This window comes from Pseudomonas sp. 300, assembly GCF_055803035.1.
Genome location: NZ_JAVLRV010000002.1, coordinates 4,030,165 through 4,085,086, shown reverse-complemented (window position 1 = coordinate 4,085,086; position 54,922 = coordinate 4,030,165). Strand labels below are relative to the sequence as shown.

Annotated in this window: 62 protein-coding genes and 3 tRNA genes; 50 read left to right on the top strand and 15 right to left on the bottom strand. The window is 56.7% G+C overall.

The window, feature by feature from the left end; all coding sequences use genetic code 11:
- Positions 1-20: 20 nt before the first annotated feature.
- The 45 genes from Q7W83_RS25380 (at position 21) to bfr (ending at position 33,001) form a co-directional block, all read left to right on the top strand.
- Positions 21-94 (top strand) — tRNA-Gly (locus tag Q7W83_RS25380).
- 26 nt (positions 95-120) lie between these two features.
- Positions 121-196, top strand: a tRNA-Thr gene (locus Q7W83_RS25375).
- 170 nt (positions 197-366) lie between these two features.
- Positions 367-442 (top strand) — tRNA-Trp (locus Q7W83_RS25370).
- A gap of 45 nt (positions 443-487) precedes the next feature.
- Positions 488-856 carry a preprotein translocase subunit SecE gene (gene secE / locus Q7W83_RS25365; RefSeq protein ID WP_007896620.1) on the top strand — a complete coding sequence of 123 codons (369 nt, stop codon included), beginning with the start codon at positions 488-490 and terminating at the stop codon, positions 854-856.
- 9 nt (positions 857-865) lie between these two features.
- Positions 866-1,399 (top strand): transcription termination/antitermination protein NusG, encoded by a 534-nt coding sequence (gene nusG, locus Q7W83_RS25360; RefSeq protein ID WP_007896622.1) that lies wholly within the window; start codon positions 866-868, stop codon positions 1,397-1,399.
- Between the two features lie 117 nt (positions 1,400-1,516).
- Entirely contained in the window at positions 1,517-1,948 is a 432-nt protein-coding gene (gene rplK, locus Q7W83_RS25355) for a 50S ribosomal protein L11 (protein WP_017341076.1), read from the top strand.
- Positions 1,948-2,643, top strand: coding sequence for a 50S ribosomal protein L1 (gene rplA, locus Q7W83_RS25350; protein WP_150638506.1), 696 nt, complete (start codon positions 1,948-1,950; stop codon positions 2,641-2,643). Before rplK ends, rplA begins: the two co-directional genes overlap by 1 nt.
- 198 nt (positions 2,644-2,841) lie before the next feature.
- Entirely contained in the window at positions 2,842-3,342 is a 501-nt protein-coding gene (gene rplJ, locus Q7W83_RS25345) for a 50S ribosomal protein L10 (RefSeq protein ID WP_010467255.1), read from the top strand.
- An 80-nt stretch (positions 3,343-3,422) separates the two neighbouring features.
- Positions 3,423-3,788, top strand: a complete 366-nt coding sequence (gene rplL / locus Q7W83_RS25340) for a 50S ribosomal protein L7/L12 (RefSeq protein ID WP_008073881.1) — start codon at positions 3,423-3,425, stop codon at positions 3,786-3,788.
- 220 nt (positions 3,789-4,008) lie between these two features.
- Entirely contained in the window at positions 4,009-8,082 is a 4,074-nt protein-coding gene (gene rpoB / locus Q7W83_RS25335; protein WP_010467260.1) for a DNA-directed RNA polymerase subunit beta, read from the top strand.
- A gap of 64 nt (positions 8,083-8,146) precedes the next feature.
- Positions 8,147-12,346 (top strand): DNA-directed RNA polymerase subunit beta', encoded by a 4,200-nt coding sequence (gene rpoC, locus Q7W83_RS25330; protein ID WP_017341073.1) that lies wholly within the window; start codon positions 8,147-8,149, stop codon positions 12,344-12,346.
- A 216-nt stretch (positions 12,347-12,562) separates the two neighbouring features.
- Positions 12,563-12,934, top strand: a complete 372-nt coding sequence (gene rpsL / locus Q7W83_RS25325; protein WP_002555494.1) for a 30S ribosomal protein S12 — start codon at positions 12,563-12,565, stop codon at positions 12,932-12,934.
- A gap of 119 nt (positions 12,935-13,053) precedes the next feature.
- Positions 13,054-13,524, top strand: a complete 471-nt coding sequence (gene rpsG, locus Q7W83_RS25320) for a 30S ribosomal protein S7 (RefSeq protein ID WP_002555493.1) — start codon at positions 13,054-13,056, stop codon at positions 13,522-13,524.
- A gap of 30 nt (positions 13,525-13,554) precedes the next feature.
- Positions 13,555-15,660 carry an elongation factor G gene (gene fusA, locus Q7W83_RS25315; protein WP_150582440.1) on the top strand — a complete coding sequence of 702 codons (2,106 nt, stop codon included), beginning with the start codon at positions 13,555-13,557 and terminating at the stop codon, positions 15,658-15,660.
- 31 nt (positions 15,661-15,691) lie between these two features.
- Positions 15,692-16,885: an elongation factor Tu gene (gene tuf / locus Q7W83_RS25310; protein ID WP_150634595.1), complete on the top strand. Its 1,194-nt coding sequence runs from the start codon at positions 15,692-15,694 to the stop codon at positions 16,883-16,885.
- A gap of 156 nt (positions 16,886-17,041) precedes the next feature.
- Complete coding sequence (gene rpsJ / locus Q7W83_RS25305) at positions 17,042-17,353, top strand: 30S ribosomal protein S10 (protein WP_003186070.1); 312 nt, start codon at positions 17,042-17,044, stop codon at positions 17,351-17,353.
- A gap of 80 nt (positions 17,354-17,433) precedes the next feature.
- The gene (gene rplC, locus Q7W83_RS25300) at positions 17,434-18,069 is read left to right on the top strand and encodes a 50S ribosomal protein L3 (RefSeq protein WP_003186059.1); all 636 of its coding nucleotides are present in this window, start codon (positions 17,434-17,436) and stop codon (positions 18,067-18,069) included.
- Positions 18,070-18,081: 12 nt separating this feature from the next.
- The gene (gene rplD, locus Q7W83_RS25295; RefSeq protein ID WP_007896707.1) at positions 18,082-18,684 is read left to right on the top strand and encodes a 50S ribosomal protein L4; all 603 of its coding nucleotides are present in this window, start codon (positions 18,082-18,084) and stop codon (positions 18,682-18,684) included.
- A complete protein-coding gene (gene rplW, locus Q7W83_RS25290) occupies positions 18,681-18,980 on the top strand; it encodes a 50S ribosomal protein L23 (protein ID WP_002555488.1) in 300 nt (99 codons plus the stop codon). Before rplD ends, rplW begins: the two co-directional genes overlap by 4 nt.
- 14 nt (positions 18,981-18,994) lie before the next feature.
- Positions 18,995-19,819, top strand: coding sequence for a 50S ribosomal protein L2 (gene rplB / locus Q7W83_RS25285; RefSeq protein ID WP_003210080.1), 825 nt, complete (start codon positions 18,995-18,997; stop codon positions 19,817-19,819).
- A gap of 16 nt (positions 19,820-19,835) precedes the next feature.
- A complete protein-coding gene (gene rpsS / locus Q7W83_RS25280) occupies positions 19,836-20,111 on the top strand; it encodes a 30S ribosomal protein S19 (protein ID WP_002555486.1) in 276 nt (91 codons plus the stop codon).
- Between the two features lie 11 nt (positions 20,112-20,122).
- Positions 20,123-20,455 (top strand): 50S ribosomal protein L22, encoded by a 333-nt coding sequence (gene rplV / locus Q7W83_RS25275; protein ID WP_003103908.1) that lies wholly within the window; start codon positions 20,123-20,125, stop codon positions 20,453-20,455.
- Positions 20,456-20,468: 13 nt separating this feature from the next.
- The gene (gene rpsC / locus Q7W83_RS25270; protein ID WP_003176422.1) at positions 20,469-21,155 is read left to right on the top strand and encodes a 30S ribosomal protein S3; all 687 of its coding nucleotides are present in this window, start codon (positions 20,469-20,471) and stop codon (positions 21,153-21,155) included.
- 12 nt (positions 21,156-21,167) lie between these two features.
- Positions 21,168-21,581 (top strand): 50S ribosomal protein L16, encoded by a 414-nt coding sequence (rplP, locus tag Q7W83_RS25265; RefSeq protein ID WP_007896757.1) that lies wholly within the window; start codon positions 21,168-21,170, stop codon positions 21,579-21,581.
- Positions 21,581-21,772, top strand: coding sequence for a 50S ribosomal protein L29 (gene rpmC / locus Q7W83_RS25260; RefSeq protein ID WP_008030901.1), 192 nt, complete (start codon positions 21,581-21,583; stop codon positions 21,770-21,772). The genes rplP and rpmC overlap by 1 nt, the downstream gene beginning before the upstream one ends.
- 2 nt (positions 21,773-21,774) lie before the next feature.
- Entirely contained in the window at positions 21,775-22,041 is a 267-nt protein-coding gene (gene rpsQ, locus Q7W83_RS25255; protein WP_003176419.1) for a 30S ribosomal protein S17, read from the top strand.
- A 23-nt stretch (positions 22,042-22,064) separates the two neighbouring features.
- Positions 22,065-22,433, top strand: coding sequence for a 50S ribosomal protein L14 (gene rplN, locus Q7W83_RS25250; RefSeq protein ID WP_002555479.1), 369 nt, complete (start codon positions 22,065-22,067; stop codon positions 22,431-22,433).
- 11 nt (positions 22,434-22,444) lie between these two features.
- Complete coding sequence (gene rplX / locus Q7W83_RS25245) at positions 22,445-22,759, top strand: 50S ribosomal protein L24 (protein WP_003176416.1); 315 nt, start codon at positions 22,445-22,447, stop codon at positions 22,757-22,759.
- 20 nt (positions 22,760-22,779) lie between these two features.
- Entirely contained in the window at positions 22,780-23,319 is a 540-nt protein-coding gene (gene rplE, locus Q7W83_RS25240; RefSeq protein WP_003176415.1) for a 50S ribosomal protein L5, read from the top strand.
- Positions 23,320-23,332: 13 nt separating this feature from the next.
- Positions 23,333-23,638, top strand: coding sequence for a 30S ribosomal protein S14 (gene rpsN, locus Q7W83_RS25235; protein WP_003176414.1), 306 nt, complete (start codon positions 23,333-23,335; stop codon positions 23,636-23,638).
- 209 nt (positions 23,639-23,847) lie between these two features.
- On the top strand, positions 23,848-24,240 hold the full coding sequence (rpsH, locus tag Q7W83_RS25230; RefSeq protein WP_003186040.1) for a 30S ribosomal protein S8: 393 nt from the start codon (positions 23,848-23,850) through the stop codon (positions 24,238-24,240).
- 12 nt (positions 24,241-24,252) lie between these two features.
- The gene (gene rplF, locus Q7W83_RS25225; RefSeq protein ID WP_007896774.1) at positions 24,253-24,786 is read left to right on the top strand and encodes a 50S ribosomal protein L6; all 534 of its coding nucleotides are present in this window, start codon (positions 24,253-24,255) and stop codon (positions 24,784-24,786) included.
- Positions 24,787-24,796: 10 nt separating this feature from the next.
- Positions 24,797-25,147: a 50S ribosomal protein L18 gene (gene rplR / locus Q7W83_RS25220; protein WP_003186037.1), complete on the top strand. Its 351-nt coding sequence runs from the start codon at positions 24,797-24,799 to the stop codon at positions 25,145-25,147.
- Positions 25,148-25,150: 3 nt separating this feature from the next.
- A complete protein-coding gene (gene rpsE / locus Q7W83_RS25215; protein ID WP_007943782.1) occupies positions 25,151-25,651 on the top strand; it encodes a 30S ribosomal protein S5 in 501 nt (166 codons plus the stop codon).
- Between the two features lie 2 nt (positions 25,652-25,653).
- Positions 25,654-25,830 (top strand): 50S ribosomal protein L30, encoded by a 177-nt coding sequence (gene rpmD, locus Q7W83_RS25210; RefSeq protein WP_003186033.1) that lies wholly within the window; start codon positions 25,654-25,656, stop codon positions 25,828-25,830.
- Positions 25,831-25,833: 3 nt separating this feature from the next.
- Positions 25,834-26,271: a 50S ribosomal protein L15 gene (gene rplO / locus Q7W83_RS25205; RefSeq protein WP_007896782.1), complete on the top strand. Its 438-nt coding sequence runs from the start codon at positions 25,834-25,836 to the stop codon at positions 26,269-26,271.
- Positions 26,272-27,600: a preprotein translocase subunit SecY gene (gene secY, locus Q7W83_RS25200; protein ID WP_008073883.1), complete on the top strand. Its 1,329-nt coding sequence runs from the start codon at positions 26,272-26,274 to the stop codon at positions 27,598-27,600.
- 27 nt (positions 27,601-27,627) lie between these two features.
- Complete coding sequence (gene rpmJ, locus Q7W83_RS25195) at positions 27,628-27,744, top strand: 50S ribosomal protein L36 (protein WP_002555468.1); 117 nt, start codon at positions 27,628-27,630, stop codon at positions 27,742-27,744.
- Between the two features lie 130 nt (positions 27,745-27,874).
- Entirely contained in the window at positions 27,875-28,231 is a 357-nt protein-coding gene (gene rpsM, locus Q7W83_RS25190; protein ID WP_003186020.1) for a 30S ribosomal protein S13, read from the top strand.
- A gap of 30 nt (positions 28,232-28,261) precedes the next feature.
- Entirely contained in the window at positions 28,262-28,651 is a 390-nt protein-coding gene (gene rpsK, locus Q7W83_RS25185; RefSeq protein ID WP_002555466.1) for a 30S ribosomal protein S11, read from the top strand.
- An 18-nt stretch (positions 28,652-28,669) separates the two neighbouring features.
- Positions 28,670-29,290 (top strand): 30S ribosomal protein S4, encoded by a 621-nt coding sequence (gene rpsD, locus Q7W83_RS25180; RefSeq protein ID WP_003210056.1) that lies wholly within the window; start codon positions 28,670-28,672, stop codon positions 29,288-29,290.
- A gap of 22 nt (positions 29,291-29,312) precedes the next feature.
- Positions 29,313-30,314, top strand: coding sequence for a DNA-directed RNA polymerase subunit alpha (locus Q7W83_RS25175; protein WP_003186012.1), 1,002 nt, complete (start codon positions 29,313-29,315; stop codon positions 30,312-30,314).
- Between the two features lie 42 nt (positions 30,315-30,356).
- Complete coding sequence (gene rplQ, locus Q7W83_RS25170; RefSeq protein WP_007896790.1) at positions 30,357-30,743, top strand: 50S ribosomal protein L17; 387 nt, start codon at positions 30,357-30,359, stop codon at positions 30,741-30,743.
- Positions 30,744-30,932: 189 nt separating this feature from the next.
- Entirely contained in the window at positions 30,933-32,387 is a 1,455-nt protein-coding gene (locus tag Q7W83_RS25165; RefSeq protein ID WP_473657555.1) for a catalase, read from the top strand.
- Between the two features lie 149 nt (positions 32,388-32,536).
- A complete protein-coding gene (gene bfr / locus Q7W83_RS25160) occupies positions 32,537-33,001 on the top strand; it encodes a bacterioferritin (RefSeq protein ID WP_150630300.1) in 465 nt (154 codons plus the stop codon).
- Between the two features lie 65 nt (positions 33,002-33,066).
- Here the strand turns inward: bfr and uvrA are convergent, their stop codons facing one another.
- On the bottom strand, positions 33,067-35,901 hold the full coding sequence (uvrA, locus tag Q7W83_RS25155) for an excinuclease ABC subunit UvrA (RefSeq protein ID WP_150630301.1): 2,835 nt from the start codon (positions 35,899-35,901) through the stop codon (positions 33,067-33,069).
- 191 nt (positions 35,902-36,092) lie between these two features.
- Here uvrA and Q7W83_RS25150 point away from each other — a divergent pair, with 191 nt between their 5' ends.
- Together Q7W83_RS25150 and Q7W83_RS25145 are read left to right on the top strand one after the other, a co-directional pair.
- Positions 36,093-37,490: an MFS transporter gene (locus Q7W83_RS25150; protein WP_150630302.1), complete on the top strand. Its 1,398-nt coding sequence runs from the start codon at positions 36,093-36,095 to the stop codon at positions 37,488-37,490.
- A gap of 9 nt (positions 37,491-37,499) precedes the next feature.
- Positions 37,500-38,027, top strand: a complete 528-nt coding sequence (locus Q7W83_RS25145) for a single-stranded DNA-binding protein (protein ID WP_473657551.1) — start codon at positions 37,500-37,502, stop codon at positions 38,025-38,027.
- A gap of 69 nt (positions 38,028-38,096) precedes the next feature.
- Here Q7W83_RS25145 and Q7W83_RS25140 read toward each other — a convergent pair whose 3' ends face one another.
- From Q7W83_RS25140 to Q7W83_RS25095, 10 genes are all read right to left on the bottom strand, one after another.
- A complete protein-coding gene (locus tag Q7W83_RS25140; RefSeq protein ID WP_150638501.1) occupies positions 38,097-40,301 on the bottom strand; it encodes an OsmC domain/YcaO domain-containing protein in 2,205 nt (734 codons plus the stop codon).
- A 156-nt stretch (positions 40,302-40,457) separates the two neighbouring features.
- Positions 40,458-41,615 (bottom strand): glutathionylspermidine synthase family protein, encoded by a 1,158-nt coding sequence (locus Q7W83_RS25135; RefSeq protein WP_473657548.1) that lies wholly within the window; start codon positions 41,613-41,615, stop codon positions 40,458-40,460.
- A gap of 12 nt (positions 41,616-41,627) precedes the next feature.
- Positions 41,628-42,344 (bottom strand): DUF1190 domain-containing protein, encoded by a 717-nt coding sequence (locus tag Q7W83_RS25130; protein WP_150638497.1) that lies wholly within the window; start codon positions 42,342-42,344, stop codon positions 41,628-41,630.
- An 18-nt stretch (positions 42,345-42,362) separates the two neighbouring features.
- The gene (locus Q7W83_RS25125; protein ID WP_150630307.1) at positions 42,363-42,791 is read right to left on the bottom strand and encodes a DUF350 domain-containing protein; all 429 of its coding nucleotides are present in this window, start codon (positions 42,789-42,791) and stop codon (positions 42,363-42,365) included.
- Positions 42,792-42,805: 14 nt separating this feature from the next.
- Positions 42,806-43,480: a DUF2491 family protein gene (locus Q7W83_RS25120; RefSeq protein WP_150630308.1), complete on the bottom strand. Its 675-nt coding sequence runs from the start codon at positions 43,478-43,480 to the stop codon at positions 42,806-42,808.
- Positions 43,467-44,501 carry an ion channel gene (locus tag Q7W83_RS25115; RefSeq protein ID WP_150630309.1) on the bottom strand — a complete coding sequence of 345 codons (1,035 nt, stop codon included), beginning with the start codon at positions 44,499-44,501 and terminating at the stop codon, positions 43,467-43,469. Before Q7W83_RS25115 ends, Q7W83_RS25120 begins: the two co-directional genes overlap by 14 nt.
- A 72-nt stretch (positions 44,502-44,573) precedes the next feature.
- The gene (locus Q7W83_RS25110; protein ID WP_150630310.1) at positions 44,574-45,137 is read right to left on the bottom strand and encodes a rhomboid family intramembrane serine protease; all 564 of its coding nucleotides are present in this window, start codon (positions 45,135-45,137) and stop codon (positions 44,574-44,576) included.
- 154 nt (positions 45,138-45,291) lie between these two features.
- Positions 45,292-45,990, bottom strand: coding sequence for a PspA/IM30 family protein (locus Q7W83_RS25105; RefSeq protein WP_150638493.1), 699 nt, complete (start codon positions 45,988-45,990; stop codon positions 45,292-45,294).
- Between the two features lie 25 nt (positions 45,991-46,015).
- Positions 46,016-46,597: a YjfI family protein gene (locus Q7W83_RS25100; protein ID WP_150630312.1), complete on the bottom strand. Its 582-nt coding sequence runs from the start codon at positions 46,595-46,597 to the stop codon at positions 46,016-46,018.
- Between the two features lie 283 nt (positions 46,598-46,880).
- Positions 46,881-47,429, bottom strand: a complete 549-nt coding sequence (locus Q7W83_RS25095; RefSeq protein ID WP_473657541.1) for a cysteine hydrolase family protein — start codon at positions 47,427-47,429, stop codon at positions 46,881-46,883.
- A 102-nt stretch (positions 47,430-47,531) separates the two neighbouring features.
- Here Q7W83_RS25095 and Q7W83_RS25090 point away from each other — a divergent pair, with 102 nt between their 5' ends.
- The 3 genes from Q7W83_RS25090 (at position 47,532) to Q7W83_RS25080 (ending at position 50,690) form a co-directional block, all read left to right on the top strand.
- Positions 47,532-48,524: a GlxA family transcriptional regulator gene (locus tag Q7W83_RS25090; protein WP_473657539.1), complete on the top strand. Its 993-nt coding sequence runs from the start codon at positions 47,532-47,534 to the stop codon at positions 48,522-48,524.
- A 308-nt stretch (positions 48,525-48,832) separates the two neighbouring features.
- Positions 48,833-49,942, top strand: coding sequence for a DUF3182 family protein (locus tag Q7W83_RS25085; protein ID WP_473657536.1), 1,110 nt, complete (start codon positions 48,833-48,835; stop codon positions 49,940-49,942).
- Positions 49,932-50,690, top strand: coding sequence for an alpha/beta hydrolase family protein (locus tag Q7W83_RS25080; protein WP_150630316.1), 759 nt, complete (start codon positions 49,932-49,934; stop codon positions 50,688-50,690). Before Q7W83_RS25085 ends, Q7W83_RS25080 begins: the two co-directional genes overlap by 11 nt.
- A gap of 105 nt (positions 50,691-50,795) precedes the next feature.
- On the opposite strand, the gene Q7W83_RS25075 is transcribed toward Q7W83_RS25080, so the two are convergent.
- The 4 genes from Q7W83_RS25075 to Q7W83_RS25060 are packed head-to-tail and all read right to left on the bottom strand — an operon-like array spanning position 50,796 to position 54,796.
- Positions 50,796-51,797 carry a lysylphosphatidylglycerol synthase domain-containing protein gene (locus Q7W83_RS25075; RefSeq protein WP_150630317.1) on the bottom strand — a complete coding sequence of 334 codons (1,002 nt, stop codon included), beginning with the start codon at positions 51,795-51,797 and terminating at the stop codon, positions 50,796-50,798.
- Positions 51,784-53,079 carry a cardiolipin synthase ClsB gene (gene clsB, locus Q7W83_RS25070; protein ID WP_150630318.1) on the bottom strand — a complete coding sequence of 432 codons (1,296 nt, stop codon included), beginning with the start codon at positions 53,077-53,079 and terminating at the stop codon, positions 51,784-51,786. The genes Q7W83_RS25075 and clsB overlap by 14 nt, the downstream gene beginning before the upstream one ends.
- Positions 53,076-53,873 carry an endonuclease/exonuclease/phosphatase family protein gene (locus Q7W83_RS25065; protein WP_150638489.1) on the bottom strand — a complete coding sequence of 266 codons (798 nt, stop codon included), beginning with the start codon at positions 53,871-53,873 and terminating at the stop codon, positions 53,076-53,078. The genes clsB and Q7W83_RS25065 overlap by 4 nt, the downstream gene beginning before the upstream one ends.
- Positions 53,870-54,796 carry a DUF72 domain-containing protein gene (locus Q7W83_RS25060; protein ID WP_473657529.1) on the bottom strand — a complete coding sequence of 309 codons (927 nt, stop codon included), beginning with the start codon at positions 54,794-54,796 and terminating at the stop codon, positions 53,870-53,872. Before Q7W83_RS25060 ends, Q7W83_RS25065 begins: the two co-directional genes overlap by 4 nt.
- Between the last annotated feature and the right edge of the window lie 126 nt (positions 54,797-54,922).

The following is a 54,922-nucleotide window of genomic DNA, read 5'->3' as shown; positions in this document are numbered from 1 at the left end:
TTAGCGAGAGCTGCAAGCTCGCGGGTATAGTTTAGTGGTAGAACCTCAGCCTTCCAAGCTGATGATGCGGGTTCGATTCCCGCTACCCGCTCCAAGTTTGCAGATCCTGCAAAGTGTTGCGCTCTTGTAGCTCAGTTGGTAGAGCACACCCTTGGTAAGGGTGAGGTCAGCGGTTCAAATCCGCTCAAGAGCTCCATATAACAAGGCAGATATGAAAATATCTGCCTTTGTTTTAATGGTCGCGGTCGCTACTGGTTTTTTTGCTGGGTGGTCGTGCGGATAGCTCTGGTTTGAAGTCGGGGCTGTCGAGTAAATTGTTGTAATGTCTTTTTTGGGCCGGCATAATGGTCGGCCTGATTTTGTTTTAGGTCAGTAGCTCAATTGGCAGAGCGACGGTCTCCAAAACCGTAGGTTGGGGGTTCGATTCCCTCCTGACCTGCCAGATTCACCTGGTGTGTCTGGCTTTCTTTTCACAGGATCTTCATAGATGACTCCTAAAGCTGAAGCTCAAGGCTCTCGCTTCGATCTGCTCAAGTGGCTAGTAGTAGTCGCTTTGGTGGTTGTTGGCGTTGTTGGTAATCAGTATTATTCTGCTTCGCCGATCCTGTACCGCGTGCTTGCATTGCTTGTCATTGCTGCTGTAGCTGCCTTTGTAGGTCTGCAGACAGTCAAGGGCAAGTCTTTCTTTGTACTGGTTAAGGAAGCTCGCACCGAGATTCGTAAAGTCGTATGGCCAACTCGCCAAGAAACCACGCAGACCACGCTGATTGTTGTGGCTGTCGTTCTGGTTATGGCGTTGCTGTTGTGGGGGCTTGATTCCCTGCTCGGCTGGCTTGTTTCCTTGATTGTCGGCTAAGGGTGTCCCGTGGCTAAGCGTTGGTACGTTGTGCATGCTTACTCCGGTTACGAGAAGCATGTCATGCGCTCGTTGGTAGAGCGCGTAAAGCTGGCTGGCATGGAAGATGGCTTTGGCGAAATTCTGGTTCCCACTGAAGAAGTGGTTGAAATGCGTAATGGCCAGAAACGCAAAAGCGAGCGCAAGTTCTTCCCAGGTTACGTGCTGGTTCAGATGGACATGAATGAGGGTACTTGGCACTTGGTCAAGGATACTCCTCGGGTGATGGGTTTCATTGGCGGTACCGCTGATAAGCCTGCGCCGATCACAGATAAAGAAGCAGAAGCAATTCTGCGTCGCGTTGCTGATGGTAGCGACAAGCCGAAGCCGAAGACGTTGTTCGAGCCGGGCGAGTCTGTACGTGTCAATGACGGACCGTTTGCCGATTTTACCGGTACGGTTGAAGAAGTTAACTACGAAAAGAGCCGGATCCAAGTGGCAGTGCTCATTTTCGGTCGCTCTACTCCGGTAGAGCTCGAGTTCAGTCAGGTCGAAAAGGTCTAGCTGAGCAAGCATCCCAACCCCGCAGCCCTAGGCTGTGGGGTTTTGTCGTCACTGGGATAAACGCGCAAGTAACCGGGGAGCCTTTCGAGGCGTTCGAACCCGTAATTGGAGTGCCTCATGGCCAAGAAGATTACCGCTTACATCAAGCTGCAAGTGAAGGCCGCTCAGGCTAACCCAAGCCCACCTGTTGGTCCTGCTCTGGGTCAGCACGGCGTGAACATCATGGAATTCTGCAAGGCCTTCAACGCCCGTACTCAGGGTATTGAGCCAGGTCTGCCGACTCCAGTGATCATCACTGTCTACAGCGACCGTAGCTTCACTTTCGAAACCAAATCCACCCCTGCTTCGGTTCTGCTGAAGAAGGCGGCCGGTCTGACTAGCGGTTCCGCTCGTCCGAACACCGTTAAGGTTGGCACCGTGACTCGTGCTCAGCTGGAAGATATCGCGAAAGTTAAAAACGCGGATCTGACTGCAGCTGATATGGAAGCAGCCGTGCGTACCATCGCCGGTTCTGCTCGTAGCATGGGCCTTAACGTGGAGGGTGTGTAATGGCTAAGTTGACCAAGCGTCAAAAGGCTATCGCCAGCAAAATCGAAGCAGGCAAGTCCTACAACTTTGTAGACGCTGCCTCTCTGCTGGCCGAGCTGTCGACTGTCAAGTTCAGCGAGTCGTTCGACGTTGCTGTGAACCTGGGCGTTGACCCGCGTAAATCTGACCAGGTCGTTCGTAGCGCTACTGTGCTGCCACACGGTACTGGTAAGACTGTTCGCGTTGCTGTGTTCACTCAGGGTCCAGCTGCTGAGGCCGCTCTGGCTGCCGGCGCTGACCGTGTAGGTATGGACGACCTGGCTGCCGAAATGAAAGGCGGCGACCTGAACTATGACGTAGTTATCGCATCCCCGGATGCAATGCGCGTTGTAGGTCAGTTGGGTCAGATCCTCGGTCCACGTGGCCTGATGCCTAACCCTAAAGTCGGCACCGTAACGCCAGACGTAGCTACCGCGGTTAAGAACGCCAAGGCTGGTCAGGTTCGTTATCGCACCGACAAAAACGGCATCATCCACACTTCCGTTGGCAAGATCGGCTTCGACGCCGTCAAGCTGAAGGAAAACGTTGAAGCCCTGATCGCTGATCTGAAGCGTATCAAGCCAGCTTCCTCGAAAGGCATTTACGTCAAGCGCGTTACCCTGAGCACCACCATGGGCCCAGGTCTGGTCATCGACCAAAGCTCGCTCGACGCGTAAGACACAGGTTGGCGTAAGCGATTGCGCCAATTGAAAGATTGGGGTCCCTGCCTGGCGGGGGCTATCCAAGACCGTAGGCGACGCAAGTCTTAAACCTCAAGCCTACGCAGATGGTGCTCCCGGTTCCTTACCGAATCAGACACCAAAACGACATCTGGCCTCGGTTGGATGAAACGGTAACAAGCAGGAGTTTTTCCCGTGGCAATTAAACTTGAAGACAAGAAGGCCATCGTCGCTGAAGTCAACAAGGCTGCCCAAGTTGCTCTGTCCGCTGTCGTGGCTGATGCCCGTGGCGTAACAGTAGGCGCTATGACCGGACTCCGTAAAGAGGCTCGTGAAGCTGGCGTTTACGTACGTGTTGTACGTAACACCCTGCTCAAGCGCGCCGTTGCTGGCACTCAATATGACGTGCTCAACGACGTGTTCACTGGCCCGACCTTGATTGCATTCTCCAAAGAACATCCGGGCGCTGCTGCTCGTATCTTCAAAGAGTTCGCAAAAGGTCAGGATAAGTTCGAGATCAAGGCAGCTGCGTTCGAGGGCAAGTTCCTCGCGGCTAATCAGATCGACGTACTGGCAAGCCTGCCGACCCGTGACGAAGCAATTTCTCAGCTGATGAGCGTGATTCAAGGCGCAACCAGCAAATTGGCTCGTACTCTGGCGGCTCTTCGCGACCAGAAAGAAGCTGCTGCAGCCTAAGGCTGAGCGTCTCCTTTCAGCGTTTATTGTTTATTTCGACGGCCGCGTAGGCTGTCACCCCAATACAGGAATTTATAGTCATGTCTCTGACTAACGACCAAATCATCGAAGCAATCGGCGAAAAATCCGTTCTGGAAATCGTTGAGCTGATCAAGGCCATGGAAGAGAAGTTCGGCGTTTCTGCTGCCGCTGCTTCCGCTGGTCCAGCTGCTGTTGCTGCCGTTGTTGAAGAACAAACTGAATTCAACGTCATGCTGACCGAAGCTGGCGAGAAGAAAGTTAACGTGATCAAGGCAGTACGTGAACTGACCGGTCTGGGCCTGAAAGAAGCCAAGGCTGTAGTTGACGGCGCTCCTGCCATGGTTCTGGAAGCTGTTTCGAAAGACGCCGCTGACAAAGCCAAAGCTACTCTGGAAGAAGCAGGCGCTAAAGTCGAGCTGAAGTAAGCATCGACTTTGCTCCTCCAGCCCGAGCGTTAAGCGAAAGGCTGATGGCTGGTGGCTCTTGCCACCGGCCTTTTTCCGTTATTGGCAGCCGACTGGGTCGGTGCTCGTAACGAGCTGTAACCACCCGATGCGGTGGCGCAAACCATGGGGTTTGCACGATTTTCTGGCTGCTCCCGTCGGGAGGGGCCAAACAAGCAGGTGACCAAGCTGGGGAACGCTGATGGCTTACTCATATACTGAGAAAAAACGTATCCGCAAGGACTTTAGCAAGTTGCCGGACGTCATGGATGTGCCGTACCTCCTGGCCATCCAGCTGGATTCGTATCGTGAATTCTTGCAAGCGGGAGCGACTAAAGATCAGTTCCGCGACGTGGGCCTGCATGCGGCCTTCAAATCCGTTTTCCCGATCATCAGCTACTCCGGCAATGCTGCGCTGGAGTACGTCGGTTATCGCCTGGGCGAACCGGCATTTGATGTCAAAGAATGCGTATTGCGCGGTGTAACTTACGCCGTACCTTTGCGGGTAAAAGTGCGCCTGATCATTTTCGACAAAGAATCGTCGAACAAAGCGATCAAGGACATCAAAGAGCAAGAAGTCTACATGGGTGAAATCCCCCTGATGACTGAGAACGGTACCTTCGTAATCAACGGTACCGAGCGTGTAATCGTTTCCCAGCTGCACCGTTCCCCGGGCGTGTTCTTCGACCACGACCGTGGCAAGACGCACAGCTCCGGCAAACTGCTGTACTCCGCGCGCATCATTCCTTACCGCGGTTCGTGGCTGGACTTCGAGTTCGACCCGAAAGACTGCGTGTTCGTGCGTATCGACCGTCGTCGCAAGCTGCCTGCATCGGTACTGCTGCGCGCGCTCGGCTATACCACTGAAGAAGTGCTCGACGCGTTCTACACCACCAACGTTTTCCACCTGAGCGGCGAAACCCTCAGTCTGGAACTGATTGCTTCGCGTCTGCGTGGTGAAATCGCTGTTCTTGATATTCAGGACGAGAAGGGCAAGGTCATCGTTGAGGCTGGTCGCCGTATTACTGCGCGCCACATCAATCAGATCGAAAAAGCCGGTCTCAAGACTCTGGAAGTGCCTCTGGACTACGTCCTGGGTCGCACTACCGCCAAGGCCATCGTGCATCCGGCAACCGGCGAAATCCTGGCAGAGTGCAACACCGAGCTGAACACCGAGATCCTGGCAAAAATTGCCAAGGCCCAGGTTGTTCGTATCGAAACTCTGTACACCAACGATATCGACTGCGGTCCGTTCGTCTCCGACACCTTGAAGATCGACTCCACCAGCAACCAATTGGAAGCGCTGGTCGAGATCTATCGCATGATGCGTCCTGGCGAGCCGCCAACCAAAGACGCTGCCGAGACGCTGTTCAACAACCTGTTCTTCAGCCCTGAGCGCTATGACCTGTCTGCGGTCGGCCGGATGAAGTTCAACCGTCGTATCGGTCGTACCGAGATCGAAGGTTCGGGCGTGTTGTGCAAAGAAGACATCGTCGCGGTATTGAAGACTCTGGTCGACATCCGTAACGGTAAAGGCATCGTCGATGACATCGACCACCTGGGTAACCGTCGTGTTCGCTGCGTAGGCGAAATGGCCGAGAACCAGTTCCGCGTTGGCCTGGTACGTGTTGAGCGTGCGGTCAAAGAGCGTCTGTCGATGGCTGAAAGCGAAGGCCTGATGCCGCAAGACCTGATCAACGCCAAGCCAGTGGCTGCGGCGGTGAAAGAGTTCTTCGGTTCCAGCCAGCTGTCCCAGTTCATGGACCAGAACAACCCGCTGTCCGAGATCACCCACAAGCGTCGTGTTTCTGCACTCGGCCCTGGCGGTCTGACTCGTGAGCGTGCTGGCTTTGAAGTTCGTGACGTACACCCGACTCACTACGGTCGTGTATGCCCGATTGAAACGCCAGAAGGTCCGAACATCGGTCTGATCAACTCCCTGGCCGCTTATGCGCGCACCAACCAGTACGGCTTCCTGGAGAGCCCGTACCGTGTGGTGAAAGACGCTCTGGTCACCGACGAGATCGTATTCCTGTCCGCCATCGAAGAAGCTGATCACGTGATCGCTCAGGCTTCGGCCACGATGAACGACAAGAAAGTCCTGATCGACGAGCTGGTAGCTGTTCGTCACTTGAACGAGTTCACCGTCAAGGCGCCGGAAGACGTCACCTTGATGGACGTATCGCCGAAGCAGGTAGTTTCGGTTGCAGCGTCGCTGATCCCGTTCCTCGAGCACGACGACGCCAACCGTGCGTTGATGGGTTCGAACATGCAGCGTCAAGCTGTACCAACCCTGCGCGCTGACAAGCCGCTGGTCGGTACCGGCATGGAGCGTAACGTAGCCCGTGACTCCGGCGTTTGCGTCGTGGCTCGTCGTGGCGGTGTTATCGATTCCGTCGACGCCAGCCGTATCGTGGTTCGTGTTGCTGATGATGAAGTTGAAACCGGCGAAGCTGGTGTCGACATCTACAACCTGACCAAATACACCCGCTCCAACCAGAACACCTGCATCAACCAGCGTCCGCTGGTGCGTAAAGGTGATCGGGTTCAGCGTAGCGACATCATGGCCGACGGTCCGTCCACCGATATGGGTGAGCTGGCTCTGGGTCAAAACATGCGCATCGCGTTCATGGCATGGAACGGCTTCAACTTCGAAGACTCCATCTGCCTGTCCGAGCGTGTTGTTCAGGAAGACCGCTTCACCACGATCCACATCCAGGAACTGACCTGTGTGGCGCGTGACACCAAGCTTGGGCCAGAGGAAATCACTGCAGACATCCCGAACGTGGGTGAAGCTGCACTGAACAAGCTGGACGAAGCCGGTATCGTTTACGTAGGTGCTGAAGTAGGCGCAGGCGACATCCTGGTTGGTAAGGTCACTCCGAAAGGCGAGACCCAGCTGACTCCGGAAGAAAAACTGCTGCGTGCCATCTTCGGTGAAAAAGCCAGCGACGTTAAAGACACCTCTCTGCGCGTGCCTACCGGCACCAAAGGTACTGTCATCGACGTACAGGTCTTCACTCGCGACGGCGTTGAGCGTGATGCTCGTGCACTGTCGATCGAGAAGACTCAACTCGACGAGATCCGCAAGGACCTGAACGAAGAGTTCCGTATCGTTGAAGGCGCGACTTTCGAACGTCTGCGCTCCGCTCTGGTCGGCCACAAAGCCGAAGGCGGCGCTGGTCTGAAGAAAGGTCAGGACATCACCGACGAAGTACTCGACGGTCTTGAGCATGGTCAGTGGTTCAAACTGCGCATGGCTGAAGATGCTCTGAACGAGCAGCTCGAGAAGGCCCAGGCCTATATCGTTGATCGCCGCCGTCTGCTGGACGACAAGTTCGAAGACAAGAAGCGCAAACTGCAGCAGGGCGATGACCTGGCTCCAGGCGTGCTGAAAATCGTCAAGGTTTACCTGGCAATCCGTCGCCGAATCCAGCCGGGCGACAAGATGGCCGGTCGTCACGGTAACAAAGGTGTGGTCTCCGTGATCATGCCGGTTGAAGACATGCCGCACGATGCCAATGGCACCCCGGTCGACGTCGTCCTCAACCCGTTGGGCGTACCTTCGCGTATGAACGTTGGTCAGATCCTTGAAACCCACCTCGGCCTCGCGGCCAAAGGTCTGGGCGAGAAGATCAACCGGATGATCGAAGAGCAACGCAAAGTCGCTGAACTTCGTAAATTCCTCGACGAGATCTACAACCAGATCGGCGGTCGTAACGAAGATCTGGATAGCTTCTCCGACCAGGAAATCCTGGATCTGGCGAAGAACCTGCGTGGCGGCGTTCCAATGGCCACTCCAGTGTTCGACGGCGCCAAGGAAAGCGAAATCAAGGCCATGCTGAAACTGGCTGACCTGCCAGAAAGCGGCCAGATGCAGCTGACCGACGGCCGTACCGGCAACAAGTTCGAGCGCCCGGTTACTGTTGGCTACATGTACATGCTGAAGCTGAACCACTTGGTAGACGACAAGATGCACGCTCGTTCTACCGGTTCGTACAGCCTGGTTACCCAGCAGCCGCTGGGTGGTAAGGCACAGTTCGGTGGTCAGCGTTTCGGGGAGATGGAGGTCTGGGCACTGGAAGCATACGGTGCTGCTTACACTCTGCAAGAAATGCTCACAGTGAAGTCGGACGATGTGAACGGCCGTACCAAGATGTACAAAAACATCGTGGATGGCGATCACCGTATGGAGCCGGGCATGCCCGAGTCCTTCAACGTGTTGATCAAGGAAATTCGTTCCCTCGGCATCGATATCGATCTGGAAACCGAATAACACGTGACGCGAATCGAGAGCGGGGCAGGATTGCCCGCTCTCTGCTCCGCCAGGAGGAAAGGCCTTGAAAGACCTACTGAATTTGCTGAAAAACCAGGGTCAAGTCGAAGAGTTCGACGCCATCCGTATTGGATTGGCATCGCCTGAGATGATCCGTTCGTGGTCGTTCGGTGAAGTTAAAAAGCCGGAAACCATCAACTACCGTACGTTCAAACCTGAGCGTGACGGCCTGTTCTGCGCCAAGATCTTTGGCCCGGTAAAGGATTACGAGTGCCTGTGCGGTAAGTACAAGCGCTTGAAGCACCGTGGTGTGATCTGCGAGAAGTGCGGCGTTGAAGTCGCGCTGGCTAAAGTTCGTCGTGAGCGCATGGCGCACATCGAACTGGCCTCGCCAGTTGCCCACATCTGGTTCCTGAAATCGCTGCCGTCGCGTATCGGTTTGCTGATGGACATGACCCTGCGTGATATCGAACGCGTTCTCTACTTCGAGAGCTATGTCGTTATCGATCCAGGCATGACCACCCTTGAAAAGGGTCAGCTGCTGAACGACGAGCAGTACTTCGAAGCGCTGGAAGAGTTCGGCGACGATTTCGATGCCCGCATGGGTGCCGAAGCTGTCCGCGAACTGCTGCACGCTATCGATCTGGAGCACGAGATTGGCCGTCTGCGTGAAGAAATTCCGCAAACCAACTCCGAAACCAAAATCAAGAAGCTTTCCAAGCGTCTGAAGTTGATGGAGGCCTTCCAGGGTTCCGGCAACCTTCCAGAATGGATGGTGCTGACCGTTCTGCCGGTTCTGCCGCCGGATCTGCGTCCACTGGTCCCGCTGGATGGCGGTCGCTTCGCGACTTCCGACCTCAACGATCTGTATCGTCGAGTGATCAACCGTAACAACCGCTTGAAGCGTCTGCTCGATCTGTCCGCTCCGGACATCATCGTTCGCAACGAAAAGCGTATGTTGCAGGAAGCTGTCGATGCACTGCTCGACAACGGTCGTCGTGGCCGCGCTATCACCGGTTCCAACAAGCGTCCTCTGAAATCCCTGGCTGACATGATCAAGGGTAAGCAAGGTCGTTTCCGTCAGAACTTGCTCGGTAAGCGTGTTGACTACTCTGGCCGTTCGGTAATTACCGTAGGTCCGACCCTGCGTCTGCACCAGTGCGGTCTGCCGAAGAAAATGGCTCTCGAGCTGTTCAAACCGTTCATTTTCGGCAAGCTGGAAATGCGTGGTCTCGCGACCACCATCAAAGCCGCCAAGAAGATGGTCGAGCGCGAGCTGCCGGAAGTTTGGGACGTTCTCGCTGAAGTGATCCGTGAACACCCGGTTCTCCTCAACCGTGCACCGACCCTTCACCGTCTGGGTATCCAGGCGTTTGAACCGGTACTGATCGAAGGTAAGGCTATCCAGCTGCATCCTCTGGTCTGTGCTGCGTACAACGCCGACTTCGACGGCGACCAAATGGCCGTGCACGTACCGCTGACGCTGGAAGCCCAGCTGGAAGCGCGTGCGTTGATGATGTCGACCAACAACATTCTGTCGCCAGCCAACGGTGAGCCAATCATCGTTCCGTCGCAGGACGTTGTATTGGGTCTGTACTACATGACTCGTGAAGCGATCAACGCCAAGGGCGAAGGTCGTGTCTTCGCGGATCTGCAGGAAGTTGACCGTGTGTTCCGTGCCGGCGAAGCCGCACTGCACGCCAAGGTCAAAGTGCGGATCAACGAAACTGTCAACGATCGTGATGGTGGCAGCGTCAAGAACACCCGTATCGTCGACACCACTGTCGGCCGTGCGCTGTTGTTCCAGGTTGTTCCACCTGGTCTGTCGTACGACGTCGTCAACCAGCCGATGAAGAAAAAAGCGATCTCCAAGCTGATCAACCAATGCTATCGCGTGGTTGGTTTGAAAGAGACCGTGATCTTCGCTGACCAGTTGATGTACACCGGTTTTGCCTATTCGACCATTTCCGGCGTTTCCATCGGTGTTAACGACTTCGTTATCCCGGATGAAAAAGCCCGCATCATCGGTGCTGCCACCGACGAAGTGAAAGAGATCGAAAGTCAGTACGCCTCCGGCCTGGTAACCCAGGGCGAGAAGTACAACAAAGTGATCGACCTTTGGTCCAAGGCGAACGACGAAGTTTCCAAGGCGATGATGGCCAACCTCTCGAAAGAGAAAGTCATCGACCGTCATGGCGTCGAAGTCGACCAGGAATCTTTCAACTCGATGTACATGATGGCCGACTCGGGCGCACGGGGTTCTGCTGCGCAGATCCGTCAGCTCGCCGGTATGCGTGGCCTGATGGCCAAGCCGGACGGTTCCATCATCGAAACGCCGATTACTGCGAACTTCCGTGAAGGTTTGAGCGTACTTCAGTACTTCATCTCGACTCACGGTGCTCGTAAAGGTCTGGCGGATACCGCGTTGAAAACTGCGAACTCCGGTTACCTGACTCGTCGTCTGGTAGACGTGGCGCAGGATCTGGTTGTGACCGAGATCGATTGCGGCACCGAGCATGGCCTGGTAATGACTCCGCACATTGAAGGCGGTGACGTTGTTGAGCCGTTGGGTGAGCGCGTATTGGGCCGTGTCATCGCCCGTGACGTGTTCAAGCCAGGTACTGAAGAAGTTATCGTTCCTGCCGGCACGCTGGTAGACGAGAAGTGGGTCGAGTTCATCGAGCTGAACAGCATCGACGAAGTGATCGTGCGTTCGCCAATCAGCTGCGAAACCCGCTACGGTATTTGCGCCAAGTGCTACGGCCGTGACCTGGCTCGTGGTCACCAGGTGAACATTGGTGAAGCGGTCGGCGTTATCGCTGCCCAGTCCATCGGTGAGCCGGGTACCCAGCTGACCATGCGTACGTTCCACATCGGTGGTGCGGCAAGCCGGACCTCCGCAGCCGACAGCGTTCAGGTGAAGAATGGCGGTACCGTCCGTCTGCATAACCTGAAACACGTTGAGCGAGTGGATGGCTGCCTGGTGGCTGTATCCCGTTCCGGTGAGCTGGCAATCGCTGATGACTTCGGTCGTGAGCGCGAGCGCTACAAGCTGCCGTACGGTGCTGTGATTTCGGTTAAAGAAGGTGACAAGGTCGACGCTGGCGCAATCGTGGCCAAGTGGGATCCGCACACTCACCCAATCGTTACCGAAATGAAAGGTACCGTGACCTACGTGGGCATGGAAGAAGGCATCACGATCAAGCGTCAGACTGACGAATTGACCGGTATGACCAACATTGAAGTACTCGACGCCAAAGACCGTCCAGCTGCCGGTAAAGATATCCGTCCTGCTGTGAAGATGGTTGATGACAACGGTAAGGATCTCTTGCTGCCGGGTACCGACGTAATTGCTCAGTACTTCCTGCCTGCCAACGCCCTCGTCGGTGTTGCGGATGGTGCGAAAATCGCGATCGGTGATGTTATCGCTCGTATTCCGCAAGAGACTTCGAAGACCCGTGACATCACCGGTGGTCTGCCGCGTGTTGCCGACTTGTTCGAAGCCCGTCGTCCGAAAGAAGCCTCGATTCTGGCTGAAGTCAGCGGCACCATCGCGTTCGGTAAAGAGACCAAAGGCAAGCGCCGTCTGGTTATCACCCCGAACGACGGTAGCGATCCGTACGAAGAGCTGATTCCGAAGTGGCGTCACCTGAACGTCTTCGAAGGCGAACAGGTAAACCGCGGCGAAGTCATCTCCGACGGCCCGAGCGATCCACACGACATCCTGCGTCTGCTGGGTGTGAGTGCGCTGGCCAAGTACATCGTGAACGAAATCCAGGACGTTTACCGTCTGCAAGGCGTGAAGATCAACGACAAGCACATCGAGACCATTCTGCGTCAGATGCTGCGTAAAGTTGAAATCGCTGAATCCGGCGATTCCAGTTTCATCAAGGGCGACCAGATGGAATTGACTCACGTACTGGTAGAGAACGAACGTTTGGCTGGCGACGAGAAATTCGTTTCCAAGTTCACTCGCGTGCTGCTGGGTATCACCAAGGCGTCGTTGTCCACCGAATCGTTCATCTCGGCGGCTTCCTTCCAGGAAACCACTCGCGTACTGACCGAAGCGGCGGTAACCGGCAAGCGCGATTACTTGCGTGGCCTGAAAGAAAACGTGGTCGTGGGTCGTCTGATCCCGGCCGGTACCGGTCTGGCTTATCACAGCGAGCGTAAACGCCGTCGTGATGCTGACAAACCGTTGCGCGTAAGCGCCAGTGAAGTGGAAGCTGCACTGACCGAAGCGCTGAACTCTAGCGGTAACTGAGTTCTGCGATAAATGAGTGTAAGGCCCTGGTCGTTCCGTTCATCGAATCAAGACATTTTGTCGAGGTTGGATGAGCGGGAAGGTCGGGGCCTTGCCTTGACTGGGGGCAAGATCCTCTTTAGACTCTTGTACCCCTAAATTTGGCGGGAATTCGTTCCTGCCATTTTGCTTTTCTTGCAAGACAATAGCGTCGCAAGACAACAGTGGAGCTAGTAGATGGCAACTATCAACCAGCTGGTACGTCAGCCGCGTAAGCGTATCGTCGAGAAATCCGACGTGCCTGCGCTGCAGAACTGCCCGCAACGTCGTGGCGTATGCACTCGTGTGTATACCACCACGCCGAAAAAACCTAACTCGGCACTGCGTAAAGTATGCCGTGTGCGTCTGACCAACGGTTTCGAGGTTTCCTCGTACATCGGCGGTGAAGGCCACAACCTGCAAGAGCACAGCGTCGTACTGATCCGTGGCGGCCGTGTAAAAGACTTGCCAGGTGTTCGTTACCACACCGTTCGCGGCTCTTTGGATACTTCCGGCGTTAAAGGTCGTAACCAAGGTCGTTCGAAGTACGGTACCAAGAAGCCTAAGTAGTAGTGGCTTTTTGTAAAAACTGAATCATCTATTTTTCTGAGTCGATAAGAGTAAGGTCGGAGGCGTCCCGAAAGGGCACCGATTCCGAGCGAACCTGAAGACCGTTTGAGGGCTTATCCATGCCAAGAAGACGCGTAGCAGCCAAGCGCGAAGTGCTTGACGATCCAAAATACGGCAGCCAGATCCTGGCCAAGTTCATGAACCACGTGATGGAAAGCGGCAAGAAAGCCGTTGCCGAGCGTATCGTTTATGGCGCGCTGGAAAAGGTTAAAGAACGCAAGAACAGCGACCCCCTGGAAATCTTCGAGAAAGCTCTCGACGCCATCGCTCCGCTGGTCGAAGTAAAGTCGCGCCGTGTAGGCGGTGCTACTTACCAGGTTCCGGTCGAAGTTCGTCCGTCCCGTCGTAACGCTCTGGCAATGCGCTGGTTGGTAGACTTCGCCCGTAAGCGCGGCGAGAAGTCTATGGCCCTGCGTTTGGCTGGCGAACTGTTGGACGCTGCTGAAGGCAAAGGTGCTGCAGTTAAGAAGCGTGAAGACGTGCACCGTATGGCTGAAGCCAACAAGGCTTTCTCGCACTACCGCTTCTAATTTTAGCGTCACTAATTTTGCGAGGGCTTTATGGCTCGTACAACACCGATTAACCGCTACCGTAACATTGGTATCGTTGCTCACGTGGATGCTGGTAAAACCACCACCACCGAGCGCGTCCTTTTTTACACTGGCAAAAGTCACAAAATGGGCGAGGTGCATGACGGCGCCGCGACCACAGACTGGATGGTTCAGGAGCAGGAGCGTGGTATTACCATTACTTCTGCTGCCATTACCGCCTTCTGGCAGGGTTCCGAGAAGCAGCACAAGGACCAATACCGTTTCAACGTCATCGACACCCCGGGCCACGTTGACTTCACTATTGAAGTTGAGCGTTCCCTGCGTGTTCTCGACGGCGCGGTCGTTGTGTTCTGCGGCACCTCGGGTGTTGAGCCTCAGTCGGAAACCGTATGGCGTCAAGCCAACAAGTACGGCGTTCCACGTCTTGTTTACGTAAACAAGATGGACCGTGCTGGTGCAAACTTCCTGCGCGTGATCGGCCAGATCAAGCAGCGTCTGGGTCACACTCCGGTGCCAATCCAATTGGCTATCGGTTCCGAAGACAACTTCCAGGGTCAGATCGATCTGATGGCTATGGAAGCTGTTTACTGGAATGACTCCGACAAAGGCATGGTTCCAGTTCGCAAGCCTATCCCTGCTGAGCTGCAGGAACTGGCTGACGAGTGGCGCGGCAACATGGTTGAGGCTGCGGCCGAAGCCAGCGAAGAACTGATGAACAAGTACCTCGAAGGTGAAGAACTCACCAACGCGGAAATCAAGGCCGCTCTGCGTCAGCGTACTATCGCTGGCGAAATCGTCCTGGCTGTTTGCGGTTCTTCCTTCAAGAACAAGGGCGTTCCCCTGGTTCTCGACGCCGTTATCGATTACCTGCCTGCTCCAACTGACATTCCTGCCATCAAGGGTACTGACCCTGATGACGAGGAAAAGCAGATGGAGCGTCATGCAGATGACAGCGAGCCGTTCTCGGCTCTGGCTTTCAAAATCGCTACCGACCCATTCGTGGGTACTTTGACCTTCGTCCGTGTTTACTCGGGCGTGTTGGCCTCCGGCGACGGCGTGATCAACTCGGTTAAAGGCAAGAAAGAGCGCGTGGGTCGTATGGTGCAAATGCACGCAAACGCCCGTGAAGAAATCAAGGAAGTGCGCGCTGGTGACATCGCGGCCTTGATCGGCATGAAGGACGTCACCACTGGCGAAACCTTGTGCAGCGCTGACAAGCCAATCATCCTGGTTCGCATGGACTTCCCGGAGCCGGTTATTTCGGTTGCCGTAGAACCTAAGACCAAGGATGACCAGGAAAAAATGGGTATCGCTCTGGGCAAGCTTGCTCAGGAAGATCCATCTTTCCGCGTCAAGACTGATGAGGAGACTGGTCAAACGATCATCTCCGGCATGGGCGAGTTGCACCTGGACATCCTGGTTGACCGGATGCGCCGCGAGTTCAACGTTGAAGCCAACATCGGTAAGCCTCAGGTTTCCTATCGTGAGCGCATCACGAAGAACTGTGAAATCGAAGGCAAGTTCGTTCGTCAGTCCGGCGGTCGTGGTCAGTTCGGCCACTGCTGGATCCGTTTTGCTCCTGCTGACGAAGGTCAGGAAGGTCTGCAATTCGTGAACGAAGTGGTGGGTGGTGTGGTTCCTAAGGAATACATCCCGGCTATCCAGAAGGGTATCGAAGAGCAGATGAAGAACGGCGTTGTTGCCGGTTATCCGCTGATCGGCCTGAAGGCTACCGTGTTTGATGGTTCCTACCACGACGTCGACTCGAACGAGATGGCGTTTAAGGTGGCTGCTTCCATGGCGACCAAGCAACTGGCCCAGAAGGGCGGTGGTGAGTTGCTCGAGCCGATTATGGCGGTAGAGGTTGTTACACCTGAAGACTATATGGGTGACGTGATGGGCGACCTTAACCGTCGTCGCGGCATGATCCTGGGTATGGAAGATACGGTTTCCGGTAAAGTAATTCGTGCCGAGGTTCCGTTGGGCGAGATGTTCGGTTATGCGACCGACGTTCGTTCCATGTCCCAAGGTCGCGCAAGCTACTCTATGGAATTCAAAAAATACAATACGGCTCCGTCGCACATCGTCGAAACCGTTACCAAAAAACAAGGCTGATTCAGCCCCTTTAGGCTAGGAGTTAATTGTCGTGGCTAAAGAAAAATTTGATCGTTCCCTACCGCACGTCAACGTTGGCACCATCGGTCACGTTGACCATGGTAAAACCACTCTGACTGCTGCTCTGACTCGCGTCTGCTCCGAAGTTTTCGGTTCGGCTGTTGTTGCTTTCGACAAGATCGACAGCGCACCAGAAGAAAAGGCTCGTGGTATCACCATCAACACCGCGCACGTTGAGTACAACTCGAAGATCCGTCACTACGCTCACGTTGACTGCCCAGGTCACGCTGACTATGTGAAGAACATGATCACCGGTGCTGCTCAAATGGACGGCGCTATCCTGGTTTGCTCGGCTGCTGATGGTCCGATGCCACAAACCCGTGAGCACATCCTGCTGTCCCGTCAGGTAGGCGTTCCGTACATCGTGGTTTTCCTGAACAAGGCTGACTTGGTAGACGACGCTGAGCTGCTGGAACTGGTTGAGATGGAAGTGCGCGATCTGCTGAGCACTTACGACTTCCCGGGCGACGACACTCCGATCATCATCGGTTCTGCTCGTATGGCTCTTGAAGGTCTTGACGACAACGAAATGGGTACCACTGCTGTTAAGAAGCTGGTGGAAACTCTGGACAGCTACATCCCAGAGCCAGTTCGTCTGACCGACAAGCCGTTCCTGATGCCAATCGAAGACGTATTCTCGATCTCGGGTCGCGGTACTGTTGTGACTGGTCGTATCGAGCGCGGTATCGTTCGCGTTCAAGATCCACTGGAAATCGTTGGTCTGCGTGACACTACCGTCACCACCTGCACCGGTGTTGAAATGTTCCGCAAGCTGCTCGACGAAGGTCGTGCTGGCGAGAACTGCGGCGTTCTGCTGCGTGGTACCAAGCGTGACGACGTTGAGCGTGGCCAGGTTCTGGTTAAGCCGGGTTCGGTTAAGCCGCACACCAAGTTCACTGCAGAAGTTTACGTTCTGAGCAAGGAAGAAGGCGGTCGTCATACTCCGTTCTTCAAAGGCTACCGTCCACAGTTCTACTTCCGTACTACTGACGTGACTGGTAACTGCGAGCTGCCAGAAGGCGTTGAAATGGTAATGCCAGGTGACAACATTCAAATGACTGTTACCCTGATCAAAACCATCGCAATGGAAGACGGTCTGCGTTTCGCTATCCGTGAAGGCGGTCGTACCGTCGGCGCTGGCGTCGTAGCCAAAATCATCGAGTAAGCTCTTTTTGAGTTAACTTTGATGAGTTGAAAAAGCCCCCGCTTAGCGGGGGCTTTTTTATTGGGTTGACACCTATCTGGGGCGTCTATAGAATTGCGCCTCCTTTTAACGGGCGTATTGCGCTCGGTGGGAATAGCAGCCGGAGTCTGAAATCCAATGCAAAATCAGCAAATCCGTATCAGGTTGAAGGCTTTTGACCATCGCCTGATCGACCAATCCACCCAGGAAATCGTGGAAACCGCGAAACGTACTGGTGCTCAAGTGCGTGGTCCAATTCCACTGCCTACCCGTAAAGAGCGGTTCACCGTTCTGGTCTCCCCGCACGTCAACAAAGACGCGCGTGACCAGTACGAGATCCGTACTCATAAGCGCGTTCTGGACATCGTCCAGCCAACGGATAAAACCGTTGATGCTCTTATGAAGCTTGATCTTGCGGCCGGTGTGGAAGTGCAGATCAGCCTCGGCTAAGACTCGGTCTTAGTCGTGTAACGCTCTGAAATGGGCGGCCATAGCGGGTGAAAGCCCCGTACACTCATGAGGTTTACAACATGACTATTGGTGTAGTCGGTCGTAAATGCGGTATGACCCGTATTTTCACCGAAGAAGGTGTCTCCATTCCGGTCACGGTCATTGAGATCGAGCCGAATCGCGTCACCCAGTTCAAAACTGAAGAGACCGATGGCTATCGTGCAGTGCAAGTCACTGTAGGCGAGCGTCGTGCTTCGCGTGTTACAGCTGCTCAGGCTGGCCACTTCGCTAAGGCGAACGTTGCCGCTGGTCGTACCGTAATGGAATTCCGTCTTGAAGAAGGCGAGTACCAGGCCGGCGATCTGATCAACGCTGAAATCTTCGCTGCTGGTCAACTGGTTGATGTAACCGGTCAGTCCAAAGGTAAAGGCTTCCAGGGTACGATCAAGCGTTGGAACTTCCGCGGGCAAGATAATACCCACGGTAACTCCGTGTCCCACCGCGTTCCAGGCTCTATCGGCCAGTGCCAGACTCCTGGTCGTGTATTCAAGGGCAAAAAAATGTCCGGTCATATGGGCGCTGAGCGCGTGACCGTGCAGTCCCTCGAAGTAGTGCGCGTGGACGCTGAACGCAATCTGTTGTTGGTCAAGGGCGCTGTTCCTGGCGCTACTGGCGGCAACTTGGTTGTACGTCCAGCAGCCAAGGCTCGCGGTTAAGGGGAAGCTGACATGCAATTAAATGTAAATGACGCTCAAGCGATCGAAGTTTCCGAACTGACATTTGGCGGCGAATTCAACGAGACGCTGGTTCACCAAGCAGTCGTGGCCTACATGGCCGGCGGCCGTCAAGGTTCCAAGCAGCAAAAGACCCGTTCCGACGTTCGTGGTGGCGGTAAGCGCCCATGGCGTCAGAAAGGTACTGGCCGTGCTCGTGCCGGTACTATCCGTAGCCCAATCTGGCGTGGCGGCGGTACCACTTTCGCAGCTCGTCCTCAGGATCACACCCAGAAGCTGAACAAGAAGATGTACCGCGCAGCAATGCGTTCCATCCTTGCTGAGCTGGTGCGTACTGATCGTCTGGTTGTGGTTCAGGACTTCGCTGTTGATGCACCGAAGACCAAAGATCTGCTGAACAAACTGACCGGCATGGGCCTGACTGACGTCTTGATCGTGTCTGAAGTGGTTGATCAGAACCTGTACCTGGCTGCTCGCAACCTGCCACACGTTGATGTACGTGACGTGCAAGGTTCCGATCCAGTTAGTCTGATCGCATACGACAAGGTGTTGATCACCGTGTCGGCCGTGAAGAAATTCGAGGAGCTGCTGGGATGAACCAGGAACGCGTATTTAAAGTTCTGCTTGGCCCGCACGTTTCCGAGAAGGCTACGGTTCTGGCTGACAAGAAAGGCCAGTTCGTTTTCAAGGTTGCAACTGACGCAACCAAGCTGGAAATCAAGAAGGCCGTCGAAAGCCTGTTCAGCGTGAAAGTTGAGCGTGTTACTACCCTGAATGTTCTGGGTAAGAGCAAGCGCACCGCTCGCGGTCTGGGCAAGCGTAATGACTGGAAGAAGGCAGTTATCTCCCTTCAGCCAGGCCAAGATCTCGATTTCAGCAGCAGTGCTGAGTAAGGAAGGGGTGCATCATGGCAATCGTTAAATGCAAACCGACTTCCCCTGGCCGCCGTTTTGTGGTCAAGGTGGTCAACCAGGAGCTGCATAAAGGCGCTCCTCACGCACCGCTGCTCGAGAAAAAATCGAAGACTGGTGGTCGTAACAACAATGGTCGTATTACCACTCGTCATATCGGTGGTGGCCATAAGCAGCATTATCGTCTGGTCGATTTCCGTCGCAACGACAAAGATGGCATCGCTGCCACTGTCGAGCGTATCGAATACGATCCAAACCGTACTGCTCACATCGCTCTGCTGCTGTACGCAGATGGCGAGCGTCGCTACATCATCGCCCCTAAAGGCGTTAGCGCTGGCGACCAGCTGATCGCAGGTGCTTTGGCGCCGATCAAGCCGGGCAACGCTCTGCAACTGCGTAACATTCCAGTTGGTAGCACCGTACACGGCATCGAATTGAAGCCAGGTAAAGGCGCGCAAATCGCTCGTTCCGCTGGTGCTTCGGCTCAGCTGATCGCTCGTGAAGGTGTCTACGTGACCCTGCGTCTGCGTTCTGGTGAGATGCGTAAAGTGCTGGCTGAATGCCGCGCGACCCTGGGTGAAGTCTCGAACTCCGAGCACAGCCTGCGTTCGCTGGGTAAAGCTGGTGCCAAACGCTGGCGTGGCGTTCGCCCAACCGTTCGTGGTGTTGCCATGAACCCGGTTGACCACCCACATGGTGGTGGTGAAGGTCGTACCTCTGGTGGTCGTCATCCGGTATCGCCATGGGGCTTCCCGACTAAGGGCGCGAAGACTCGTGGTAATAAGCGTACCGACAAAATGATCGTCCGTCGTCGCAAGTAAATAGAGGGATACGACAGTGCCACGTTCTCTGAAAAAAGGTCCTTTTATCGATCTTCACCTACTGAAGAAGATCGAAGTGGCGGCGGAAAAGAACGATCGCAAACCAGTTAAAACCTGGTCGCGCCGTTCGATGATCCTGCCACAAATGGTCGGTCTGACCATCGCAGTACACAACGGTCGTCAACATGTGCCAGTTCTCGTGAACGAAGACATGGTCGGCCACAAACTGGGCGAGTTCGCCGGTACCCGCACATATCGTGGGCACGTGGCTGACAAGAAAGCCAAGCGTTAAGGGGTTAGGAAATGGAAGTAGCCGCTAAGTTGTCGGGCGCTCGAATCTCCGCCCAGAAAGCCCGCTTGGTCGCCGACCAGATCCGCGGGAAGAAGGTGGGCGAAGCGCTCAACTTGTTGGCTTTCAGCAGTAAGAAAGCCGCCGAGATCATGAAGAAAGTGCTGGAGTCGGCCGTAGCCAACGCCGAGCATAACGAAGGCGCAGACGTTGATGACCTTAAGGTCAGCACCGTTTTCGTCAACGAAGGGCGTTCGCTGAAGCGAATCATGCCACGTGCCAAAGGCCGTGCTGATCGCATCGTCAAGCGGTCTTGCCATATCACTGTCAAGGTTGCTGACAAGTAACGGAGTCGAAGAGATGGGTCAGAAAGTACATCCCATTGGCATTCGCCTGGGAATCGTCAAGGAGCACACCTCCGTCTGGTACGCAGACGGTCGGACTTATGCGGACTATTTGTTCGCTGATCTGAAGGTGCGTGAGTATCTCCAAGACAAACTAAAAAGCGCGTCCGTAAGCCGTATCGATATCCATCGTCCGGCCCAAACTGCACGTATCACCATCCACACCGCTCGTCCAGGTATCGTTATCGGGAAGAAAGGTGAAGATGTTGAGAAACTGCGTCAGGACCTGACCAAACAAATGGGTGTGCCTGTGCACATCAATATCGAAGAAATCCGCAAGCCGGAGCTCGACGGTATGTTGGTTGCGCAGAGCGTAGCTCAGCAGCTGGAGCGTCGTGTAATGTTCCGTCGCGCTATGAAGCGCGCTGTACAGAACGCCATGCGCATTGGTGCCAAAGGCATCAAAATCCAAGTGAGCGGTCGTCTCGGCGGTGCTGAAATCGCACGTACTGAATGGTATCGCGAAGGTCGTGTGCCACTGCACACCCTGCGTGCCGACATCGACTATGCCAACTACGAAGCTCACACCACTTACGGTGTGATCGGTGTAAAGGTTTGGATCTTCAAAGGCGAAGTAATTGGTGGTCGCCAAGAAGAACTGAAACCACAAGCACCAGCGCCTCGTAAAAAAGCTGCTAAGTAAGGGGTACGCCAAATGTTGCAACCAAAGCGTACGAAGTTCCGCAAGCAGATGACAGGCCACAACCGTGGTCTGGCTCAGCGCGGTAGCAAAGTCAGCTTCGGCGAGTTCGCGCTGAAGTCTGTAGCTCGTGGTCGTCTCACCGCTCGTCAGATCGAGTCAGCGCGTCGTGCTCTGACCCGTCACGTTAAACGTGGCGGCAAGATCTGGATCCGTGTATTCCCGGACAAGCCTATTTCCAAAAAGCCCCTCGAAGTTCGGATGGGTAAAGGTAAGGGTAGTGTGGAGTACTGGGTTGCCCAGATTCAGCCAGGCAAAGTCCTGTATGAAATCGAGGGCGTTTCTGAAGAGCTGGCGCGTGAGGCTTTTGCCCTGGCTGCTGCAAAGCTGCCGCTCGCCACCGCTTTTGTTAAACGGACGGTGATGTGATGAAAGCGAACGAACTTCGTGAAAAAGACGCGCCGCAGCTTAACGAGCAACTGCTCGGCCTGCTGCGCGACCAGTTCAATCTGCGCATGCAGAAAGCAACTGGCCAGTTGGGGCAGTCTCACCTGCTCCGGCAAGTTAAGCGTGACATCGCTCGCGTGAAGACTGTGCTCAAACAGCAGGCAGGTAAGTAATCATGGCTGAAGCCGAAAAAACCGTCCGTACGCTGACTGGCCGTGTTGTCAGCGACAAAATGGACAAGACCATCACCGTTCTGATCGAGCGTCGCGTAAAGCACCCGATCTACGGTAAATACGTTAAGCGTTCGACTAAGCTGCACGCGCACGACGAAACCAATCAGTGCCACATCGGCGACAAAGTCACTATTCGTGAAACTCGTCCGTTGGCCAAGACCAAGTCTTGGGCGCTGGTTGATGTTCTCGAACGCGCTGTGGAAGTCTAAGGACTAGGGGTCGGAGAAATTATATGATTCAGACTCAATCCATGCTCGATGTGGCCGATAACAGCGGCGCTCGCCGCGTTATGTGCATCAAGGTGCTGGGTGGCTCCCATCGTCGTTACGCTGGTATCGGTGACATCATCAAAGTTACCGTGAAGGAAGCAATTCCTCGCGGTAAAGTGAAAAAAGGCCAAGTGATGACTGCTGTTGTAGTCCGCACTCGTCACGGCGTACGTCGTGCTGATGGCTCCATTATCCGCTTTGATGGCAACGCTGCTGTTCTTCTGAACAACAAGCAAGAGCCGATCGGCACCCGTATCTTTGGGCCAGTGACCCGTGAACTTCGTACTGAGAAGTTCATGAAGATCGTCTCGCTCGCCCCAGAAGTGCTGTAAGGAGATCCGACATGCAAAAGATTCGTCGTGACGACGAGATCATCGTGATCGCCGGCAAAGACAAAGGTAAGCGCGGTAAGGTGCTTAAGGTTCTCGCTAACAACCGTCTGGTTATTGGCGGTCTGAACCTGGTTAAGCGTCATACCAAGCCTAACCCGATGTCGGGCGTACAAGGCGGTATCGTCGAAAAAGAAGCTCCACTGGACGCTTCTAACGTCGCCATTTTCAACGGCGAAACCAACAAGGCTGACCGCGTTGGTTTCAAAGTAGAAGACGGCAAGAAAATTCGTGTCTTCAAGTCGACCCAAAAAGCGGTTGATGCTTGAACACTGCTAGGTAGAAGACCATGGCACGACTAAAAGAGATTTACTGGAAGGAAATCGCACCGAAGCTTAAGGAAGAACTTAAGCTTTCGAACGTGATGGAAGTTCCACGCGTTACCAAAATCACCCTGAACATGGGTCTGGGCGAAGCGGTCGGTGACAAAAAAGTCATCGAACACGCTGTTGCTGACCTGGAAAAGATCACCGGCCAGAAAGTCGTTGTGACCTACGCTCGGAAATCCATCGCTGGCTTTAAAGTCCGTGAAGGTTGGCCGATCGGCGTCAAAGTGACCCTGCGCCGTGAGCGTATGTATGAATTCCTGGATCGTCTGCTGTCGATCTCCCTGCCTCGGGTTCGCGACTTCCGCGGCCTGAATGCCAAGTCCTTCGATGGTCGTGGTAACTACAGCATGGGCGTTAAAGAGCAGATCATCTTCCCGGAAATCGACTACGACAAGATCGATGCTCTCCGCGGTCTGGACATTACCCTGACCACCACTGCCAAGAACGATGATGAAGGTCGCGCCCTGTTGCGTGCTTTCAAATTCCCGTTCCGCAACTGATTGGAGTAGGAAAATGGCCAAGATGAGCATGAAAAACCGCGAGCTGAAGCGTCAGCTCACGGTTGCCAAGTACGCCAAAAAGCGTGCAGCACTGAAAGCTATCATCGTTGATCTGAACGCAAGTCCAGAAGCGCGTTGGGAAGCTACAGTAGCTCTGCAGAAGCAGCCACGTGACGCAAGCGCTTCGCGCATGCGTAACCGCTGCCGCCTGACCGGTCGTCCACACGGCGTTTACCGCAAGTTCGGCCTCGGCCGTAACAAACTGCGTGAAGCTGCAATGCGTGGTGACGTACCTGGTCTGGTTAAAGCCAGCTGGTAAGCACTGTCAAAGTCTCGGTGTTCGGGGTCGCAAGATCCTGACCACCGGTGACCTTGAACTTGAATCAAGCCCCTTTTGGGGCTTGATTCATTTGTGGGGTGTGTCTAGAATACCCGGCTCGCCTGAGCCCGTGCTTTTATCGCATGGATGTGCTCGGCGACAAGTAGTAGCCGCAAGGCTAATTTTTTTGTATTAGGAGCGTCTAGCCCATGAGTATGCAGGACCCGTTAGCGGACATGCTAACTCGAATCCGTAATGCCCAGATGGCTGAAAAGTCCGTCGTAAGCATGCCATCTTCTACTTTGAAGGTAGCTGTTGCCAAAGTCCTGAAGGACGAAGGTTACATTGCGGGTTATCAGATCAGCAGCGAAATCAAACCACTGCTGTCCATCGAGCTGAAGTACTTCGAAGGCCGTCCGGTCATCGAGGAAGTGAAGCGCGTTAGCCGTCCAGGCCTGCGTCAGTACAAGTCCGTCGATGATCTGCCAAAAGTTCGTGGCGGTCTCGGTGTGTCTATCGTCTCCACCAACAAAGGTGTGATGACGGATCGTGCTGCGCGCGCTGCCGGTGTCGGCGGCGAAGTTCTTTGCACTGTGTTCTAAGGGGGGATAAGCATGTCACGCGTCGCTAAGAACCCCGTTAAGCTGCCAGCCGGTGTCGAAGTCAAATTCGCAGGCCAACAGCTTTCGGTGAAGGGTGCCAAGGGTACTCTCGAACTGAACATCCATTCGTCCGTTGAGATCGTTGAAGAGGCTGGTGAGCTGCGTTTCGCTGCTCGCAATGGCGATCAACAAACTCGCGCAATGGCTGGTACCACTCGTGCGTTGGTAAACAACATGGTCCAAGGCGTAAGCCAAGGCTTCGAGCGTAAGCTCCAGCTGGTCGGTGTTGGTTACAAAGCGCAAGCAAAAGGCACAGTGCTGAACCTGGCTCTTGGCTTCTCGCACCCAGTGGATTATGAACTGCCGGAAGGCATCACCGCTGAGACTCCTAGCCAAACCGACATCCTGATTCGGGGTATCGATAAGCAGCTGGTAGGTCAAGTGGCCGCCGAGATCCGCGACTTCCGTCCACCAGAGCCGTACAAAGGCAAAGGTGTGCGCTACGCGGACGAAGTCGTCCGTCGTAAAGAAGCCAAGAAGAAGTAGGGCATAGCAAATGACCGACAAAAAAGTTACTCGACTGCGTCGCGCTCGCAAAGCACGCCTGAAAATGCACGAACTCGAAGTCGTGCGTCTCTGCGTGTTCCGCTCGTCGCAGCACATCTACGCCCAGGTCATTTCGGCCGACGGCAACAAAGTCCTGGCATCTGCCTCGACTTTGGATAAAGAACTGCGTGATGGCGCCACTGGCAACATCGACGCGGCCACTAAGGTTGGCCAGCTGGTCGCTACGCGTGCTAAAGCCGCTGGCGTCTCGCAGGTGGCTTTCGACCGCTCTGGCTTCAAGTACCACGGCCGCGTCAAGGCGCTGGCTGATGCTGCTCGTGAAGCTGGGCTGGAGTTCTAAGTTATGTCAAATAACGACCAAAAGCGCGACGAAGGCTACATTGAGAAGCTGGTTCAAGTTAACCGCGTAGCCAAAACCGTAAAAGGCGGCCGTATCTTCACTTTCACCGCGTTGACCGTGGTTGGTGATGGTAAAGGGCGTGTTGGCTTCGGCCGTGGCAAGTCACGTGAAGTGCCTGCTGCGATCCAGAAGGCAATGGAAGCTGCTCGTCGCAACATGATCCAAGTTGATCTGAACGGCACCACTCTGCAGTACGCAATGAAGTCCGGTCACGGCGCTTCGAAGGTGTACATGCAGCCTGCTTCTGAAGGTACCGGTATCATCGCTGGCGGCGCTATGCGTGCTGTCCTCGAAGTTGCTGGCGTTCAGAACGTTCTGGCCAAGTGCTACGGCTCGACTAACCCGGTAAACGTGGTTCACGCCACTTTCAAAGGTTTGAAAGCTATGCAGTCTCCTGAATCCATTGCCGCCAAGCGTGGCAAAAGCGTCAAGGAGATCTTCTGATCATGGCTACCGTTAAAGTTACGCTGATCAAAAGCATGACCGGCCGCATCCCTAACCACAAACTGTGCGTTAAGGGTCTGGGTCTGCGTCGCATCGGTCACACTGTAGAAGTACTTGATACTCCCGAGAATCGCGGGATGATCAACAAGGCTTACTACATGCTGCGTGTCGAGGGTTAATCGATGAAACTCAATGATCTGAGTCCAGCGCCGGGTTCCCGTCGCGAAAAGCATCGTCCGGGCCGTGGTATCGGTAGTGGTTTGGGCAAGACCGGTGGCCGTGGCCACAAAGGTCAGTCCTCCCGCTCCGGTGGCACCATTGCTCCAGGCTTTGAAGGCGGTCAACAGCCGCTGCATCGTCGCCTGCCGAAGTTCGGTTTCGTTTCCCTGAAAGCCATGGATCGCGCAGAAGTGCGTTTGTCCGAGCTGGCTAAAGTGGAAGGCGACATCGTCACCGTGCAGTCCCTGAAAGATGCCAACGTGATCAACGTCAACGTACAGCGTGTGAAAATCATGCTGTCCGGCGAAGTGACTCGCGCTGTTACCATCGGAAAGGGAATCGGCGCCACCAAAGGTGCGCGTGCGGCTATCGAAGCAGCTGGCGGCAAGTTCGAGGAATAAATGGCTAAGCAAGGTGCTCTCTCTGCGCTCGGCAAAGGCGGTATGTCTGAACTCTGGGCTCGTCTGCGTTTTCTGTTCCTGGCGATTATCGTCTACCGAATAGGCGCACACATCCCGGTTCCAGGTATCAACCCGGACCGACTCGCGGACCTGTTTCGACAGAATGAGGGGACCATTCTTAGCTTGTTCAACATGTTTTCCGGCGGCGCGCTGGAGCGGATGAGCATCTTTGCATTGGGGATCATGCCGTACATTTCGGCATCGATCATCATGCAACTGATGACAGCCGTCAGCCCGCAGCTGGAGCAGTTGAAGAAGGAAGGTGAAGCTGGGCGTCGCAAGATTGCCCAGTACACCCGCTACGGCACTGTCGTCCTCGCTCTCGTTCAGGCTATTGGCATGTCCATTGGTCTGGCAGGGCAGGGCGTATCGTTCACTGGTGACTTTGGCTTCCATTTCGTCGCGGTATCCACTTTTGTGGCTGGTGCGATGTTCATGATGTGGCTGGGTGAGCAGATTACTGAGCGTGGTGTTGGCAACGGTATCTCGATGTTGATTTTCGCAGGTATCGTCGCCGGTCTTCCGAGAGCGATCGGGCAGTCTTTCGAGTCTGCACGTCAGGGTGATATCAACATCTTCGCCCTGGTTGCCATCGGTTTGCTGGCAGTAGCGATTATCGGTTTTGTGGTGTTCATTGAGCGTGGCCAGCGTCGTATTGCTGTTCACTACGCCAAGCGTCAGCAGGGCCGTAAGGTGTTTGCTGCGCAGACTAGCCACTTGCCGCTGAAGGTGAACATGGCCGGTGTTATTCCGGCTATTTTCGCGAGCAGCATTTTGCTGTTTCCGGCTTCGTTGGGTACCTGGTTCGGTCAGTCTGAAGGTATGGGCTGGTTGCAGGACATCTCGCAGTCGATCGCTCCTGGTCAGCCGTTGAATATTCTGCTGTTTAGTGCAGGGATTATTTTCTTCTGCTTCTTCTATACGGCGTTGATGTTCAATCCGAAAGACGTAGCGGAAAACCTGAAGAAGTCCGGTGCCTTTATTCCGGGCATCCGTCCAGGTGAGCAGTCGGCGCGCTACATTGACGGCGTTCTGACTCGTTTGACCCTGTTCGGTGCTCTATATATGACGGCCGTGTGCCTGCTGCCCCAGTTCCTGGTGGTTGCGGCAAACGTTCCGTTCTACCTTGGCGGGACCTCGTTGCTGATCGTCGTCGTGGTTGTGATGGACTTCATGTCCCAAGTACAATCGCACCTCGTTTCGCACCAGTACGAATCCCTGATGAAGAAAGCCAACCTGAAGGGTTACGGCAGCGGCATGTTGCGCTGAGTACCCATAAGGTTCGAGGAGTTGGTGATGAAAGTTCGTGCATCGGTGAAAAAGCTGTGCCGTAACTGCAAGATTATTCGCCGCGAAGGTGTTGTTCGAGTAATTTGCAGCGCGGAACCGCGTCACAAACAGCGCCAAGGCTGAGTGTGATTGTGCTTCAAGCCCGGTAGCTAGTGCGCTACCGGGTTGATTATTTGTTATTACAGCGATATTATCTCGCGCCCTATTTCTTGGCTTCCGGGGCGTAGGTAGCTGTCAATTGGAGTCCCACTGAATGGCCCGTATTGCAGGCGTTAACATTCCAGATAACAAGCATACTGTTATCTCGCTGACCTACATCTATGGTGTTGGTCGCACTACTGCACAGAAGATCTGTGCAGTGACTGGGGTAAACCCAGCCGCAAAGATCAAGGATCTGAGCGACGAGCAGATTGAACAGCTGCGTGGCGAAGTGGCGAAGTTCACCACTGAAGGTGACCTGCGTCGCGAAATCAACATGAAAATCAAGCGTTTGATGGACCTCGGTTGCTATCGCGGTCTGCGTCATCGTCGTGGTCTTCCAGTACGCGGTCAGCGTACCAAGACTAACGCGCGTACCCGTAAAGGTCCGCGTAAGCCGATCCGCAAGTAATCGCCCCAGCGAATCGACAGGAAATTAATCATGGCTAAACCTGCTGCTCGTCCTCGTAAAAAAGTTAAAAAGACAGTGGTTGATGGCATCGCCCACATCCATGCATCTTTTAACAACACAATCGTGACCATCACCGACCGTCAAGGCAACGCTCTTTCCTGGGCTACCTCCGGTGGTTCGGGTTTCCGCGGTTCCCGCAAGTCCACCCCGTTTGCTGCTCAAGTAGCTGCTGAACGTGCTGGTCAAGCTGCGCTGGAATACGGCCTGAAAAACCTCGACGTTAACGTCAAAGGTCCAGGCCCAGGTCGTGAATCTGCAGTCCGCGCTTTGAACGGCTGTGGCTACAAGATCGCCAGCATCACCGACGTGACGCCAATCCCGCACAACGGGTGCCGTCCGCCGAAGAAGCGCCGCGTGTAATCCAGGAGATTGTAAAGAATGGCTCGTTACATTGGTCCAAAATGCAAACTCGCTCGTCGCGAAGGCACCGATCTCTTTCTGAAGAGCGGCGTGCGCGCGATCGAATCGAAGTGCAACATTGAAGCAGCACCTGGTATCCACGGCCAACGCCGCGGTCGCCAGTCCGATTACGGCACCCAACTGCGCGAAAAGCAGAAGGTCCGTCGTATCTACGGCGTTCTCGAGCGTCAATTCAGCGGCTACTACAAAGAAGCTGCTGGCAAGAAAGGTGCAACCGGTGAAAACCTGCTGCAACTGCTCGAATGCCGTCTGGACAACGTTGTATACCGTATGGGTTTTGGCTCTACTCGTGCCGAATCCCGTCAGCTGGTATCGCACAAATCCGTCAGCGTTAACGGTCAGACCGTAAACGTACCGTCTTACCAGGTTCGTGCTGGTGACGTGGTCGCGATTCGCGAGAAAGCAAAGAACCAACTTCGCATTGTCCAAGCTCTCGATCTGTGTGCCCAACGTGGCCGCGTAGAATGGGTAGAAGTAGACACTGAGAAGAAGTCGGGCGTTTTCAAGAACGTTCCAGCTCGCAGTGATCTGTCCGCCGACATCAACGAAAGCCTGATTGTCGAGCTCTACTCCAAGTAAGGGCTAGAAAATAGGTGCATCCATGCAGATTTCGGTAAATGAGTTCCTGACACCCCGCCATATTGATGTGCAGGTTGTCAGTCCAACCCGCGCCAAGATCACTCTCGAGCCTCTCGAGCGTGGTTTCGGCCACACCCTGGGCAACGCGCTGCGCCGCATCCTGTTGTCCTCAATGCCCGGCTGTGCAGTAGTCGAGGCCGAGATTGACGGTGTACTCCATGAGTACAGCGCCATCGAAGGCGTACAGGAAGACGTAATTGAAATCCTGTTGAACCTTAAAGGTCTGGCTATCAAGCTGCACGGTCGTGACGAAGTTACGCTGACCTTGTCGAAGAAGGGTTCGGGGGTGGTTACCGCTGCCGATATTCAGCTGGATCATGATGTCGAGATCGTTAACCCCGATCACGTAATCGCTAACCTGGCGTCTAACGGCGCCCTGAACATGAAGCTCACCGTAGCTCGTGGTCGTGGTTATGAACCGGCAGACTCGCGTCAGAGCGATGAAGACGAAAGCCGCAGCATCGGTCGCTTGCAGCTTGACTCTTCGTTCAGCCCGGTTCGCCGTATCGCATACGTGGTGGAAAACGCCCGTGTCGAGCAGCGTACTAACCTGGACAAGCTGGTTATTGATCTGGAAACCAACGGTACCCTGGATCCTGAAGAGGCTATCCGTCGCGCTGCAACCATTCTGCAACAGCAGTTGGCTGCGTTCGTCGACCTCAAAGGTGACAGTGAGCCAGTGGTTGTCGAGCAGGAAGACGAGATCGATCCGATCCTGCTTCGCCCGGTTGACGATCTGGAACTGACTGTACGTTCGGCTAACTGCCTTAAGGCGGAAAACATCTACTACATCGGTGACCTGATTCAGCGTACCGAAGTAGAGCTGTTGAAGACTCCGAACCTTGGCAAGAAATCCTTGACTGAAATCAAGGACGTTCTGGCCTCCCGCGGTCTGTCCCTCGGCATGCGCCTCGACAACTGGCCGCCTGCAAGTCTTAAGAAGGACGACAAGGCGACTGCCTGATCGTCGTAATCACCGAACGTTGTGTTTGGTAAGGAATGAACCATGCGTCATCGTAAAAGTGGTCGTCACCTGAGCCGCACCAGCTCGCACCGCAAGGCCATGTTTCAAAACATGGCGGTGTCGCTGTTCGAGCACGAGCTGATCAAAACTACACTGCCAAAAGCTAAAGAACTGCGTCGCGTTGCTGAGCCGCTGATCACTTTGGCCAAGACAGACAGCCTGGCTAACCGCCGCCTGGCCTTCGACCGTACTCGTTCGAAAGCTATCGTTGGTAAGCTCTTCAACGACCTGGGCAAGCGTTACGCTACCCGTGAGGGTGGCTACCTGCGCATCCTCAAGTGCGGCTTCCGCACTGGCGACAACGCGCCTATGGCGTACGTCGAGTTGGTTGATCGTCCTGTCGGCGGTGAAGCTGTATCCGCTGAGTAAGACGTCAGTCTGAAACGAAGAACCGGGCCTAGCGCCCGGTTTTTTGTGGGCGTTCGAAAAGCGAAGCCGTTGTTAGTAATTTTCTATCGACACTTACAAGTTAATGAATTTGTAGGTGTAACGTTCCTGATCAATACTCCCTCTCAGCCGATAAGCCGGCAGTTCAAGACTGACAGAGGAAGAGATCGCATGAGCCAAAATAAAACACTTACAACCGCCAGTGGCGCTCCTGTCGCCGACAACCAGAATTCCCGCTCTGCCGGTCCTCGCGGCCCATTGCTGCTCGACGACTTCCACCTGATCGAGAAACTTGCCCACTTCAACCGTGAAAACATTCCGGAGCGCCGCGTACACGCCAAAGGTTCGGGTGCTTACGGTACGTTCACCGTCACGCGTGACATTACCGAGTACACCAGCGCCAAGCTGTTTGAATCTGTCGGTAAGCAAACGCCAACCTTCCTGCGTTTTTCCACTGTGGGTGGTGAGCGCGGTTCGGCAGACACCGAGCGCGATCCACGTGGCTTCGCCCTGAAGTTCTATACGGAAGAAGGCAACTGGGACATCGTTGGTAACAACACACCGGTGTTCTTCATTCGCGATCCGCTCAAATTTCCGGACTTTATCCACACGCAAAAACGCCTGCCGCAGAGCAACCTGAAAAGCGCGCAGATGATGTGGGACTTCTGGTCGCACTCGCCCGAGGCGCTGCACCAGGTCACCATCCTGTTTTCGGACCGTGGCATCCCTGACGGCTACCGTCACATGCACGGCTTCGGCAGCCACACTTACAGCCTGATCAACGCCAGCGGCGAGCGTCACTGGGTGAAGTGGCACTACAAGACCCAGCAAGGAATCAAGAACCTGGCGCCGGCAGAGGCTGCACGCCTGGCCGGTACGGATCCGGATTACGCACAACGCGACTTGTTCGGTGCCATTGAGCGCGGTGATTTCCCGAAATGGCGCGTATGCATTCAGATCATGACCGAGGCCCAGGCTGCTGCGCATTACGAGAATCCTTTCGACGTGACCAAGACCTGGTCGCAGAAAGAGTTTCCACTGATCGAAGTGGGCGAATTGGAACTCAACCGCAATCCGCTGAACTACTTCGCCGAAGTCGAGCAGGCGGCGTTCGGTCCGAGCAATATGGTGCCGGGTGTTGGCCTGTCGCCAGACCGCATGCTGCAAGGTCGCGTGTTCGCTTACGCAGATGCGCACCGTTACCGTGTAGGCACGAACCACCAGCAGTTGCCGGTGAATGCGCCTCGCAGCCCGGTCAATAGCTACCAGCGTGATGGTTCCATGGCGTTTGGAAGCAATGGCGGTGCTGCGCCGAACTACGAGCCGAACAGCTACGTCGAGTCGCCGAAACAGGCACCTCGCTACGCTGAGCCGGCTCTGGCATTGAGTGGTGCGGCCGATCGTTACGACCATCGCGAAGACACCGACTACTACAGCCATGCCGGTGCGCTGTTCCGGCTCATGAATGATGAGCAGAAGGCGCTGTTGGTCAACAACATCGCCGGAGCGATGGCTGGCGTCTCCACTGATGTGGTTGATCGCCAATTGCAGCACTTCTTCAAGGCCGACCCGGCGTATGGAGAAGCAATCGCAAGGGCACTCAACGTACAGCTTAACGAAGTCTAAACGAGAAGCAGAACCGCCCTCATTTGGGCGGTTTTTGCGCTATTTAAACTACTTTTCTCAGAATATCTTCGCTTTTATCGCGCAAACCAAGTGACCAAACAGTCGTCGTGGTTCAAACTACAGACTTTCAAGCAGGGAGATGTAGGGCGATGCAAGGCCACCCAGACGTAATCGATTACCTCAACACGTTGCTGACCGGCGAACTGGCCGCGCGTGATCAATATTTCGTTCACTCGCGGATGTATGAGGACTGGGGATTCACCAAGCTCTACGAACGAATCAACCACGAGATGGAAGAGGAAGCAGGGCACGCCGATGCCCTGATGCGCCGAATCCTGATGCTGGAAGGCACGCCACGCATGCGTCCGGACGATCTCGATGTCGGCACCTCGGTACCTGACATGCTCGCTGCCGACCTGCGTCTGGAATACAAAGTCCGCGCCGCACTCTGCAAGGGCATCGAGCTCTGCGAGCAGCACAAAGACTACGTCAGCCGCGAGATCCTGCGCATTCAGTTGAACGATACCGAAGAAGATCACACCTACTGGCTGGAGAAGCAGTTGGGGCTGATCAAGTTGATCGGTCTCGAGAACTATCTGCAATCCCACACCTGATTGCAGCCGAGACAAAAAAGCCCCTGTCACCGACAAAGTGACAGGGGCTTTTTCATGGGGCTGACTCAGGCTTTGTCGCGAGCCAGCAGCGGCTTGAGGTAGAAGCCGGTGTGAGACTGCTTCATCTCGGAGACTTCTTCAGGCGTACCGACGGCAATGATCTGCCCGCCTTTGGAACCACCTTCCGGCCCCAGATCCACCAACCAGTCAGCCGTCTTGATCACGTCCAGGTTGTGCTCGATCACCACTACGGTGTTGCCGTGGTCGCGCAGTCGATGCAACACGTCGAGCAGTTGCTGGATATCCGCGAAGTGCAAACCGGTAGTCGGTTCATCGAGGATATACAGCGTCTTGCCGGTATCGCGCTTCGACAGTTCGCGGGACAGTTTCACGCGCTGGGCTTCACCACCGGACAACGTGGTCGCCGATTGCCCCAGCTTGATGTACGACAGGCCGACATCCATCAGCGTCTGAAGCTTGCGCGCCAAGGCAGGCACCGCATCGAAGAACACCCGAGCCTCCTCGATGGTCATCTCAAGGGTTTCATGGATGCTCTTGCCCTTGTACTTGATCTCCAGCGTTTCGCGGTTGTAGCGCTTGCTCTTGCAGACGTCGCACGGAACATAGATGTCTGGCAGGAAGTGCATTTCAACCTTGATCAGGCCATCGCCCTGACAGGCCTCACAGCGTCCGCCCTTCACGTTGAAGGAGAAACGCCCCGGTCCGTAGCCACGCGAACGGGATTCCGGCACGCCAGCGAACAGTTCGCGAATCGGCGTGAACAGCCCGGTGTAGGTTGCCGGGTTGGAGCGGGGCGTGCGGCCGATCGGGCTTTGGTCAATGTCGACGACCTTGTCCAGATGCTCCAGCCCCTTGATGCTGTCGTGAGCCGCAGCCTCGAGCGTCGTCGCACCGTTGAGTGCCGTCGCGCTCAAAGGAAACAGCGTGTTGTTGATCAGCGTCGACTTGCCCGAGCCGGAGACGCCGGTGACGCACGTCAGCAGGCCAATCGGAATCTCCAGATCGACGTTGCGCAAGTTGTTGCCGCGAGCACCCTTGAGGGACAGCGACAACTTCTTGTTCCGCGGTGTGCGTTTGGCCGGGACGGCAATCTTCACCCGGCCTGACAAATACTTGCCGGTCAGGGAGTCAGGGTGAGCCATCACCTCGGCGGGTGTGCCTTCGGCGACGATATGCCCGCCATGAACGCCAGCACCCGGGCCAATATCCACGACATAGTCCGCCAGGCGAATGGCATCTTCATCGTGTTCGACCACGATCACCGTGTTGCCGATGTCCCGTAGATGCTTGAGCGTGCCAAGCAAACGGTCGTTATCGCGCTGGTGCAGACCAATCGACGGTTCATCGAGGATGTACAGAACGCCCACCAGGCCGGCGCCGATTTGGCTGGCCAGACGAATCCGCTGAGCTTCACCGCCGGACAGCGTGTCGGCACTGCGATCCAGCGACAGATAATCGAGACCGACGTTAACCAGGAACTGCAGTCGCTCACGGATTTCCTTGAGGATCTTGTCGGCAATTTCACCGCGACGTCCGGTCAGTTTCAATACGCCGAAGTACTCGCACGCATCGCCAATCGGCAGATTGGTCACCGCCGGCAGCGTCTTCTCGCCTACCCAGACATGCCGCGCCTCGCGACGCAGGCGTGTGCCACGGCAGTCAGGGCAAGGCTGGGTACTGAGGAACTTGGCCAGCTCTTCACGCACAGACGCCGACTCGGTTTCGCGATAGCGACGATCGAGATTCGGCACGATGCCTTCGAACGGGTGCGAACGTTTGACGATATCGCCACGGTCGTTCAGGTATTTGAAGTCGACGTTTTGCGAACCGCTGCCGTGCAGGATGAATTTCTGCTGATCGGCCGACAGTTCGTTGAACGGTACTTCGAGGCTGAACTTGTAGTGCGCCGCCAGCGACCCGAGCATCTGGAAGTAATAGACGTTGCGCCTGTCCCAGCCGCGAATCGCGCCCTCGGCCAGGGTCAGTTCTCCATTGACCAGTCGCTTGATGTCGAAGAATTGCTTCACCCCCAGGCCATCGCACGTCGGGCAGGCACCGGCCGGGTTGTTGAAGGAGAACAGCTTGGGTTCCAGTTCGCTGATCGCGTGGCCACAAATCGGGCAGGCGAAGCGCGCGGAAAAGATGATCTCTTCGCCCGGCTCGTCGTCCATCGGTGCGACGAGGGCGATACCGTCCGCCAGTTTCAGCGCGGTCTCGAACGACTCGGCCAGACGCTGTTGCAGATCGGCGCGGACCTTGAAGCGGTCGACTATGACATCAATCGAATGCTTCTTTTGCTTGTCCAGCTTCGGCAGCTCATCCAGCTCGCAGATCCTGCCGTTGACCCGGGCCCTTACAAAACCCTGGGCGCGCAACTCTTCGAAGACCGAAAGGTGTTCGCCTTTGCGCTCGCGAATCACCGGCGCCAGCAGCATGAGCTTGCTGCCCTCCGGTTGCGCGAGGACCAGGTCGACCATCTGGCTGACGGTCTGCGCTTCCAGCGGAATGTCGTGGTCCGGGCAACGCGGAATACCCACGCGAGCGTAAAGCAGGCGCAGGTAATCGTAGATTTCGGTGATGGTGCCGACGGTCGAGCGCGGGTTATGCGAGGTCGACTTCTGTTCGATGGAAATGGCTGGCGACAAACCTTCAATGGTGTCGACGTCAGGTTTTTCCATCATCGACAAAAACTGCCGGGCATAGGCCGACAGCGACTCGACATAGCGGCGCTGGCCTTCGGCGTACAGCGTGTCGAATGCCAGGGACGATTTGCCGGATCCGGACAGGCCGGTGATGACGATCAGTTTGTCCCGTGGCAGGGTCAGGTCGATGTTCTTCAGGTTGTGGGTTCGGGCCCCACGAATCAGGATCTTGTCCAAAGTGGCCTCGCTCGGCGGGCGTCGAAAACGTAGGAGTATACGGCCAAATACTGGATGGATGCACACTATCAAACGAGTGGATGGCTGTCTTACATGAAGAGTCTGTCAGCGGAGCGCGTCAAAGCGTCGCGATATACCCTGTCAATCGATGGGACTGGTAGAATCGCCGCCGGTTCACATGAGGTTTTTCCATGCACGATCCCCACAGCGAACGCATGAGTGGCAGTGAGACCCGCGCTGCAAGCGGTCTGGCCCTTGTGTTCGCCTTCCGTATGCTTGGCATGTTCATGGTGTTGCCGGTACTGGCGACCTATGGGATGGATCTGGCAGGAGCGACCCCGGCCCTCATCGGGCTGGCGATTGGCGCTTACGGCCTGACCCAGGCGATTTTTCAGATTCCTTTTGGTTTCATTTCCGATCGCATCGGTCGCCGCCCGGTGATTTACCTGGGGCTGATCATCTTCGCCCTCGGCAGCGTGCTGGCGGCCAATGCCGATTCGATCTGGGGCGTGATCGCCGGACGAATCCTGCAAGGCGCCGGGGCCATTTCCGCGGCCGTGATGGCGTTGCTGTCAGACCTGACCCGCGAACAGCATCGGACCAAAGCCATGGCCATGATTGGCATGACGATTGGTCTGTCGTTCGCGGTCGCCATGGTGGTAGGACCGTTGCTGACTCGCGCCTTCGGCCTGTCCGGGTTGTTCCTCGCCACCGGCGGCATGGCGCTGGTGGGTATCGTGATTGTGATGTTCATGGTGCCGCGGTCCACCGGGCCGTTGCAGCACCGTGAGTCCGGCGTTGCGCGTCAGGCGCTGATGCCGACGCTCAAGCACCCCGACCTGTTGCGCCTGGACCTGGGCATTTTTGTGTTGCACGCGATGTTGATGTCGAGCTTCGTTGCATTGCCGCTGGCCCTGGTCGAAAAAGCCGGGTTGCCCAAAGAGCAGCACTGGTGGGTCTACCTGACCGCGCTGCTGATTTCCTTCTTCGCCATGATCCCGTTCATTATCTACGGCGAGAAGAAACGCAAAATGAAACGAGTTTTATTGGGCGCGGTGCTGACGCTGATGCTCACTGAGCTATTCTTCTGGCAGTTCGGCGATAGCTTGCGGGCTCTGGTAATTGGGACGGTGGTGTTTTTTACCGCGTTCAACTTGCTGGAAGCTTCGTTGCCATCGCTGATCAGCAAGGTTTCACCGGCGGGCGGCAAGGGCACGGCGATGGGGGTTTATTCCACCAGTCAGTTCCTCGGATCGGCACTGGGCGGGATACTCGGCGGCTGGATGTTCCAGCATGGCGGTCTGTCGGTTGTCTTCCTCGGATGCGCCGGCCTGGCTGCCCTCTGGTTGGCCTTTGCTGTTACCATGCGCGAACCTCCCTACGTGACGAGCCTGCGCTTGCCGTTGTCGCCCGAGGCGATCCGCGAAGCGGGTCTGGTCGAGCGCCTGATGGCCGTTGTAGGGGTAACAGATGCAGTGATCGTCGCGGATGAAGCGGCGATTTACATCAAATTGGACACCGAACTATTGGATCGCACCACCCTCGAGCGTCTGGTGAACAACCCGGCCGCGACAGCGTGCGAAGCCTAGGAGAACGTTATGGCCCGTGGGGTTAACAAAGTCATATTGGTCGGCACTTGCGGCCAGGATCCCGAAGTTCGCTACTTGCCTAACGGTAACGCCGTGACCAACCTGAGTCTGGCGACCAGCGAACAGTGGACCGACAAGCAAACCGGTCAGAAGGTCGAGAAGACCGAATGGCACCGTGTGTCGATGTTCGGCAAAGTGGCGGAAATCGCCGGCGAATACCTGCGTAAAGGTTCGCAGGTCTACATCGAAGGCAAGCTGCAGACCCGCGAGTGGGAAAAAGACGGTATCAAGCGTTACACCACTGAAATCGTGGTCGACATGCAAGGCACCATGCAACTGCTCGGCGGCCGTCCACAACAGGGCGACCAACAAGGCGGGGGCAATAACTATCAGCAGTCCGCTCCGGCTCCACGCCAGCAGGCTCCGCGCCCGCAGCAGTCGGCACCGCAACAGCAGTCACGTCCAGCTCCACAGCAGCAGACCGCTCCTCAGCCAGCTCCGGATTTCGACAGCTTTGATGACGATATCCCGTTCTGATCCATAGCTTTTCAGAACCGCAGACAAAAAAAAGCGAAGCCCTTGGGCTTCGCTTTTTTGTGGGCGCTGTTAATGGGGCAACGTGCTTACCTTAGCCCGTGCCGAATGCAGCTTCTTGTAGCTATCGATCAGGCGCTGGTGCCTGTCGAGACCCTCCAATTTCATGCTGGTCGGCGTCAAGCCATGGAAGCGCACGCTGCCGTCCACCGAGCCGATCGCTGCATCCATCCGCTCGTTGCCAAACATCCGGCGGAAATTGGATTCGTAGTCTTCCAGTTCCAGGTCTTCGTCCAGCTTCATCTCCAGCACCACATTGACGGCCTGGTAGAACAAGCCACGCTCAACCGTGTTGTCGTTGTACTGCAGGAACATTTCCACCGCTTCTTTCGCCTCTTCAAATTGCTGCAAGGCGAGATAAATCAGCAGCTTCAATTCCAGAATCGTCAGCTGACCCCAAGCGGTATTGTCGTCAAATTCGATGCCGATCAGGCTGGTGATGTCGGTGTAGTCGTCCAGCTCGCTTTCCACCAGACGCTCGACCAGCGCTTGCAGTTCTTCTTCGTCCAGGCGATGCAGGTTCAGGATGTCGGCGCGGAAGAACAGCGCTTTGTTGGTGTTATCCCAGATCAGATCGTCTACCGGATAAATTTCCGAATAGTCCGGCACCAGGATGCGGCAGGCCGTCGCGCCGATATGCTCGTAGACCGCCATGTACACTTCTTTGCCCATGCCTTCGAGAATGCCGAACAAGGTCGCGGCTTCCTCGGCGTTCGAGTTTTCACCCTGGCCGGAGAAGTCCCACTCGACGAATTCGTAATCCGATTTGGAACTGAAGAAGCGCCACGACACCACGCCGCTGGAGTCGATAAAGTGCTCGACGAAGTTATTCGGCTCGGTCACCGCATGACCTTCAAACGTCGGCTGGGGCAAGTCGTTGAGGCCTTCGAAGCTGCGGCCCTGGAGCAATTCGGTGAGGCTGCGTTCCAGCGCCACTTCCAGGCTTGGGTGCGCGCCAAACGAGGCGAACACACCGCCGGTACGCGGGTTCATCAACGTGACGCACATCACCGGGAATTCACCCCCCAGTGACGCATCCTTGACCAACACCGGGAAGCCCTGTTCTTCCAATGCCTGAATACCGGCCAGTATGCCGGGGAACTTGGCCAGCACGTGGGCCGGCACATCCGGCAGTGCAAATTCACCTTCGATGATTTCGCGTTTGACCGCGCGCTCGAAGATCTCGGACAGGCACTGCACCTGGGCCTCGGCCAGCGTGTTACCGGCACTCATGCCGTTGCTCAGAAACAGGTTTTCAATCAGGTTGGACGGGAAATACACCACCTCGCCGTCCGACTGGCGTACGTAGGGCAGCGAGCAGATGCCGCGTTCTTCATTGCCCGAGTTGGTGTCGATCAGATGGGAGCCACGCAGCTCGCCGTCGCGGTTGTAAATCTTCAGGCAGTACTCGTCGAGAATTTCAGTCGGCAGCGCGTCTTTACGACCAGGCTTGAACCAGCGTTCGTCCGGGTAATGCACAAACGGCGCGTTGGCGATGTCTTCGCCCCAGAACTGGTCGTTGTAGAAGAAGTTGCAGTTGAGTCGCTCGATAAACTCGCCCAATGCCGACGCCAGCGCGCCTTCCTTGGTCGCGCCCTTGCCGTTGGTGAAGCACATCGGCGAGTGCGCATCGCGGATATGCAGCGACCACACGTTGGGCACGATATTGCGCCACGAGGCGATTTCGATCTTCATGCCCAGGTCCGCCAGGATGGCCGACATATTGGCGATGGTCTGCTCCAGCGGCAGATCCTTGCCCGCAATGTAAGTGCCTGCCTCTGAACTGGAAGCAGGCATCAACAACGCCTGGGCATCGGCGTCGAGGTTTTCCACCTCTTCGATCACAAACTCAGGCCCGGCCTGCACCACTTTTTTCACGGTGCAACGGTCGATGGAGCGCAGGATGCCTTGGCGGTCCTTGTCGGAGATGTCTGCCGGCAACTCGACCTGGATTTTGAAAATCTGGTTGTAGCGGTTTTCCGGGTCAACAATGTTGTTCTGCGACAGACGGATGTTGTCCGTAGGGATGTTGCGCGTGCTGCAGTACAACTTCACAAAGTACGCCGCACACAACGCCGACGAAGCCAGGAAGTAGTCGAACGGGCCCGGTGCCGAGCCATCGCCCTTGTAGCGGATAGGTTGATCGGCCACCACCGTGAAGTCGTCGAACTTGGCTTCAAGCCGAAGGTTGTCGAGAAAGTTGACCTTGATTTCCATGGGGGATTACCAGAATAACGGGCTAGACGATTTGGCCGCCATTATCCGGCTTTTCAGCGGTAAGTCTTGTGGTTGTCTGGTCCTTGATCAGGTTTACAGCTGTTTCACCCAGACGCCCGATGCACGGCACCGGGCTTTTTCTAAACGATGAATTGTTCAGTCGAGTATCAGGTGCGGCAGGAACCGGCTCGAATCCTTGGTGATCAGGCTGTTGTCTTCACGCACTCCGATCCCTGCCGCCTGATCGCCGATCACCCAAGAACCGATCAGCGTGTAGCTATCACCAAACTGCGGAAGCGGCGCGAACTCCTGAAGGATAAACGGCGCGTCCGTGTAGGGCCCGTCCTCTTTTACGATCAGACCGTCCGCTGTTTGCAGCTCGATGTTGGCGCCTTCCCGCGAGAAGAACGGCTTGCGCACCCAACCCTTGGGCACCGCCGTGTTCGGGTCGGTATCCAGATGGGCGGCGAGCAGGTTCGGATGGCCTTTGTTGAATTCCCACAACAGCGGCAGGATGCCTTTGTTGGAGATGATGGATTTCCAGGCCGGTTCGAAAAACTGCGTATCACTCTGGGCAATCGCTGCACCAAAGGGCTCGTGGAAGATGAACTCCCAGGCGTGCAGTTTGAACAGGTGAGGAATCCAGCGATCTTCAAGATCGACGAAGCGTCCGTCACTGGTCAGGCCAATGTCTTCGATGTCGATGTGGCGGGATTCGATGCCGACCTTTTCCGCCACCAGCCGCAGGTAATCGGTGGTGCCTTTGTCCTCGACCGAGTCTTTCATCGAGGCGAAATAGAAGGGCCGTGTAAGCTGCAATTGAGCAAAGGCCTGATGCAGCTTGGTGTCGATGCTGTTGAACTGGTCGGCGTGCTTGGGCAGCAAGCCGCGTTCGATGCATTGCTCCAGCCAGCCCCACTGGAACGCCGCCGCTTCGTACAGGCTGGTCGGCGTGTCGTAGTTGAGCTCCAGCAGTTTGGCCGGGCCACTTCCGTTATAGGAAAAGTCCATGCGCCCGTACAGATGCGGATGACCTTCCAGCCATGACGTACGAACCAGGTCGTAGAACGGTGCCGGAATGCTCAGGCGCCCCAGCAACTCCTCGCTCTGCACCACGCGGGCCACCAGGTCCATGCACATCTCATGAATCTCGGTGGTCGGGTCTTCCAGGTCGTTTTCGATCTGCTTGAGCGTGAACTGGTAGTACGCGCTCTCGTCCCAATAGGGTTCGTCGTCGATGGTGTGGAACATAAAGCCGAGATTCTCGGCAGTCTGTTTCCAGTCAGGACGCTCTGCGCAATGGATTTTCTTCATGGCCCGGTTTCCTTAACTGCTCGACCCGCCGCCGCCCCAGCCGCTGCGCGCACTGGCTTTGCTGCCGAAGCCGCCACGGGAAGTGGACGAGGCAACGGACACCGGCTTGCTTGCAGAAGAACGGATCGAGTCGGCGTAATTGCTGCTGCCGTATCGCGCCTGATTGGATTTGGTAAAGGTCGAACCTTTCGAAATCCGCTGGCCGAGCGTCGACGACGAATAGCTGCCCCGGTCGTCGCGGTAGCGGTAAACCGGCTCGGAGTAATAGCTGTTGCGGTTGTTGCTCAGCATGTTGCCGATCAGCAGGCCCGTCAGCAGGCTGGTGCCGGAGAATCCGGAGCCGCCACTGTTCGCTTCCGAGGCGGGCAATTGCGCTTTGGCGGCGTCCACCTGGGATTGCGTCACCTCGCCATCGGCGGTCAATTCGAAGCCGCCGAGTTTGGGGATGAATTTGCCGGCGGAGTCCTGCTGGCACCAGTCGGCGACGAAGTCAGCGTCGCAATCGGCCTGGTTGTCGTACACCGGTGCAATGCGCCGATGCTCAGCCATGGCGGTCATGAAGGCGTCCGAGCAGACGTCCACCGGAAGTTTTTCATCGGCGCATTGCTGCACGGACTGGAAGTTGTACTTCTTCTGTACCGCGTAGGTTTTTTCTGTTGGCCCGCAACCTGATATCGCCATGGCGACCGATGCTGCCAGCGAGAGCTGAACGTACTTGCTTCGTTTCATCGGGAGCTCCGTGCGCGATCAGTTCGAGGTAGGGGTCATGCAGGCGGCATTCAACATGCCGACGCTGATGGCCACGGCTGCCACGTAGATACCGGCGGCGATTTCGCCTTTCTTGATGCGCTCGGAGGTGCCCTTGAGCACCAGGCTGGTCATCAGGAACGCCAGCAATTGCACGAATGCCGCAATGACTGCCCAGACGACGAAATCGAGAATGCTGATCGAGTAGGCAATCACGTTGCTGGCCGGAATGGCGAAACCGATGACGGCGCCGCCCAAGGCGATTGCGGCCGCGACGTTGCCCGAACGGATCAGTTCGAATTCTTTGTGCGGGGTGAGGCGGGTGTAGATGAACTGGAACAGCGCGAACAGCACGGCGGCGCCGACGATGTACGCAACAAACCCGAACACGGCGGCTTTGTTCAGGGAGACGGAGAGCGCTTCTAGCATGGGTTTCTTCCTTTTTAAAAAGTGTTCAGGTCGGTGGTGTACAGTGAAATGCCCAACGAAGTGCTCAAACTGATCGTGCCTTCGGCGTCTTCTTCGACGGAAAACAGCAGGAACTCACGACGGTCGGTCAGGCCGGTTTCGCGGGCGTACAGCATCGAACGGTGCTCGATACTGTAGGACTCCTCCGGATTGTTCAGCTGTTCGCTCAACGCCACCAGTTCTGTCTGGCCATTTTCGGTGCCCCATTCGCGGGTGTACTCGACGCCGTTGTGGGTGTAGGTCGGCAGCCCGATCAAGCTTTGCGGGCCTGCCAGCCGACGCAGCTCCGCTTCGCTGCTGATGGTGATGTAGCTGAGGTAGTTGAACAGGATCACCGACTCGATCTGGCCAGCGATATCGCCGGTGGTGTGCACTTGCAGCCAGTAGTCTTCGTCGTTCATGTAATAGCGCGACAGCCAGGTCGACTGCCCGAGGTCAATGGTGCCGTTGCTCCAGACCTGTTGGGAGCCGGGAATGGCCACCGAGGTTTTTTCGTCGAGCAACAATTTAAGCGTGGTGTCGAACATTACGCCTTTGCCCAGCGCCAGACCCAACGGGCCGGTGGCTGGTTGGGTTTGGTTGGCTGTCCATTTCGACTCTGTATTCGCGTTCGGGGCCTCAAGCCCCATCAACTGCTTAAACCATCCCATTGGAGATTTCCTTGAGGCGAGTGGAGGCGATGTAGAAGAGCTCGCCGCCGTCAATGCGCGTCGCGCCGGGCGGGTTGATCGATGGTTGTCGGGCGCCCTTGGCGCGATAGCCGATGAGGGTGGCGTTGTGACGTTCTTTCATCTGCGTGTACAGATCGCCGAACGTCGCGTTAAACGTCTCGGGCAGTTTCATCAGGTATTGGGTCGCGCCCTGGCCCACGCACAGCAATTCGTTGATGACCACGGACGAACCCGGGTCCTGGGAGGCGCGCACGAGCATCTCGATGGCCATGCTTGACGTGCATTCCAGGCTGGGAGCGTAGGCGCTGGCGAGTGCGGCGATTTCACTGTCGTTGAAATGCGCGACCACATGCCCGACAGGTTTCAGCTGATTGACCGCCAGTACGGTGGCCAGGGTCAGGTCGTCTGAATGGGTTCGCACCAGTACGCGCTCGGCTCCGGGAACGCCGGCACGCAATAGCAGTGCCACCGAGGACAGGCTTTCGCCCTTGATGAAGGCTGCCTGGCCGGGCATGGGATTTTCTTCAAGGGTGCAATCGCAAATGACGATCAGGTTGTCGTTCGAGGTTTCATCCTGAAGCAACAATTCGACGACCCGTTCGCTGGACGCACCTTCCCAGCCGATGAGCACCGTATGCCCGACTTTGCCGGTGTAATCACCTTTGCCCTTCATGCCTTTTCTCCATACATCGATAACACTGCTGGTGGTTTTGCCGATGGCGGCCGTCAGCAGCGCAATGCCGCCGAGCATGACCCAGGTGGCCACGAAAATGCGCCCCGCCGATGTCTGTGGCGCGAGATCGCCATAGCCTACGGTCAGCGTGGTGGTGAGATAGAAGTAGGTAAACGTGGCGGGGGCGGTGAGGTGCTGTTCGCCCAGCAACACCAGGCCCAGATACGCCGTGGTCAGGTGCACGCCCAAGGCAATGACCAGTCCTGCCCAGCCGAATCGGTGGAAGAGGGACGAGGCATACATGCGCAGTAAAAGGAAAATCGACATTGCGTCCCTGACTCCGTGGGTATTCATTCCTTGGCGACGTTATCGCCTCGGCGTCTGAATGCTCAAGTGCGGTTAACCGGCGGCATTAAACCTGCTGCGCGGCGCAGAGAAAAGTACTTTGGCTGCAATAAATCCGGCGAGCGCACCAAAGAGATGCCCTTCGAAGGACACACCCTGGCGCGGAAGAAAGCCAAAAACCAGGCCGCCATACAGCAATGCCACGACGCTGGCCGTGATCAGGTTGCCCCAGCTGCGGTGAAACCAGGCGCGGGACAGCAGATAAGCCCAGAGCCCGAATACCCAGCCGCTGGCACCGATGTGCACGCCGGAAAACCCGAACAGCCAGACCAGCGAACCGCCCAGCAGAATGATGATCGCACTGACGGTGAGGAACCGGTTGAGCCCCTCGACAATGACCAGGGTACCCAGAATCAGGAAGGGAATCAGGTTGGCGCTGAGGTGCGCAAAGGATGCGTGCAAAAAGGGTGACGTGATGATGCCGACCAATCCGTGGACGGTTCTCGGCACCAGGCCGAAGGCCACAAGGCTGTAGCCGGTCGCGACATTGAGCAGTTGCAGCGCCACCATGAAAATGGCGAGGCTGGCGATTGTCTTGAAACCCTTCAGGGTATCCATCCTTGACCTCGTATCAATCAGAATTGCAACGCAAAGCCATGTGGGAGCGAGTCTGCTCGCGAAGAGGGAGTGTCAGTCAACATTAATGTCGCCTGACAAACCGTAATCGCTAGCAGGCTAGCTCCCACAGGTTATGTATCTGCGACTGAGTGGGTTACTCAGCCGATTTCTGCTTCAGGCGTTCCAGGATCGCGTTTGCGCTGCCCGCGTCCGGCGTGATGCCGGCTTCGCGCAGTTTGCGCTCCAGGTCGGTACCGGTCGAGGCATCGGCCAGTTGGTCCTGGGCTTCCAGTTCCGCGGCACGTTGCTGCTGCTTGGCCTGCAAGCGATTCAACGTACCGACGGCGGTTTCCAGTTTGCCATTGGCGCCGCCGCTGGCGATGGACGCGCTGACCTGTGCTTTCTGTACGCTTTCGCGGGCCTTGGCCATGTCCACTTGCTGGCGCAGGCTTTTGATGCGGTTTTCAGCCTTGGTGATGTCTTTGCGCATGTTTTCCGCATAACCACCGAATTCAGTGGCCTGCTTCTGCTCGACATCCAGTTCATTGGTCAGGGTCGAAATGGCTTCGGCCACTTCCAGTGCCAGATCCTCACGGTTCGCCTGGATCGCGGCCAGGGCTTTGGATTCCAGGTCCTTGATTTTGGCGTTGTACTCGCTGACGCGATCGGCCGACAGTTTGTGCTTGGCCATGATGGTCACCAACTCACGCTTGGCGTTGGCCAGCGCGCTGTCAGCATCGCGAATTTCCTGGTCGAGGATGCGCAGGGCCTGTTGGTCGACGATCGATTCGCCGACTTCGTTGGCGCCGCCACGCAGTGCGGTGAACAATTTGCTCCAGATGGACTGAGTCATTGGATATTCCCTGATTCCCGAATAATTAATTGAAGAAACGTTCGAAGGCTTCGCTGGCGCGCTGCACGTTGTCGACGAGGGTTTTGACCTCGGTCACGACGTTGGTCAGGCTCGAGTCGGAGCTGAGTGCGCCAAACATGTTGTAAACGACCTGCCCGTTGGGCATGGACTCGATACCGATCGACGACAGCGGAAACATTTCCCGGCTGCGCAACACGGCATCATTGAAGGCCGGCACGTCTTTGATCGACTCGACGTCGACCAGCACGGTATCGACGATGATCTGGTCGCCCACCACCGCGATGTAAATCGGCAAGCCACCGAAGTCGTTCATTTCCAGCTTGATGCTGGACTCGGAGCCTTGAACGAGGGAGAGGGTGATGTCGTTCGAGACCACTTCGTCCAGGGCTTGAAGGGCGCTGTAGAGGCGATCGATGTTCCAGTTGTTACCTGCGCTCATGTAATTCTCCGACATGAATGAGCCAGCCCGAATCGGTTGGCGTAGCTGTTTCTCCATCTGCTTGAGCAGGCTTCGGTTTTCGGGAAGCACCCAAGTCTCGTGTTTCACATAACCGGCGGCCCCCAGGCCCGCCCGCATCTGCTTCATGTAGAAGCTCGACGGTTTTTTCGCGGACGGTTTCGAGCGCTCTCCCTTGCGGCTCGCTGAATCGGTCACAGACCCGGCAGGCGGATCTGATGGAGAGCTGCTGTTCATGGTGCTGACCTCGTTGTGAAAAACTCACGCGTGAGAAACACTACAGGCAAATCTGGCAACCCTCAATAGCTCACGCGTGAGATTTTTCGGGCTCTGGGAACTGTGGGTTCAAAAGTGTTTTCTTTCCACGCACGACGGTGGGAGCGAGCAGGCTCGCTCCCACAGGTCCTTCGTTTCAAACAGCCAGAAACTCGTTAGTAGAGATTACGCTGGCGTAGGCAAAGCCCAATGCCGACATGAAGGCAGCGTGAACGTGGGCGGCCGGAACGGTGAGGCCGTTGAACTCCAGGTCACGGGAGGCGCAGGCGTCGTGGATCACCGTGACGCTGTAGCCGAGGTCGTTGGCCGCGCGGGTGATGCCGTCGATACACATGTGGCTCATGCTGCCGACCACCACCAGTTCCTTGATGCCTTTTTCGTCGAGAATGGACTGCAGTTCCGTTTCGCGGAACGAGTTGACGAAGTGCTTGAGCACCACCGGCTCGTCGGCACGGTTCAGGACTTTGGGGTGCAGCTTGGCGCCTTCGGAGCCGGGGGTGAAGAACGGCGCTTCGTCGGACGTGAACTCGTGGCGAATGTGCACCACCGCGTCGCCGGCATCGCGAAACGCTTTGAGCAGACGCACGGCGTTATCCGCAGCAGCGTCGGCGCCGACTAGCGGCCACTTGCCTTGGGGGAAGTAGTCGTTTTGGATATCAACTACGATGAGTGCTTGCTTGGCCATGACTGTTTCCTCGAAGTATGTGTTGGGTGTGGAATGAAGTATTGGCTGCGCACGGTCGTTCGAGGATTGGCCGCACCGACAATTGAAGGGGGAAAACTGACAATGGACGCACCAAGGGCAATCGCCGAGCTGGGCGTGCTGATTTATCCCGGCGCGCAGATGGCGGCGGTGCACGGGCTGACGGACTTGTTCGGGGTGGCGAACCGGATTGCCGCCGAGCATCAGTCGGCGCAGTTGCCGCTGCTGCGGGTCAGCCATTGGCAGGTCGATGGCGATCAGGTGCCCGAGCGCGTCTATGACAGTCAGCCCGCGCCGGACGGCGCATTGGTGGCGGTGTTGATCCCGCCGTCGATTGGCGGTTTTTTCGAAGGCCAGGCACCGCAAGGCTTGCTGAGCTGGATTCGTCAGCAACATGCACAGGGCGCGACCCTCGGCGGCGTCTGTGTGGGTTCGATTCTATTGGCTGAAAGCGGCCTGCTCGACGGCCGCAGCGCCACCACCCACTGGAGCTCGGCCAAGGCTTTCGCCGAGCGGTATCCCGCGATCAAGCTCAAGGCCGATACGCCGATCGTCGATGACGGCGACCTGATCACCACGGCCGGGTTGATGGCCTGGTCCGAGCTGGGGTTGCGCCTGGTGGACCGGCTGCTGGGGCCGAGCATCGCCACCGGCACCGCACGGTTTCTGGTGGTGGAACACAGCGACAGTGCAAGTGAATGTGGCAGCAACTTTTCACCGATCCTCAGCCACGGCGATGCCTCGATTCTCAAGGTTCAGCATTGGCTGCAAAGCACCGGCGCGACCGATGTTTCGCTGACGACCATGGCCGAACGGGCAGGGCTGGAAGAGCGGACCTTTCTGCGCCGGTTCCGCGCTGCGACCGGGCTGAAACCCACCGAGTACTGCCAGCATTTGCGGGTCGGCAAGGCCCGGGAAATGCTTGAGTTCACCAACGGCACCATCGACCACATTGCCTGGACTGTGGGTTATCAGGACCCGAGCGCGTTTCGCGCGACATTCAGAAAGATTACCGGGTTGGCACCGAGTGATTATCGGGCGCGGTTTGGAGTGACGCCCTCAAACGTTGCTCGTTAGCCAGAATGCCGCCGATCAAAATGTGGGAGCGAGCTTGCTCGCGATGAGACCATAACATTCAGCGTTGATTTCGACTGATCCACCGCAATCGCCGGCAAGCCGGTCTCGCTCCCACAATGACCTTGCGTATCGCGTGAGTCGTGCAAAATGCCGGGAGTGAACGAGCAGTCGTGCAGAATGAGACAGGCTCAGTGCTATTACCCATTCGGCAACTGATTGAATTGTCGAAGGTTTCAATACGGGAGCCCTTGGCCTGATCTCTGCACCCCTCCCACTACATTCATCGAGCGCCGATTGAAGGGGGACGCATGACCCCAACAAACCGCAATAAACTGGTAGTCGCCCATTCGGTGCGGCCCGACGCGCCACAGCATGAAGTCGACACCAATCGCGCATTGGCCCGATGGCTGGCGCAGGTTCTCGGGTTCAAATTTGGCGGCAGTTACGACCCCGAACACCACGCAGGCTGTGATCTTTATCTGCTGCCAACCCAAACCCTGGTCGGCGCTGCTGCCGCGCGGCAATTGGGCGTCAAGGGCCCGAAGGATTTGTGGGGGGGCTATGTCGAACATGATTTCATCTGCACCAAAGCCATCAGCCACGGCCTGCGCAGTAAAAACGCTGTTGCTCCACACGGCTGGTCGCCATTGTTTTCCGAACGGGTGCGCAGCGTGGTGCTCGATGGTCTGAGCGTGTTCTCCCTCGACGATGCACGTCCGGCAGCGGAGCATTTGCTCTATAGCGGCCCGATTCGCCTGAAACCGATCCATGCCTGCGCCGGACGCGGTCAGGAGGTGATCCAGAGCCTCGACGAATTCGATGCGATCCTCGGCAGGCCCGATGCCAAGGCGCTGTTCACCGAAGGTGTGGTGTTGGAGCAAGACCTGAGCGATGTGGTGACTCACAGTGTCGGCCAAAGCTTCATCGGCGACGCCGTGCTCAGTTACTGCGGTGATCAGTACTTGACCGCAGACGGTCATGGCGAGCAGGTTTATGGAGGTTCCAATCTGCTGGTGGTGCAGGGCGGCTACGACGATCTGCTCGAACTGCAACTGCCCGAGGATGTGCGCTTGGCCATCCAGCAAGCGCAGGTGTTCGACCGCGCGGCGGACGAGGCCTATCCCGGCTTCTATGCCTCGCGGCGCAACTACGACATCGCGCAAGGCCTGGACAGTAACGGCAAACAGCGCAGCGGTGTGCTTGAACAGTCCTGGCGCATGGGCGGTGCCAGCAGTGCCGAAGTGGCGGCGTTGCAGAGCTTCGTCAACGACCCGGGGATGCGTGCAATTCGCGTGTCTTCGGTGGAAACCTACATCGATCAAGCGCTGCCGGCGGATGCCATCGAGGTGTACCGCGGGCCGGCGCAAAACAGTGAATTTCTCCTCAAGTACGTAACGGTCAAATCCTATGACGGCTAGAAGCGAAACCATCCAGATCGACATCGACGATGAACAAATGATCGGGACTTTTCTCAGCCCCAAATCGAAAGTCCCCGGCGTGCTCTTCGTGCACGGTTGGGGCGGCAGTCAGGAGCGTGATCTTGAACGGGCCAAAGGCATCGCCGGTTTGGGCTGTGTGTGCCTGACGTTCGACTTGCGCGGGCACACCGGCGGCACCGGCATTCCGCTGACACGGGTCACCCGTGAAGACAACCTGCGAGACCTGCTGGCGGCGTACGACCGTTTGCTCGCGCATCCAGCGCTCGATACCTCGGCGATTGCCGTGGTCGGCACCAGTTATGGCGGCTATCTGGCTTCGATTTTGACGTCATTGCGCCCGGTGCGCTGGCTGGCACTGCGGGTGCCGGCGTTGTATCGCGATGAACAATGGCACACGCCCAAGCGCGAACTGGACAAGCTCGATTTGCGTGATTACCGCAGCACGCTGGTGCGCGCCGACAACAATCGCGCGTTGCATGCCTGTTCGCAATTTACCGGGGATGTGCTGCTGGTGGAGTCTGAGACGGACGACTATGTGCCCCACGCGACCATCATGAGTTACCGGGCCGCGTGTCAGCAGACGCACTCGCTGACCCACCGCATCATCGACGGCGCCGACCACGCGTTGAGCGAGCCGGTGTCGCAGCAGGCGTATACCTCGATCCTGGTGGACTGGATTACCGAGATGGTGGTGGGTGAGCGGTTGAGCATTATCCAGTCGAAGTGAGTGGTGGTGCTCCTGACGCCATCGCGAGCAGGCTCGCTCCCACAGTTGAACTCGGTCTAATGTGGGAGCGAGCCTGCTCGCGATGGCGTCTTCAAAGGCACCCAATCACGTGGGCTTCTTCGCAATCCGCAGCGACTTGGCCTTGGCCTCGACGATCAAATACATCACCAACGTAATCAACAACGGCAGGATGAAATAAATCGCCCGATACGCCAGCAAGCCCGCCACCAGACTTCCCCGCGAAGCCTCATGTTGCAGCAACGCGACAAACACCGCTTCCAATACCCCGAGCCCCGCCGGAATGTGCGTAATCACCCCGGCTATCGCGCTGATCAACAACACGCCAAGCACGAGTGGATAATCCAGTTTGCTCGGCAGAAGGGTGAAAATCACCGCCGCCATCAGCGACCAGTTCAGCGCTCCGAGCGCCAGTTGCAGCATCGCCATGCGCAGGGATGGCAAGTTGATTTCGACGCCGCGAATCGCCCACTCGCGCCGCTTGGAAAACTGACAAGCCGCCAGGTAACCCGCGCTCACCAGCAGCAACAAAATACCCACGCCCTGCAAGGCACCACTGCTGAGTTTCCAGCCCGGTGGCATGCGTACCAGTCCGCTGCTGAACACTGCGCCGGCAATCACCATGTAGCCGAACCAGTTGGTCGCCAGGCTCAGCCCGAGGATTTTCGCGATGTTGCTTTTACTCACGCCGAGCCGCGAGTAAAGCCGATAGCGCATGGCAATGCCGCCGACCCAGGCACTCAGGTTGAGGTTGAAGGCGTAGCTGATGATCCCCACGGGCAGGATCTGCTTCCAGGTCAGGTCCTGTCGGATATAGGTACGGCCAATCAGGTCGAAGCAGGCGTACACCAGAAAACTCACCAGCGTCAGCCCGGAGGCGATGATCAACGTGCGCACTTTGAAATCGGCGAGGGTGTCGAACACCTCGTTCCATTCGATGCGCTGGGCCAACAGGGTGAAGAGGACGATCAGCGCCAGGAAAAACAGCATCGTCAGCGGTTTTTTCCACTGACTCCAGCGTGTTTTTTTTATCGAGGCGGGCGTCGGGCTGTCGGCGTGAGGTGACGAGTGGGTTTCAGCGCGGTCCATGGCGATCACTCCCGGCAGCGTGGGTGAAGGGTTTCAGGCGCGGCTTGTGTGCCGGCAGCCAACCGGCCCAGGCCGGGAAATGCCGCAGGAAGTGAAACACCAGAAAGCCGACGGTCATGTGCCAGACCCTTCCGCGCGGGGATTTGTCCGCACACATGGCTTTGCAATGGTTGTTGCTCAGCGTTTCAAGGCGTTCGAACAAATCGCGGTTGAAGGCCCGATCGCGGATCAGCACATTGGCTTCCAGGTTCATCGACAGGCTCAACGGGTCGAGGTTGCTTGAGCCAACGGTGCTCCAGTCTTCGTCCACCAGCGCGACTTTGCCATGCAACGGGCGCTCGCAATATTCGTGAATCTGCACCCCGGCCTTGAGCAAGTAGTCATAGGTCATGCGCGCCGCCAGTTTGGCCACCATCATGTCAGGCTGGCCTTGCAGGATCAGTCGCACCTCGACGCCCCGGCGCGCGGCGTTGCGTATCTCGCGCAGCAAGCGATAGCCGGGAAAGAAGTAGGCGTTGGCAATCACCACGCGACGTTGGGCGGTGCGCAGGACTTGTCGATAAACCTCTTCGATGTCGGTCTGATGATCACCGTTGTCGCGGTACACCAAACGGACCTGGCCATCGTGATCGTTGAACGCCAGCTCCGCCCGCCGCTGCCGCCGGCGCTGCCACCAGTATTTGGCGCGGGCCGGGCGACCGCATTGCAGCAGGGCGAAATGATGAATGTCGGCCACCGCCGGGCCTTGCACTTCAACCGAATAATCCTGCTTGGCCTCGGGGCCGAAGTCGGCCAGATGGTCAGCAGAAAAGTTGATCCCGCCGATGAACGCAATCGCGCCGTCGACCACCACGATTTTGCGGTGCAGGCGTCGGAACCAATTGGTGCGGATACCCAACCGCTTCGGTGCCGGGTCAAATATTTGCAGGTGCACACCGGCCTCGCTCAATGCGGTGAGATAGCCGGTGCTCAGCTCGCCGCAGCCAAAACCGTCGAGACTGGCGGTGACCCGCACACCTCGTTGAGCCGCGTCGATCAGCACTTGCTGCAGCTCATCGCCGACTTTGTCCTCGAACACAATGAAGGTTTCCAGGAGGATTTCAGTCTTGGCCTGGCGCATGGCTTCGAACACCCGCGGGAAATATTCTTCGCCGTTTTCCAGCAGATCCACCCGGTTGTTGCCCTGCCAACCGTACTCAACGTCGACCACCCCGGGTTCACGCACCGGCGGATTGGTGGGCACGTGTTCCACGGTGGTCTTTTCCATCGGTGCGCTGCTCATAGCTCGATCTCCACCGATAGCGGTGCGTGGTCGGAAAGGTGTGACCAGGGTCGCGCCGCCAGGACTTGCGGACGGCTGGCCTTGAGGTTGCGTACGTAGATGCGGTCCAGGCGCAAGGCCGGCATTCGAGCCGGAAAACTGCGCGCCGGTTTGCCGTGGTGTTCGGCGAAGACCTCGCGCAAACCACAGGGCTTGAGCAGCGCATCGGCGCGCTGGCGCCAATCGTTGAAGTCACCGGCGACAATCACTGGCGCGTCGCTCGGCAATTCTGCGAGGCGCTGGGTCAGCAGTTTCAATTGTTCGTTACGATGGGTTTCGCGCAGCCCCAGATGGACGCAAATCGCGTGCACTTCCGGGCCATCGGCGGGCAGGCGCAATACGCAATGCAGGATGCCGCGGTTCTCGTGTCCACTGATGGACACGTCAAGGTTGTCATGGCGAATGATCTGGAATTTCGACAGCAGCGCATTGCCGTGATCGCCCGCCGGGTACACCGCGTTGCGCCCGTAGGCAAATTGCGGCCATAGCGTGTCGGCGAGAAATTCGTACTGCGGCATCGTCGGCCAGTTGCTGTAGCGCCGGGGATGATGTTCGTGGGTGCCGTGGACTTCCTGCAAAAACACCACGTCGGCGGACACGCTGCGCACCGCTTCACGCAGTTCCGGCAGGATGAAACGCCGGTTCAGCGCGGTAAAACCCTTGTGTGTGTTGACCGTCAGCACGGTGAAGCGGCGCACGGCGGCCATGGTTGGCGGCTGATCATCGGTGGCGTTGAACGGCTCGGGCCCATTCATGGCAGCCCCCCTTCGGCAGCAGGCTCACCGGGGGCGGTGACGAGGCTCTTGTCGAGATGGAAATGTTCGAGCAAACGGCGGGCATCGAAGGGCGCGCGGACCTTGATGTCATTGTCGAAATAGCAAAACACTTCGCGGGATTTGCGCGTCTTGGGCTTTTGCCGCGGTGCGATCAGTTGCGGGTCGGAGGGTTGTCGGCCGTGGTTCCAGGCGTCGATCCGTTCACCCCAGCGCTCCAGCGCTTCGGGGGTGTAACCGCTGGCATAGAGTTCTTCGGCGCCGTGCAGGCGCAGGTAGACGAAGTCACTGGTGATGTCTTCGCGATACGGCCATTTACCGGCGGTGTCAGCGATGACCAGGGCAACGTTGTGACGTTTGAGCAGGCGGACAAACGCCGGGTCGACGAAGGTGTCGTTTCTGATCTCCACGGCATGGCGCAAAGGCTTTTTCTTGTAAGCCTTCATGCTGGCGTGACCGCTCACGTGCGAATCATGCTGGCGGGCGAGGTGGGCGGCCTGTTCGGTGTCGCGGGGTAATTGCTCGAGAAAGTGTTCGAACAGCTCGGCGTCGAACTTGAAGTTCGGCGGGAATTGCCAAAGGACAGGGCCGAGTTTTTCCTTGAGTTCCAATACCCCTGAGGCAAAGAAGTTCGCCAGGGGTTTATGGACATCTCGCAGGCGTTTGATGTGGGTGATGAACCGCGGGGCTTTGATGCTGAAGACGAAGTCTGCCGGGGTTTCGTCGTACCACTGGGCGTAACGTTCGGGCCGTTGCAGGGCGTAAAACGATCCATTGATCTCGATGCTGTTGACCGCCCGTGACGCGAACTGCAATTCGCGCTTCCGGGTCAGCCCCTTCGGGTAGAAATCGCCCCGCCAGGGTGTGTAGCGCCAGCCTGAAATACCAATGTGAATCCCCGCCATGTCGCCTCCTGTCTGATGGTCCTCGGTTGCCCCTGTCTTTTGATGACTGCGGGGCAAGCGAGAAAGTTTCGACGGGACTACGGACGGTAAACGCGAAAGAACATCAAGGATCCTGTGGGAGCGGGC

Coding starts and splice junctions, on each gene's coding strand:
- Q7W83_RS25105 (WP_150638493.1), bottom strand. CDS start 45,990: ATGACTCAGTCCATCTGGAGCAAATTGTTCACCGCACTGCGTGGCGGC.
- Q7W83_RS25080 (WP_150630316.1), top strand. CDS start 49,932: ATGACGGCTAGAAGCGAAACCATCCAGATCGACATCGACGATGAACAA.
- Q7W83_RS25125 (WP_150630307.1), bottom strand. CDS start 42,791: ATGCTAGAAGCGCTCTCCGTCTCCCTGAACAAAGCCGCCGTGTTCGGG.
- rpsJ (WP_003186070.1), top strand. CDS start 17,042: ATGCAAAATCAGCAAATCCGTATCAGGTTGAAGGCTTTTGACCATCGC.
- rpsE (WP_007943782.1), top strand. CDS start 25,151: ATGTCAAATAACGACCAAAAGCGCGACGAAGGCTACATTGAGAAGCTG.
- rpoB (WP_010467260.1), top strand. CDS start 4,009: ATGGCTTACTCATATACTGAGAAAAAACGTATCCGCAAGGACTTTAGC.
- Q7W83_RS25145 (WP_473657551.1), top strand. CDS start 37,500: ATGGCCCGTGGGGTTAACAAAGTCATATTGGTCGGCACTTGCGGCCAG.
- rplC (WP_003186059.1), top strand. CDS start 17,434: ATGACTATTGGTGTAGTCGGTCGTAAATGCGGTATGACCCGTATTTTC.
- clsB (WP_150630318.1), bottom strand. CDS start 53,079: ATGAGCAGCGCACCGATGGAAAAGACCACCGTGGAACACGTGCCCACC.
- rpsD (WP_003210056.1), top strand. CDS start 28,670: ATGGCTCGTTACATTGGTCCAAAATGCAAACTCGCTCGTCGCGAAGGC.
- Q7W83_RS25130 (WP_150638497.1), bottom strand. CDS start 42,344: ATGAAACGAAGCAAGTACGTTCAGCTCTCGCTGGCAGCATCGGTCGCC.
- rpsH (WP_003186040.1), top strand. CDS start 23,848: ATGAGTATGCAGGACCCGTTAGCGGACATGCTAACTCGAATCCGTAAT.
- bfr (WP_150630300.1), top strand. CDS start 32,537: ATGCAAGGCCACCCAGACGTAATCGATTACCTCAACACGTTGCTGACC.
- Q7W83_RS25095 (WP_473657541.1), bottom strand. CDS start 47,429: ATGGCCAAGCAAGCACTCATCGTAGTTGATATCCAAAACGACTACTTC.
- secE (WP_007896620.1), top strand. CDS start 488: ATGACTCCTAAAGCTGAAGCTCAAGGCTCTCGCTTCGATCTGCTCAAG.
- rplL (WP_008073881.1), top strand. CDS start 3,423: ATGTCTCTGACTAACGACCAAATCATCGAAGCAATCGGCGAAAAATCC.
- rplE (WP_003176415.1), top strand. CDS start 22,780: ATGGCACGACTAAAAGAGATTTACTGGAAGGAAATCGCACCGAAGCTT.
- rplA (WP_150638506.1), top strand. CDS start 1,948: ATGGCTAAGTTGACCAAGCGTCAAAAGGCTATCGCCAGCAAAATCGAA.
- Q7W83_RS25115 (WP_150630309.1), bottom strand. CDS start 44,501: ATGTCGATTTTCCTTTTACTGCGCATGTATGCCTCGTCCCTCTTCCAC.
- Q7W83_RS25140 (WP_150638501.1), bottom strand. CDS start 40,301: ATGGAAATCAAGGTCAACTTTCTCGACAACCTTCGGCTTGAAGCCAAG.
- Q7W83_RS25150 (WP_150630302.1), top strand. CDS start 36,093: ATGCACGATCCCCACAGCGAACGCATGAGTGGCAGTGAGACCCGCGCT.
- rpmC (WP_008030901.1), top strand. CDS start 21,581: ATGAAAGCGAACGAACTTCGTGAAAAAGACGCGCCGCAGCTTAACGAG.
- Q7W83_RS25085 (WP_473657536.1), top strand. CDS start 48,833: ATGACCCCAACAAACCGCAATAAACTGGTAGTCGCCCATTCGGTGCGG.
- Q7W83_RS25065 (WP_150638489.1), bottom strand. CDS start 53,873: ATGAATGGGCCCGAGCCGTTCAACGCCACCGATGATCAGCCGCCAACC.
- Q7W83_RS25060 (WP_473657529.1), bottom strand. CDS start 54,796: ATGGCGGGGATTCACATTGGTATTTCAGGCTGGCGCTACACACCCTGG.
- rpsC (WP_003176422.1), top strand. CDS start 20,469: ATGGGTCAGAAAGTACATCCCATTGGCATTCGCCTGGGAATCGTCAAG.
- Q7W83_RS25075 (WP_150630317.1), bottom strand. CDS start 51,797: ATGGACCGCGCTGAAACCCACTCGTCACCTCACGCCGACAGCCCGACG.
- rplB (WP_003210080.1), top strand. CDS start 18,995: ATGGCAATCGTTAAATGCAAACCGACTTCCCCTGGCCGCCGTTTTGTG.
- rpsM (WP_003186020.1), top strand. CDS start 27,875: ATGGCCCGTATTGCAGGCGTTAACATTCCAGATAACAAGCATACTGTT.
- rplO (WP_007896782.1), top strand. CDS start 25,834: ATGAAACTCAATGATCTGAGTCCAGCGCCGGGTTCCCGTCGCGAAAAG.
- rplF (WP_007896774.1), top strand. CDS start 24,253: ATGTCACGCGTCGCTAAGAACCCCGTTAAGCTGCCAGCCGGTGTCGAA.
- rpmJ (WP_002555468.1), top strand. CDS start 27,628: ATGAAAGTTCGTGCATCGGTGAAAAAGCTGTGCCGTAACTGCAAGATT.
- rpsG (WP_002555493.1), top strand. CDS start 13,054: ATGCCAAGAAGACGCGTAGCAGCCAAGCGCGAAGTGCTTGACGATCCA.
- rplW (WP_002555488.1), top strand. CDS start 18,681: ATGAACCAGGAACGCGTATTTAAAGTTCTGCTTGGCCCGCACGTTTCC.
- rplP (WP_007896757.1), top strand. CDS start 21,168: ATGTTGCAACCAAAGCGTACGAAGTTCCGCAAGCAGATGACAGGCCAC.
- rpsL (WP_002555494.1), top strand. CDS start 12,563: ATGGCAACTATCAACCAGCTGGTACGTCAGCCGCGTAAGCGTATCGTC.
- rpsQ (WP_003176419.1), top strand. CDS start 21,775: ATGGCTGAAGCCGAAAAAACCGTCCGTACGCTGACTGGCCGTGTTGTC.
- rpsK (WP_002555466.1), top strand. CDS start 28,262: ATGGCTAAACCTGCTGCTCGTCCTCGTAAAAAAGTTAAAAAGACAGTG.
- Q7W83_RS25100 (WP_150630312.1), bottom strand. CDS start 46,597: ATGAAGCAGATGCGGGCGGGCCTGGGGGCCGCCGGTTATGTGAAACAC.
- Q7W83_RS25135 (WP_473657548.1), bottom strand. CDS start 41,615: ATGAAGAAAATCCATTGCGCAGAGCGTCCTGACTGGAAACAGACTGCC.
- rplV (WP_003103908.1), top strand. CDS start 20,123: ATGGAAGTAGCCGCTAAGTTGTCGGGCGCTCGAATCTCCGCCCAGAAA.
- rplN (WP_002555479.1), top strand. CDS start 22,065: ATGATTCAGACTCAATCCATGCTCGATGTGGCCGATAACAGCGGCGCT.
- Q7W83_RS25120 (WP_150630308.1), bottom strand. CDS start 43,480: ATGGGATGGTTTAAGCAGTTGATGGGGCTTGAGGCCCCGAACGCGAAT.
- rplK (WP_017341076.1), top strand. CDS start 1,517: ATGGCCAAGAAGATTACCGCTTACATCAAGCTGCAAGTGAAGGCCGCT.
- Q7W83_RS25165 (WP_473657555.1), top strand. CDS start 30,933: ATGAGCCAAAATAAAACACTTACAACCGCCAGTGGCGCTCCTGTCGCC.
- rplQ (WP_007896790.1), top strand. CDS start 30,357: ATGCGTCATCGTAAAAGTGGTCGTCACCTGAGCCGCACCAGCTCGCAC.
- rplD (WP_007896707.1), top strand. CDS start 18,082: ATGCAATTAAATGTAAATGACGCTCAAGCGATCGAAGTTTCCGAACTG.
- secY (WP_008073883.1), top strand. CDS start 26,272: ATGGCTAAGCAAGGTGCTCTCTCTGCGCTCGGCAAAGGCGGTATGTCT.
- Q7W83_RS25175 (WP_003186012.1), top strand. CDS start 29,313: ATGCAGATTTCGGTAAATGAGTTCCTGACACCCCGCCATATTGATGTG.
- Q7W83_RS25110 (WP_150630310.1), bottom strand. CDS start 45,137: ATGGATACCCTGAAGGGTTTCAAGACAATCGCCAGCCTCGCCATTTTC.
- rplX (WP_003176416.1), top strand. CDS start 22,445: ATGCAAAAGATTCGTCGTGACGACGAGATCATCGTGATCGCCGGCAAA.
- rpmD (WP_003186033.1), top strand. CDS start 25,654: ATGGCTACCGTTAAAGTTACGCTGATCAAAAGCATGACCGGCCGCATC.
- Q7W83_RS25090 (WP_473657539.1), top strand. CDS start 47,532: ATGGACGCACCAAGGGCAATCGCCGAGCTGGGCGTGCTGATTTATCCC.
- rplR (WP_003186037.1), top strand. CDS start 24,797: ATGACCGACAAAAAAGTTACTCGACTGCGTCGCGCTCGCAAAGCACGC.
- rpsN (WP_003176414.1), top strand. CDS start 23,333: ATGGCCAAGATGAGCATGAAAAACCGCGAGCTGAAGCGTCAGCTCACG.
- fusA (WP_150582440.1), top strand. CDS start 13,555: ATGGCTCGTACAACACCGATTAACCGCTACCGTAACATTGGTATCGTT.